Genomic DNA, 57,252 nt, shown 5'->3' with positions numbered 1-57,252 from the left:
GCGAGACGGGCGTCGCTGCCGCACGCTGGTGTGCCCGCCTGGGCGCCCGCTTGCGCGTGGCCGACACGCGCGCGGAACCGGGAGGCCTGGCCGCGCTGCGCGAAGCGTTGGCGCAAAACGAAGTGGAATACCGGCTGGGTTGCGACGAGTCGTTTGCCACCGATCTGCTGGATGGCGTGTCGCAGGTCGTGTTGAGCCCGGGTCTGGCGCCCACGCAGGCGCCCGCCGCCGACGTGCTGCGCGAGGCCGAGGCCCGCGGCATTGAAATCGTCGGCGAGATCGAACTGTTTGCCCGCGCACTGGCGGATATGGCCGCCGATCGCGAGTATCGCCCGCGTCTGCTGGCCGTGACCGGCACCAATGGCAAGACCACCGTCACCGCGCTGACGCGGCAACTGGTCGAAGCCAGCGGGCTGACGGTCATCGCTGCCGGCAACATCAGTCCTGCTGCGCTGTCCGCGCTGATGGACGCGCTGGACACGGACGCGCTGCCGCAGGTGTGGGTGCTTGAACTGTCCAGCTTCCAGCTCGAAACGACGCGCACGCTAATGGCCGATGCGGCCGTCGTGCTGAACGTGACCCAGGATCACCTGGACTGGCACGGCGGCATGCAGGCCTATGCCGATGCGAAGGGCCGCCTGTTGAAGATGGCGCGCATCGCCATCGTCAATCGCGACGATCCGCTGACCGTTGATATGGTGTCGTCGCTGAACGCCATGAACGTGCGCAGCTTTGGCCGCGATGTGCCTGAGCTGGTGGGCGACATGGGCCTTGAACTGGGACAGGGCGTAGCGTGGCTGACGGCCTGCGAGTCCAACGATTTCGATGAGCCGGCGCCGCCCACGCGGCGCAAGAAGGACGCGCCCGAACCGGTGCGCGCCAAGGGCCGCATGAGCCGCCTCATGCCCGTGGACGCACTGCGCATCCGCGGCATCCACAATGCACTGAACGCGCTGGCCGCGTTACAGCTTGCCCGCTGCCTGGATCTGGGCTGGGGCGCCATGCTGCGCGCGCTTCGCGACTACGCGGGCGAGCCGCATCGCGCCGCCTTCGTGCGCACCATTGGCGGCGTGGACTACATCAATGACAGCAAGGGCACCAACGTGGGCGCCACCGTGGCCGCGCTGGAAGGCCTGGGCCAGCCCGTGGTGCTGATCGCTGGCGGCCAGGGCAAGGGCCAGGATTTTTCGCCGTTGATTCCCGTCGTCTCGCGCCATGCGCGCGCGGTGATGCTGATCGGCCTGGATGGCCCAGAGATCGGCCGCGTGCTGGAGCCGACCGGCGTCAAGTGCCTGACTGTCGAGACCTTGCGCGACGCCGTGCGCGGTGCGGCCGAACTGGCGCAGCCGGGCGACGCCGTGCTGTTGTCGCCGGCGTGCGCCAGCCTGGACATGTTCCGCAATTACCCGCATCGCGGGCAGGTGTTCGTGGAAGAGGTCGAAGACCTGGCCCGCGACCGTGGAGAGGTGGCATGAACCGCAACGCCGCCTCCTGGGCGAATTCCGTGGCGCGTGGCGCCGAGGCCGCACAATGAGCCTGATCGCCGACCTGACCGCCAGCGTCAATGCCGTACGGCCCGGCCGTACCCGCATGCGCAACTTCGACATGCCGCTCGTGATCGCGGCGTCGACGTTGCTGCTGCTCGGCCTGCTGATGGTGTATTCGGCATCGATCGCGCTGGCCGACGGCCCGCGCTATGCGTCCTATGGCCGCTATTACTTCGTGATCCGCCACGGCCTGTTCGTCAGCGCGGGCCTGGTCGGCGCCGCCATCGTGCTGTCGATCCCCATCCGGGTCTGGCAGCGTCTGGCCGTGCCGCTTTTCGTGGTGACGATGGTGTTGCTGGTGGCGGTGCTGATTCCGGGCATCGGCCGCGAAGTCAACGGCGCGCACCGCTGGATCCCGCTGGGTCCGCTGAATTTCCAGCCGTCCGAGCTGATGAAGCTTGCCGCCTTGCTTTACGCGGCCGACTACACCGTGCGCAAGCAGGAGCACATGCAGGCCTTTGCCCGCGGCTTCCTGCCGATGGCGTTCGCGCTGGCCGGCGTCGGCATGCTGCTGCTCCTCGAGCCCGACCTGGGCGCGTTCATGGTGATCGTGGCCATTGCCATCGGCATCCTGTTTCTGGGCGGCATCAACGGCAAGTATTTCAGCAGCCTGCTCGCCGTGCTGGTGGGCACGTTCCTGATGCTGATCTGGCTGTCGCCGTGGCGTCGTGCGCGGCTGTTCGCCTACCTGGACCCCTGGAACGAAGACAACGCCTACGGCAGCGCGTACCAGCTGTCGCACTCGCTGATTGCGCTGGGTCGCGGTGAATGGTTCGGCGTGGGCCTGGGCGCCAGCGTGGAAAAACTGCATTACCTGCCCGAGGCGCACACCGACTTCCTGATGGCGGTGGTGGGCGAGGAACTGGGCTTTGCCGGCGTTATGCTGGTGATCACGCTGTTCGCCATCATCGTGTACCGCGGATTCGACATCGGCCGTCAGGCCATCGCCATGGAGCGCACGTTCGCCGGCCTGGTCGCGCACGGCGTGGCCATGTGGTTCGGCGTGCAGTCGTTCATCAACATGGGCGTGTGCCTGGGACTGCTGCCCACCAAGGGCCTGACGCTGCCCCTGATGAGCTACGGCGGTTCGGGCGTGGTGATGAATCTGTGCGCGCTGGCGATGCTGATCCGGGTCGACGTGGAAAACCGCATCATGATGCGCGGGGGACGGGTATGACCGCCGCTCGCACGATCCTGATCATGGCCGGTGGCACCGGCGGTCATATCATGCCGGGTCTCGCCGTGGCCGACGTGCTGCGCGAGCGCGGCTGGCGCGTGCTGTGGCTGGGCAATCCCGAAAAGATGGAAGGCCGCCTCGTGCCGCCGCGCGGCATCGAACTGGTGCCGCTGCGCTTCCAAGGCGTGCGCGGCAAGGGCGCGTCCGCGTTGCTGAAGCTGCCGTTCCTGCTGCTGCGCGCGTTCGCGCAAGCGTGGTCGCGGCTGTCCGATGTGCGTCCCGACGTGGTGCTGGGCATGGGCGGTTACGTGGCATTTCCGGGCGGCGTGATCGCGGCGCTGCGCGGCACGCCGCTGGTCGTGCACGAACAGAATGCCGTCGCCGGCACCGCCAACAAGTGCCTGGCGAAGATGTCGCGCCGTGTGCTGAGCGGATTTCCCGGCGTGCTGCCCAAGGGCGAAGCCATGGGCAACCCGGTGCGCGCCGATTTGTGCGCCTTGCCGGATCCCGCCGAACGCTATGCCGGCCGCACCGGGCCGCTGCGCGTGCTGGTGGTGGGCGGCAGCCTGGGGGCGCAAGCCTTGAACACCACCGTGCCGCAGGCGTTGGCGCGTCTGCCGCTCGAGAACCGGCCGACGGTCGTCCACCAGGCCGGTGAACAACATTTGCCGGCGCTGCAACAGGCCTACGCCCAGGCGGGCGTGCAGGCCGATTGCCGCGCTTTCATCGACGACATGGCGGGCGCCATGGCCGACGCCGATCTGCTGATCTGCCGCGCAGGCGCCATGACGGTGTCCGAAGTGGCGGCCGCCGGCGTCGCGGCGCTGTTCGTGCCGTTCCCCCACGCCATCGATGACCACCAGACTGCCAACGCGCGCTTCCTGAGCGACGCGCAGGCCGCCTGGCTGCAGCCGCAGACCGCCCTGACGCCTGAGTGGCTGGCGGACTGGCTGAGCCAGCGCACCCGACAAGAACTCGAGGCTGTCGCCGTCCGGGCCCGCGCGCATGCGCGTCCCGACGCGGCCGCCCATATCGCCGACGTCTGTGAACAAGCAGCGGGGCGTTCATCATGAAACACAGAATTCAACATATCCATTTTGTAGGCATCGGCGGTTCGGGCATGAGCGGCATTGCCGAAGTGCTGCTGAACCTGGGCTACGACATCAGCGGTTCCGACCTGAACGAGTCGGCGGTGACGCGCCGCCTGGCCGGCCTGGGCGTGAAGATCGCGATCGGCCATGCCGCCAGCAACGTCACGGGCGCCAGCGCCATCGTCACGTCCACCGCGGTGGCGGGCGACAACCCCGAAGTGATCGCCGCGCGCTCTGCGCGTATTCCGGTGGTGCCGCGCGCCATCATGCTGGCCGAGCTGATGCGCTTGAAGCGCGGCATCGCCGTGGCCGGCACGCACGGCAAGACCACCACGACCAGCCTGGTCGCCAGCGTGCTGGCGGCGGGCGACCTGGACCCCACGTTCGTGATCGGCGGCCGCCTGAATTCGGCGGGCGCCAATGCGCGGCTGGGGCAGGGCGACTACATCGTGGTCGAGGCCGACGAGTCGGACGCCTCGTTCCTGAACCTGCTGCCCGTGATGGCCATCGTGACCAATATCGATGCCGATCACATGGACACCTACGGGCACGACGTGGCGCGGCTCAAGAGCGCGTTCATCGAATTCACGCAGCGCCTGCCGTTCTACGGCAGCGCCGTGCTGTGCTCGGACGACGCCAACGTGCGCGAGATCATGCCGTTCGTGTCGCGTCCCATCACGACCTACGGCCTGAACGAAGAAGCGCAGGTGCGTGCCTATGAGGTGCAGCCTGACGGCACGCGCATGCGCTTCAACGTGCAGCGCACTCACCGCGACACGCTGTTGCCGCCCCTGAACGTCGAACTGAATCTGCCCGGCCTGCATAACGTGCGCAACGCGCTGGCCGCGATCGCCGTGGCGACCGAGCTGGGCGTGTCCGACGCCGCCATCTGCGAGGCGCTGCGCGCGTTCAAGGGCGTGGGCCGCCGCTTCACGCAGACGGGCGAATTCCCGGTGCCGGCCAACCACGGCGGCGGCACGTTCACGGTGATCGACGATTACGGCCACCATCCGGTCGAAATGTCGGCAACGCTGGCTGCGGCGCGCGGCGCCTGGCCCGACCGCCGCATCGTGCTGGCCTTCCAGCCGCACCGCTACACGCGGACGCGCGATTGCTTCGAGGATTTCGTGCGGGTGTTGGGCACGGCTGACGCCGTCCTGCTGACCGAGGTCTATGCCGCTGGCGAACCGCCGCTGGTCGCCGCTGACGGACGTGCCCTGTCGCGCGCGTTGCGCGTGGCCGGCAAGGTCGAGCCGGTGTTCGTGGAAGACGTGGCGGAGCTGCCGCAGACGGTTGTGGATTTCGTGCGCGATGGCGACGTCGTCATCGTGATGGGGGCGGGTTCGATCAGCAAGGTCCCCGCCCAGGTGGGAGAGCTGGCATGAGCAAGCAATTCGGCAAGGTGGGTGTGTTGTACGGCGGCCGGTCCGCCGAACGTGAAGTTTCGCTCATGTCCGGCAAGGGCGTGCACGAGGCGCTGACCAGCGCCGGCGTGGACGCGCACCTGTTCGACACCGGCGAGCGCAGTCTTGCCGAACTGGCCGATCAAGGTTTTGACCGCGTGTTCATCGCGCTGCACGGCCGTTACGGCGAAGACGGCACCCTGCAGGGCGCGCTGGAACTGTTGGGCATTCCTTACACGGGCAGCGGCCCGATGGCCTCGGCACTGGCCATGGACAAGACCATGACCAAGCGCATCTGGCTGCAGCATGGCCTGCCCACGCCCGACTTTGAAGTGCTGGACGCCGATACCGAATTGCGCCTGGTCCCCGACCGCCTGCAACTGCCGCTGATCATCAAGCCGCCGCATGAGGGCTCGACCGTGGGCATCACCAAGGTCGTCGGCTACTCCGACATGAAGGAAGCCTACGCCGCAGCCGCGCAGTACGACAGCGAGGTCCTGGCCGAGCAATTCATCACTGGGCGCGAGCTGACCGTGGCCGTACTGGGCTCGGGCAAGGCGGCGCGCGCGCTGCCGGTGATCGAGATCGCGGCGCCGGGCGGCAACTACGACTACGAACACAAGTATTTCTCCGACGACACCCAGTATTTCTGCCCGGCCGCCTTGCCCGCGGACGTCGCTGAGGAAGTCGCGCGGATTGCCGTCAAGGCGTATCAGACGCTGGGCTGCGAAGGCTGGGGGCGCGCGGATTTCATCCTCGATGCCGACAACCGGCCCTGGCTGCTTGAAATGAATACCTCGCCCGGCATGACCGGCCACTCCCTGGTGCCCATGGCCGCGAAGGCCGTGGGGATCAGCTATGCAGAATTGTGCGTGGCCATCCTGTCCGAGGCCTCGTGCAAGGTGCACGGCCACGCCCGCAACGCTTGACCTGGATACTCCGTGTGGAACGACGCTCGTACTACCAACCTGATCGCCAACACGCTCGCCGTGCTGGCGGTTGCCGCCATGCTCATCGCGGGCGTGGTGTGGGTAGCGCAACGTCCGTATTTCACGCTATCGGCGATCGAGCTGGAATCGATGCCGGACACCGAACTGCACTACGTGTCGACGGGCGCCGTGCGTTCGGCGATCGCGGGCCGCGTGAAGGGCAACTTCTTCACGGTGGACCTGGACGACGCGCGCGAGATCTTCGAATCGGTGCCCTGGGTCCGGCATGCCACGGTGCGGCGGATCTGGCCGAACGTGCTGCGTGTGCGCATCGAGGAACAGCAGCCCCTGGCGCTGTGGAACGAGAACCAGATGATCAACACCTGGGGCGAGGCGTTCACGGCCAACACGGGCGAGGTGGACGACGACACGGTGCTGCCGCAGTTCTCCGGACCCGACGGCACGGAAGCGCTGGTCGTGCAGCGCTACGCCGAGCTGGCGCGCTGGTTCGCGCCGCTGGACATGCATGTGGAACAGTTGGAACTGAGCCCGCGCTACGCCTGGCGCGTCGTGCTTTCCAACGGCATGCTGCTGGACCTGGGCCGCGATCCGGGCGCCGATGCGCCGGACCCGCACGGCCTGCCCGGCGCCTTGCCGTTCGCGGCTCGTATTCAACGCTTTGTGCAGGCGTGGCCCACTGTGTCGGGGCGCCTGGTAGGGCGTACCGTCACGCAGGCCGACCTGCGCTATCCGAATGGTTTCGCCCTGGCGCTGGCCCCGTTGCCCGCGTCGGAAACCAAATCCAAATCCACACCGAAACCTCCCAAGAAACGCTAACGCCATGACCCGTGACATCAAGGACCTTATCGTCGCCCTCGATATCGGCACCAGCAAGGTGGTGGCTGTGGTGGCTGAAATCCTGCCTGAAGGCCGCTTCGAGGTGCTTGGCCTGGGCCAGCACGAATCGCGCGGCATGCGCAAGGGCGTGGTCGTCAATATCGAGACCACTGTGAATTCCATTCAGCGCGCGCTTGAAGAAGCCGAGCTGATGGCAGATTGCAAGATTCGAGACGTCTACACCGGCATCGCCGGCAGCCATATCCGCAGCTTCAATTCCAGCGGCATGGTCGCCGTGAAGGACAAGGAAGTCACCGCCACCGACGTCGCCCGCGTCATCGAGACCGCCAAGGCGGTGAACATCCCGACGGACCAGCAGGTGCTGCACGTGCTGACGCAGGAGTTCATCGTCGACGGCCAGGAAGACATCCGCGAGCCCATCGGGATGAGCGGCCTGCGCCTGGAAGTGCGCGTGCACATCGTGACCGGCGCCGTCAGCGCCGCGCAGAACATCGTCAAGTGCGTCCGCCGCTGCGGCCTGGAAGTGCAGGACCTGATCCTGCAGCCGCTCGCCTCCAGCCTGGCCGTGCTGACCGCCGACGAAAAGGAGCTGGGCGTCGTTCTCGTCGACATCGGCGGGGGCACGACCGACGTTGCCATCTTCACCGGCGGCGCGATCCGCCACACCGCCGTGCTGCCCATCGCCGGCGATCAGATCACCAACGACATCGCGGCGATGCTGCGCACGCCCACGCCCGATGCTGAAGAAATCAAGCTGCGCTACGGCGTCGCCAAGCAGGTGCTGGCCAGCCCGGACGAGTCCGTGGAAGTGCCGGGCCTGGGCGACCGCGGCCCGCGCCAGGTCAAGCGCCAGGCGCTGGGCGCGGTGATCGAGCCACGCGTCGAAGAACTGTTCACGCTGGTGCAGCAGGTGGTGCGCGATTCCGGCTACGAGGACCTGCTGGCTTCCGGCGTGGTCCTGACCGGCGGATCCGCGCAGCTGCCCGGCATGATCGAACTGGCCGAGGACGTGTTCCTCAAGCCGGTTCGCGTGGCGGTGCCCGAGTACGAAGGCAGCCTTGCCGACGTGATGCGCAATCCGCGCTTCTCGACGGTGATGGGGCTGCTGCAGGAAGCGCGCATGCAGCGTGTGCGTGGCCGCAAGGTGGCTGCGCAGACGGGCAACTTCAAGAGCCTGCTTGCGCGCATGAAAGAGTGGTTCATGAATTAAAGGGTGCAGGTTGGGGCCTGCTCCTTGGTGCGAACCGCGGCTGTCTAGCGGGGAGCGCCAGAAAGAGGAGGCGTCTCAAACCCGTAGCGGGCCTATGTAGCCGGCGTCGGCTTTGAGGCGATTCACAAAAGATAGGTTGTCGGGGAATTTTTGTGATTTGCAAATTCGGACTTGTGAGGGAGTCATCATGATGAACTTTGAGATGCTTGAGAACAACACCAAAGGGACCGTAATCAAGGTCGTTGGTGTGGGTGGTGCGGGCGGCAATGCCGTCGCGCACATGATTCGCAGCGGTGTGCACGGCGTGGATTTCATCTGCGCCAATACCGATGCGCAAGCGCTGGCGGCAACCAATGCGCCGGTGCAGATCCGCCTGGGCCGTACCGGTCTGGGCGCGGGCGCCAAGCCCGAGCAGGGACGCGCGTCGGCGGAAACCGCGCGTGAGGAAATCCGTGCCGCGCTGAACGGCGCGCACATGGTCTTCATCACCGCGGGCATGGGCGGCGGCACCGGTACCGGTGCAGGTCCGGTCGTGGCCGAAGTGGCGAAGGAACTGGGCATCCTGACCGTTGGTGTGGTCACGAAGCCTTTCTCCTTTGAAGGCAACAAGCGCCTGAAGATGGCCGAGGACGGTATCTCGGAACTGGCCAAGCACGTGCATTCGCTCATCGTGGTGCTCAACGAGAACCTGTATGAACTGATGGACGAGGACGCGACGCAGGAAGACTGCTTCCGTTCGGCCGACGACATCCTGCACAACGCGTGCGCGGGTATCGCCGAAATCATCAACGTCGAAGGCAACGTCAACGTCGACTTCGAAGACGTCAAGACGATCATGGGTGAGCAGGGCCAGGCCATGATGGGCACGGCGTCGGCATCGGGCGCGGATCGCGCACGTGTTGCCGCGGAGCACGCCATTGCTTGCCCGCTGCTGGAAGGCGTGGATCTGAACGGCGCGCGTGGCGTGCTGGTCAACATCACCGCCAGCCGCTCGCTGAAGATGCGCGAAACGCGCGAAATCATGGAAACGATCCGCAGCTACGCTTCGGACGACGCGACCGTGATCTTCGGCACCGCCTACGACGAGTCCATGGGCGAAAACCTGCGCGTCACGGTGGTTGCAACCGGCCTTGGCCGTGCGCAAGCCCGTCCGCAACTGGTGCAGAACACCGCTGAAGTGCTGCGCACCGGCACCGACAACATGCCCATGGGCACGATGCCGGCCGGCCAAGGCGGCGACTACCGCAATCTGGACATGCCGTCTGTCATGCGCAATCCGCGCAGCCAGGCGTCGGCCCAGGTGCGGGCGCTGGAAAGCTCGGGAATGGATCATTTCGACATCCCGGCCTTCCTGCGTAAGCAGGCGGACTGAACCTAGAGCCGGTCACCGGCTCTAACTGCACTCCCTCACTCCGGCTCGCCTGTCCCCACGGGCGAGCCGGAGGCAGAGCGGTCCGTGTTTCCCTTGCACGTTAAATAAGGGACGGAGGTTTCGGCCGGTCTGAACGTCAGTTTGAATGGCGGCATGGATCGGACAGCGTTACAATACTTCGGTTACGCCGGCAATCCGTACTTATCTTGCCGGCTTCCGGGTTCAAAATTCCAAGTCTCATGTTCCGACAGCGCAGCATCCAGAATCTCGTCCGCACGACAGGCGTCGGCGTCCACTCAGGACGGCGGGTGGAGCTCACCCTGCGTCCGGCACAGCCCAATACCGGCATCGTCTTTCACCGGGTGGATCTGCCGCAGGTCGTCGACCTGCCCGCGCAAGCCACCGGCGTGGGTGACACCCGTATGGCGTCCGTGCTGCAACAGGGCAATGTTCGCGTGTCGACCGTGGAACATCTCATGTCGGCGTTGGCCGGCCTGGGTATCGATAACCTGCACGTCGACCTCACTGCCGAAGAAGTCCCCATCATGGACGGCAGCGCGGCGACGTTTGTTTATTTGTTGCGCTCGGCCGGCATCGTCGAGCAGAACGCGCCCAAGCAGTTCATCCGTGTGTTGAAGCCGGTGGAAGTGCGTGAAGGCGAAGGCCGCAACGAGAAATGGGCCCGGCTCGAACCCCATGAAGGGTACGCGCTGGCTTTCTCGATCGACTTCCGTCACCCCGCCATCGACTCCACGGCAAATTTCGCCGAAATCGATTTCGCCACGCATTCGTACGTTCGCGAAATCGCGCGGGCGCGCACCTTTGGTTTCGTGAATGAAGTCGAGGCCCTGCGGTCGATGGGCCTGGCCCGTGGCGGCAGCCTGGACAACGCCATCGTCATGGACGAGTACCGCGTGCTGAACAGCGACGGGCTGCGTTACGACGATGAATTCGTCAAGCACAAGATCCTGGACGCCATCGGCGACCTGTATCTGCTGGGCAAGCCGCTGGTGGCACGTTATGTGGCGTGCAAATCGGGCCACGGCCTGAACAACCAGCTTGCCCGCGCGCTGCTCGAGCAGCGCGACGCCTGGGAAATCGTCACGTACGAATCGCAGGCAGAAGCGCCCCAGGCGTTTCGCCATGAATGGAAACTGGCCTGACGCCAGGTTTCCGCTGAACCCGCGCACGGGGGCCACCCCCGGCTCAGCGCGGGTTTCTGTTTAGATACCCGCTTGGGTTTCTTCTTAGGGACGACGCTGGCCGTCATCCCCTCGCGCGATAGTCGCAATCCGGTAGCCAACCATCCGGCCATCGGTCTGAAAAGTTGGTTTCGCGACGTTTCCGGCCCTTTGAGTTGCCGGACAAAGCCGGGTTGCTCAGCTACTCTTGTGATGCTTCAAGAGCTTGGCGACGGCATCGGCCAACGGACCTGGCCGCAGATTGCCGTGCAGCGTTTCGAACGCACCTAGAGCCTTGTCGTTCAACGGCTGCGCCTCTGTGGGAGGGCGCGGCTGACGGGCGCCGGGCTTGGGTAACCCCGCTTGTACCTTGATGGCAATTTCGTTAAGGTTCCAGCCCTGGTCCGCCAGTGACCGCGCGATGCGCGGCGCCAATTGACGCATCTTGGCCGCATGCGCGGCGGTCGGCACCACCAGGTGCAGACACAGGTTTTCCAGCTTGGCGACCTGGCACACAGCACCCAGCGGGGCGGGCAACACCGCCGCCACCGCGTATTGAATTTGCAGATGCTTGCGGGCAGTCGCCAATACACCGGCGCCCCGCATGTCATGACCCAGCCATCCCAGGGCGGTATTTTCTACGCGCCGGCTGGTACTGGAACGTTGACGGTATGAAGCGGGTCTATTCATGCCGGCTTTAAAAGAATTAGGAAGCAAACCTTGAAGATCGTGATTATGCACGCCCGCGACGGGCAGGACGGGCATTTCACCCTGGGCGGCGCGCGACTGGCGTTGTTCCTGGGGGGCGCCTTGATTACCGCGGCCATTTTTGGCGCAGCGCTTCAACGATACATCACTCCGATCCTTCCCGCCGTCCACACGATGGGATGGCCGCTCTCTGAGCAGCCTGGGCGCGACGCCGATTTCCTGCGTGAAAACATGAACTTGCTGGCTTCGAAGGTCGGCGCGCTGCAGGCCAAGCTGGTCAGCATCGACGGCTTGGGCCAGCGCGTGGCCAAAGTGGCGGGCGTGGCCTACACCGACCCCGAATTGGCCCAGCAGCTGGCGTCGGCGCAGCCCGAGGCGCCGGCGCATCCCGAGGCCACGCAGGTCATGGACGACCTATTTACCGACCATCCGCCGCCCAGCGCGGCGTCGGCCGAGGCGCTGGGCCGGCAGCTCGACGAGATCCAGGCACGGCTGTCGCAGCAGACTGACAACCTGAAGTTGCTGGACGCGGCGCTCACCAAGCGTTCGGCGGATCAGGCGCGCATGCCGACCGCCATGCCGATCACCGATTACCCCTATCTGTCGTCCTCGTATGGCTGGCGCCGCAACCCGGTGACGGGCCGCTCGGCCATGCACGAAGGGCTGGATTTCGCGGCGCCCTCCGGCACGCCGATCCTGGCCGCGTCCGGCGGCGTGGTGCTCGAGGCCAAGTGGGCGCCCGGCTTTGGCAACATGGTCGAGATCGACCACGGCGACGGCCTGATCACCCGCTACGCCCATGCGTCGTCGTTGCTGGTCAAGCAGGGCGATCTGGTCGAGCGCGGCCAGCAGGTCGCGCGCGTCGGCAGCTCTGGCCGATCCACCGGCCCGCACCTGCATTTCGAGGTCCGCCTTGCCGGACAGCCGCTGGATCCGCGCCTCTTCCTGGGGCCGCAGCCTCAGCACGCGCCGCCCGCCGTCGCGCAGGCTGCCGCGCCTTGAACCCTTCGCGGGTTGGCCAGTCAAACCGGCCGACAGTGCTACCCTGGTCATAGGTCCAGGCTATTACGCTCCAGGTGCGTTAAACTGGTTCGTTTCCCGGCGGACCCCCGCTCAACCAATAACATCAAGTCACGGGTGACGCTGCCCCAAGCGCTTCGGGTGTGGTGTGGCTCGTGCGGCCGACATACGCATGGTTTCTCTGCTCAAAAAACTCATAGGTAGCCGCAACGACCGGCTGCTTAAGCAGTATCGCAAGCTGGTAACCCAGATCAATGGGCTCGAACCCAAGATCTCCGCGCTCTCCGACGCGGAACTGGCGGCCAAGACCGACGAATTCCGCTCCCGCCACGCCCAGGGCACGTCCCTGGACGATCTGCTTCCCGAAGCCTTCGCCGTTGTGCGCGAAGCCGGCAAGCGGGTGTTCGGCATGCGGCACTTCGACGTGCAGATGCTGGGCGGCATCGCCCTGCATAACGGCAAGATCGCCGAAATGCGCACGGGTGAAGGCAAGACGCTCATGGCGACGCTGCCCGTCTACCTGAACGCCATCGCCGGCAAGGGCGTGCACGTGGTCACGGTGAACGACTACCTGGCCCGCCGCGACGCCGAATGGATGGGTCGCCTGTACCGGTTCCTGGGCATGTCCACCGGCGTGGTGGTGCCGCAGCAGCCGAACGACGAAAAGAAGGCCGCGTACGCTGCCGACATCACGTACGGCACCAACAACGAATTCGGTTTCGACTACCTGCGCGACAACATGGAATTCCGTGTTGAAGACCGCCGCCAGCGCGTGCTGTTCTACGCCATCGTCGACGAAGTGGACTCGATCCTGATCGACGAGGCCCGCACGCCGCTGATCATCTCCGGCCAGGCCGAAGACCACACCGAACTCTACGTCCGCATGAATGCGGTGCCGCCGCTGCTGACGCGCATGGCGCACGAGCCCAAGCCGCAGGAGCCGGAACCCGAAGGCGATTACTGGGTCGACGAAAAGAGCCAGCAGGTCTACCTGTCGGAAGCCGGCCACGAACACGCCGAAGGCATTCTTGCCCGTCTGGGCATCCTGCCCGAAGGCGAATCGCTCTACGACCCGCGCCACATTGCGTTGATGCACCACCTGATGGTGGCGCTGCGCGCCAACACCCTGTTCTTCCGCGACCAGCAGTACGTCGTGCAGGACGGCGAAGTGGTGATCGTGGACGAATTCACGGGCCGCCTGATGGTGGGCCGCCGATGGTCCGATGGTCTGCACCAGGCCGTCGAAGCCAAGGAAGGCGTGAAGATCCAGCACGAGAACCAGACGCTGGCGTCGATCACGTTCCAGAACTACTTCCGCATGTACGAAAAGCTGTCCGGCATGACCGGCACGGCCGACACGGAAGCGTACGAATTCCAGGAAATCTACGGGCTTGAAACGGTCATCATCCCGACCAACAAGCCCATGGTCCGTAAAGACCAGAACGACCAGGTCTTCAAGACGGACGGCGAAAAGTACAACGCCATCCTCGAAGACATCCGCGATTGCCACCAGCGCGGCCAGCCCGTTCTGGTGGGCACCACCAGCATCGAGAACTCCGAACTGCTGTCGGGCCTGCTGAAAAAGGCCAAGCTGCCGCACGAGGTCCTGAACGCCAAGCAGCACGCCCGCGAAGCCGAGATCGTGGCCGAAGCCGGCAAGCCGGGCCACATCACGATCGCCACCAACATGGCCGGTCGCGGTACCGACATCGTGCTGGGCGGCAGTGTCGACAAGCAGGTCGACCTGATCCGCGCCGACGAATCGCTGTCCGAAGCCGAAAAGACCGCGCGCATCGAAAAGATCCGCGCCGAATGGAAGCCGCTGAACGATCAGGTCAAGGCTGCGGGCGGCCTGCGCATCATCGGCACCGAGCGCCATGAATCGCGCCGTATCGACAACCAGCTGCGCGGCCGTGCCGGCCGTCAGGGCGATCCGGGCTCGTCCCGCTTCTACCTGTCGCTGGAAGACTCGCTGATGCGCATCTTCGCGGGCGACCGCGTGCGCGCCATCATGGAACGCCTGAAGCTGCCCGAGGGCGAGCCCATCGAGGCCGGCATGGTCACGCGCTCGATCGAGACTGCGCAGCGCAAGGTCGAAGGCCGCAACTTCGACATCCGCAAGCAATTGCTGGAATACGACGACGTTTCCAACGACCAGCGCAAGGTGCTGTACTCGCAGCGCAACGACGTGCTGGAAGCCGCCAGCGTCAGCGCAACCGTGCAGAACCTGCGCGACGCCGCGGTGACCGATCTGTTCAACACGTACGTGCCGCCGGAATCGGTGGAAGAACAGTGGGACATCCCCGCGCTGCAGAAGGCGCTGGAAGCCGACTGGCACCTGCATCTGCCGCTGACCGAGATGCTGGAAAAAGAACCCAACCTGAACGACGAAGAACTGCGCGAACGCGTGGTGGCCGCGGCGCGCGATGCGTACCAGGCCAAGGTCGACCAGGTGGGCGAGGAATCGTGGTCGCAGTTCGAGCGCTCGATCATGCTGCAGGCGATCGACACGCACTGGCGCGAGCACCTGTCGGCGCTGGATTACCTGCGTCAGGGCATCCATCTGCGCGGGTATGCACAGAAGAACCCCAAGCAGGAATACAAGCGCGAAGCCTTCGAACTGTTCTCGGGCATGCTGGAACGCGTGCGCGACGACGTGGTGAAGGTGCTGATGACGGTGCGCGTGCAATCGTCGGAACAGGTCGAGCAGGCCGAAGCCGAAGCGGCGCAGTCGCACGTGCAGAACGTGCAGTATCACCACTCGGACTACGACGAGGCGCTGGCTTCCGATGCGCAGGAAACGGGTGCGCAACCCGCGCGCAACGCACTGCCCAAGGTCGGCCGCAACGATCCGTGCCCGTGCGGCAGCGGCAAGAAGTACAAGCAGTGCCACGGTAAGCTGGTCTGATAAAAGGGGTTAGCCTTCATGCTGCATTCTGTCGGCCGTACTGAATTCGACCACGCCGTCGTCATGGTGCGAGACCGGCTGGATGCGCTGGCGCCCCATTACGAACGGCAGGGGTTTCACCTTAGCGACAAGGCTGTGCACAACCTGGGGTCGTGCAATCGCCTGATCGTGCTGGAAGGCACGTACGTCGAATTGCTGGGTTGGCCGCCGGGCGCGCCGCCCGCGCGCAAGGAAATTGCCGATTCGCCGTTTGGTCTGGAAGCGCTGGTGTTCCGGACCTATGACGCCGAGGCCACCTACAAGCGGCTGCAGGACGCCGGCTTTGCCGTCAATCCCGTCCAGGAACTGACCCGTCCGGCCATGCTGGACGGTCAGGAAGTCCAGGCCCGTTTCCATACCGTGCGATTTGCCGAGCAGCCCTTGCCCGGCATTCGCATGTATTTCTGCCGACACCTGACGCCAGAGTGCGTCTGGTCGCCCGAGCTGATGGCGCATCCCAATGGCGCCCGCAGCCTGCATCGTATCGATGCGCGCGCGGCGGACGCCCGCGGCGTGGCTGAGCGTCTGGCGCTGGTGGCCGGGGTGACTGCCGAAGCCGCCAACGGCGGCTGGGACGTGCCGCTGGCGAACCTGCGCATTCACGTTCAGCAGGATGACGCTGCGCAGACGCCTGTCCTGTCCACGCTGACCCTCGAAAATCGCGATGGCGCGCATTACATGCTGGATACCGGGCTGTAAGCCTTCCACGTACCGACTGCTTGCCCATAGCCCGCCGCCTGGCGGGCTTTTTCATACCTGCCCGTCCCCGTCACGAGGCGGCCGTGGGCGACGACCGTGAAAAGGGTGCCCGCCTGGGGCAAACCCGGGTTGTCCGTCAAAGTGTATGCACTTTAGTATGCACTTCATCCCGACTGGAGCATTGCCACAGGCGATCCGGTATGACGCTCTCCCAACCTGCAGCCACCCCCGTTGCCCGCGCGGCCCGCACCTCGGCCGGGCAGGCCGAGTTGTATGGCGCCGTCAAGGCCATGGCGGTGCGCTTTGAGTTCAAGCCGGGTGAACGCATCAACGAGGTTGAGCTTGCGCGCCGGCTGCACGTAAGCCGCACGCCGCTGCGCGAGGTGCTGAACCAGTTGATGGTCGAAGGATTTCTGACGCGCGCGGTCAATCGCGGCTTCATTGCCCGCCTGCTGGACGCCAAGCAGATCCACAGTCTTTATGAATACCGCGCGGTGCTGGAAGCCGGCATCGTGCGTGCAGCCTGCGAGCGCGCCACCGACGAGGAGCTTGCCAGCCTGCGCGCCTTCGTCGAACGCTCGCGCGACGAGCCCGATGACAGCGACGCCGCCCGGCTGCTGGAACTGGACGAAGCCTTTCACTTGGCGCTGGCGCGCTACTCGCGCAATGAAGAATTCGTGCGGGCGCTGGAAAGCGTCAACGCGCGCATTCATTTCGTGCGCTGGATCGACATGCAACAAGGACGCCGCAGCCATACGCAAGGCGAGCACCTGCGCATCGTGGACGCGCTGCAAAAGCGCGCCATCGAGGCCTTGCCCGGCCTCATCAGCGCGCATATCGGCCGCCGGCTGGACCAGATCACCGACGTCATCCGCACGGGCTTTTCAACGATTTACATGCGGGACCAGGCCGAACCCGCCACGGTAGTGCCGGCCAACACCACAACAGCAGGGGAAAACTGATGAATAGAACGATCAAGCGGGCGCTGGCGGCGGTATGCACGCTGGCCGCGGCCGGGGGCGCCTTTGTCGCCGCGCCGGCGATGGCCGAGGAACGGCCGCTGATTCTCGTCGTGCCGTATCCGCCGGGCGGCAGCACCGACATCCTGGCGCGCATCCTGCAGCCGCGCCTGTCGCAGCAGATGGGCGGCCGCGCGGTGGTGGTCGAGAACCGTCCGGGCGCTGCCAGCCAGATCGCCACGGCGTTCGTGGCGCGCGCCGAACCGGACGGCAACACGCTGCTGGTCAGCTTCGACAACCACGGCATCAACCCGGCCGTGAAGCCCAAGCTGCCGTACGACACGTTCAAGGATTTTGTCGCCATCGGGCAGACGGTGCGCTTTCCGCTGGTGATCGGCGCGAATCCGAGCGTGCCTGGGGACAACCTGAAGGAGTTCCTGGCGGCAGCCGCCAAGCAGCCGCCCAACAAGTTCAACTATGCGTCCACGGGCGTGGGCTCGCTGAACCATCTGGCGCCCGAAGAGCTCAAGCGGCTGTCGAAGGTTGAGCTGCTGCACGTGCCGTATGGCGGCGGCGGACCGGCCATTCAGGCCGTCGTCGGCGGGCAGGCCAACATGACGTGGCTGAGCTTTGCCGCGCTGCGTGGCCAGATCCAGGCCGGCAAGATCAAGCCGCTGGCCGTCGCCGGTGAAAAGCGCCTGCCCGAACTGCCCAACGTGCCCACCGTGGCCGAATCGGGCTTTCCCGGCTTTGTCGCTTATTCGTGGAGCGGCATGTTCGCCCCGAAGGGCACGCCGGAAGCCACCGTCAAGAAGCTGACGGCCGATTTCCAGGCGGTGCTGGCCGATCCTGAGATCAAGAAGAAGATCACGGAAGCGGGCTTTGAGATCGTTGCGTCTGATGGTCCTGCGCTGGATGCGTACGTGAAGTCGGAGTATGACCGCTGGAGCGCCTTCATCAAGAGCAGCAACATCAATCTGGACAACTGAACGGCGTCGTGCCGGGGCGGCTGACAGCCGCCCCGGCCCGGCTCCCGAATTACGTGGAGATGACATGGAACACATGAACGGCGCCGAAGCGATGGTGCGGATGCTGCAACACAACGGCGTCAAACATATCTTTGGCCTGTGCGGCGACACCACGCTGCCGCTTTATGACGCGCTGTACCGCTTGGACCACGGCATGCAGCACATCCTGACGCGTGACGAGCGCAGCGCGGCCTACATGGCCGACGCCTATGCACGCGTGACCGGCAAGGTCGGCGTGTGCGAAGGCCCGAGCGGCGGCGGCGCGACCTATCTGCTGCCTGGTCTGGTCGAAGCCAACGAGTCGTCGATTCCCGTGCTGGGCATCACGTCGGACGTGGCCGTCGGCTCGCGCGGCAAGTATCCGCTGACCGAACTGGACCAGGAGGCGCTCTACCGCCCGCTGACCAAGTGGAACCGCACGATCGACTGCGCGGACCAAATTCCGGGCATGGTGCGCGCGGCCTTCCGCGCCATGACGACCGGCAAGCCCGGCTCCGCGCACCTGTGCTTTCCCTATGACGTGATGAAGCAGGAAGTGGATGCGTCCGACGTGTGGGCGCAGCCCGAGCACGGCAGCTTCCCCGCCATGCGCTTCGCGCCGGATCCCGCCGACGTGTCGCGCGCCGCGCAACGCCTGGTGGCGGCGCGCTCGCCCGTGATCATCTGCGGCGGCGGCGTGGTCATCGCCGGCGCCTGCGGCGCGTTGCAAGAAGTTGCCGAGGCCTTGAAGGCGGCAGTGTGCGTGACGGTGAGCGGGCAGGGCAGCCTGGCCGACACCCATCCGCTGAATGCAGGCGTGGTGGGATCGAACGGCGGCGTGATGGCGACGCGCGATGTGGTGGCGGCTGCCGACGTGGTGCTCTTCGTGGGCTGCCGCGCCGGGTCGACCTCGACCGAGCACTGGCGCTTCCCGAACCGCAACGTGCCGATCCTGCACATCGACATCGACCCGATGGTGATCGGCGCCAACTACCTGACCGAAGTCGGTCTGGTGGGCGATGCCAAGCTGGCCCTCGAAGCGCTGTCCGCCGAAGTGCAGGCGCGCATCAAGCACCGGCCATCCGATGCGACCGACGGCGCGGTGCTGGCCGGGCGCGCCAAGGAAGCGCGCCGCGCGCAGCTTGAGCCGCTGGCCGCCAGCCTGGACGCGCCGATCCGCCCCGAGCGCGTGGTGCAGTCGCTGAACCGCCTGCTGCCCGACGACGCGGTAGTCTGCGCGGACCCCGGCACGCCGTGCCCGTATTTTTCGGCCTATTACGACGTCTCGCGTCCCGGCCGCCACTTCATCACCAACCGCGCCCACGGCGCGCTGGGCTTTTCGATGTCGGCGGCGCTGGGCGCCTGGGTCGGCCGTCCGCAATCGAAGTGCGTGTCGGTGATGGGCGACGGCAGCTTCGGCTTCACGGTGGGTGAATTGGAAACCATCGTGCGCCACAAGGCGCCGCTGCTGATGGTGGTGTTCTCGAATTCGGTCTACGGCTGGATCAAGGCCAGCCAGAAGGCCGGCTACGACAAGCGCTACTACAGCGTGGACTTCAATCGCACCGACCATGCGCGTATCGCCGAGGCCTATGGCGTGAAGGCGTGGCGTGTCGAGGACCCGTCCAAGCTGGACGCCGCGATCAAGGCCGCCATGGAGCACGACGGCCCTGCGCTGATCGACGTGATCGCGCAGCCGCTGCAGGACACCGCGGCGCCCGTGAGCCAATGGATGGGTTGATGCGGTAAGCGCAGCGCGCTGCATTGCCGATGGGGCCCCTCGCGGGGCCCCATTTTTCTTGGCCGGTCCGATTAGAAAAAAATTCCCTGCCGGCGGGCGCGCTCCTATACTGGACCGCTTCGGAGCGGCGGGCCGCGGAGGTCCGGCGCCGTCAACGCGACAGCAGAGAGGGCAGGCATGGACCTGGGGATCAGCGGCAAAAAAGCACTGGTGTTTGGCGGCAGCCGCGGCATGGGGCGCGCCTGCGCCCTGCAGTTGGCGCGCGAAGGCGTGGCCGTGACCATCGCGGCGCGCAATCCGCAGACGCTTGAACAGGCCGCCGCCGACATATCGCGCGAAACCGGCATCGGCGTGGGCTGGGTGTCGGCCGACCTGACGCTTGCCGAGGGGCGCGACGCGGCAATCGCCGCCTGTCCGCATCCCGACATCCTTATCAACAACGCCGACGGCCCGCTGCCGGGCGACTTCCGCGATTGGTCGCGTGACGACTGGATCGCCGCGCTCGACGCCATGATGCTGGGACCGATCGACATGATCCGCCGCGTGGTGGACGGCATGGTCGAGCGTCGGTTCGGGCGTATCGTCAATATCGTGTCGCGCAGCGTGAAGGCGCCGCATGCCGAGCTGGGGCTGTCCAACGGTGCGCGTTCGGGCCTGATCGGCTTCGTGGGCGGCCTGGCGCGCCAGACGGTCCGGCACAACGTCACCATCAACAATCTGCTGCCGGGCGCCTTCGCCACCGATGCGCAGACCCGGCACATCCAGGGCATGGTGGAGCAGGGCGGCAAGACGTTCGAGCAGTTGTGGGACGAGCGGGCGCGCAGCAATCCCGCCGGCCGATATGGCCAGCCCGAGGAACTGGGTGCGTTGTGCGCGTATGTCTGCTCGGCGCACTCGGGTTACATGACGGGGCAGAGCCTGCTGATCGACGGGGGCGGCTACCCCGGGACTTATTGATGGCGTCAAGACATCCCATGGACCAGACGGACCTGAAGATACTCGCGCTGCTGCAAAAGGACGCCACCTGCTCGGTTGCGGAAGTGGCCGAACAGGTGAACCTTTCCGTGACGCCGTGCTGGCGCCGGATCCAGAAGCTGAAGGACGACGGCGTCATCGCGCGCAATGCCATCCTGCTGGATCCGCGCGCGTTGGGCCTGAACCTGACGGTGTTCGTGTCCATTCGCACCAGCCAGCACAACGAGAAATGGACGCAAAGCCTGATCAATGCCGTGATGGCCTTGCCCAACGTGGTCGAATTCCATCGCATGGCCGGCGACGTAGACTATCTGCTGAAGGTGGTGGTCGAGGACATGGCGGCGTACGACCGCTTCTACCGACGGCTGATCGGCGCGGTGGATCTGCTGGACGTCAGTGCCAGCTTCTCGATGGAAGTCATCAAAAGCACCACGGAATTGCCGCTGGGCGCGGTCTAGCCGCGGCGCGCGCAAATTTTTTCCTGGGTCCCCCGCCGCCGCGGATGCAAATTTCTTTCTGCGTGTTGCGCGGGCCCAATCTGGCAATGCTTTTGCGCGGGGGGCGGCGTAGGATATCGCTCACTCCAGTCTTGGAGTGAATCGGGATATCAGAGGACCCTATGTCGTTGGCAGTGCCCGCCGGCTGCGCCGGAATGCAAGAATCGCGGCAAGCAGCATCGGTGGATGACCTCCTGACCGGCTGGAACGGCGTCGACGACCTGTGGGTGTTTGCCTACGGTTCCCTGATCTGGCATCCCGGGTTTGCCTGGCGCGAACGGCGCCTGGCCACCGTGCGGGGCTATCACCGTTCGCTGTGCCTGTGGTCGCATGACCACCGCGGGTCGCCGGACAATCCTGGTCTCGTGTTCGGACTGGATCGCGGCGGTTGCTGCCGCGGCGTGGCCTTTCAGATCGCGGCCAGCGACGTGCCGCAGGTCTTTGAAGCCTTATGGCGCCGGGAGATGGTCACGGGCGCCTACCGTCCGCGCTGGCTGACCTGTCACACCGAGGCCGCGCCGGTGCGTGGACTGGTGTTCCTGCTGAATCGCGCCTGCCGCGAGTATGCCGCCGATCTCTGCGACGACCGCCTGCTGACGTCCGTGCGCAATGCGGTCGGACATTCCGGACCGTGCCTGGACTACGTGGTGGAAACGGCGCGCGCGCTGCGTGCGCATGGCATCGACGACTGGCGGCTGGGCGATCTGGTGCGCAAGCTGGGCCACGCGTTCTGACGCGTTTCAGAACTGCCAGCGGCCGAACACGAACAGCACATTGCCCGCGCCGCTTGAGCCCGGGATGTACGTCGCGTAAAGCATGGCGTCCTTGTAGCCCGCGCTGACCAACGGCAGGATGCCGGGAAACGGCACGTAGCTCATGATGTCGTGGCGCGCGGTGAGGAACACGGTGTAGCCCGCGCCGAGCCGGAAGTTGTCGCTGACCTGGCCGATCTTCAGAAAGCCATAGCCGGCGATGGGCTGCACCTTGGAGTGCGAGTCCAGAAACGCCATGGCGTACAGGCCCTGCCAGTCGCCGTCTTCATCGTAGATACTGCGGCCGTAGCCGCCGCCCCAGGCAAGTTCGCGGAAGCTGTCGATCTTGTCGGCGCTGTACTTGGCGCGGTTGTGCCAGGCCCAGCCGCTGACATAGAGGTCGTTGCCGCCTTCGGACCAGATCTGGTCGATGCGATTGCACGCCGACTGGGCCCACGAGGGCATGCCGTCGCAGGCGTGTGCGGAAACGGTGAAAACGGACAACAGTACGCAGAGCAGCGCGGCGCGGAATCTGGCGGTCATCGCAGGACCCAGGTAAAGATGACAGTTCCGTTACTGTAACGGAGCGCGTGTCATCTTCCCTGTCAGCGGGCTGTCACCGGGGGGCGGCAGGGGCTGCGGCCATCCGATGCGGCGCATGGATGTGGTGGCAGCGCTACAAAAGAAAGATCGTGGCCAGGCCCAGGAAGATGAAGAAGCCGAGCGAATCGGTGGCGAACGTGAGCAGCACCGACGAGCCCATTGCCGGGTCCTTGCCGAAGCGCGCCCGCACCATGGGCACCAACACGCCGACCGAGGCGCCGACCAGCATGTTGCAGATCATGGCGGCCATCATCACCAGCGCGATGGACAGCGAGCGCGAGATCACCCACGCGAACAGGGCGGCCACGAGGCTGCCGCACAATCCCACCAGCAAGGTCACGAACAGCTCGCGCTTGACGAGCTGCCACAGGTTGCGACCGGTGATCCGGCCCATGGCCAGCGCCCGGATGATGAGCGTCATGGTCTGGTTGCCCGAGTTGCCGCCGATGCCGGCCACGATCGACATCAGGAACGCCAGGATGACGATTTGGCTGACCGTGCCCTCGAACTGCGACGCCACGAACGAGGCCGTGGCGGCAGTACAGAGGTTGAACAGCAGCCACGGCGCGCGGTTGCGCAGCGCGGTGCTGACGGGGGCAAAGATGTCTTCTTCCTGCAGACCGGCGCGCGACAGCGCTTGTTCCTGCGAGTCTTCGCGCATCACGTCCACGACGTCGGCGATGGTGACGCGGCCGATCAGCCGGCCCTGGTCGTCCATCACGGGGGCAGAAACCAGGTCGTAGCGCTCGAAGGCGCCGGCGGCGTCCGCGTCGGAGTCCAGCGGGTTCAGCGTCAGGAAGTCGGAATTCATGACCGCCCGCACTTCGGTTTCGGGCTCGCTGACCAACAGGCGCGACAAGGGCAAAATGCCCTGCAGCTTGTCCTGGCGGTCCACGACGAAGATCTGGTCGGTGTGATCGGGCAGTTCGTGCAGCCGGCGCAGGTAGCGCAGCACGACCTCGAGCGTGACGTCCTCGCGCACGCGCACCATCTCGAAGTCCATGATGGCGCCGACGCTGTCTTCCGGATAGCCCATGGCTTCCAGCAGCTGCGCGCGTTCTTCCTCGGTCAGACCCTTCTGGACTTCGGCCACCACATCGGGCGGCAGGTCGGGCGCCAGGTCGGCGAGCTCGTCCGCGTCCATGCTTTCGGTCGCGGCGACGAGATCCTGGCGGTCCATCGCTTCGATCAGCGATTCACGGACCCAGTCTTCGACTTCGAGCAGGACGTCCGCGTCGTGCTCGGGGCTGACCAGCTTCCAGATCGCCTGGCGCTCGTCCTTGGGCAGCGATTCGAGGATGAAGGCGATATCGGCCGGGTGCAGGTTGTCGACCAGCGTCTTGAGCTCGGCCTCGTGCTGGCGGTGCACCAGGTCTTCGACGAGGGGAGCCTTGGCGTCGCCTTCTTCCTGGCGGTGAACCAGGTCTTCGACAAGCTGCTGGCGCCGCAGGCGCTCCTGGACTTCAGCCAGGGCGGTCTGGGCGTCTTCCGGGTCGAGGCGGCGTGGCGTCGCGGGCGGTTTCTGCGCGGCGGCGGACTGCGTCATGCGTTACGGCTCAGAGTGTGGGAAGAGGGCGGCTGCGCCGCGCTTCGTCGGTGGCGACATACGTCAGCGTGGCCTCGGTGACCTTGACGACTTCGGCGTCCAGCCGCTGGCGTTCCGCGTAGACCTCGACGGAGACCGTGATGGACGTGGTGCCGGTCTTGACGATGGCGGCGTAGAAGCTGAGCAGGTCGCCCACGAACACGGGCTCTTTGAACTGGAAGGCATTGACCGCCACGGTGGCGACACGGCCAGCGGCGCGGCGGGCGGCGGGGATGGACCCGGCGATGTCGACCTGAGCCATGATCCAGCCGCCAAAAACGTCCCCGTGGATGTTCGCATCGGCCGGCATCGGCATGACGCGCAACACCGCGTCGCGATGGGCAGGCAGAGTCGTAAACGGGGTTTTGGTGCTGGAGGTCATGCGGCCGACTCCAATGCTAGAGAACCAGCCGATTATGCAGGAAAAACGAGACGGCGGCGTGCGCGTCGGCGCCCGCCGCCCGGCCCGGCGCGGCCATCAGGTGGCCAGTTTGACGATCCCGTAGCCGCCAGCCAACAGCCAGACGTAAAGGATGAAGCCCAGGGCCATCACGCGCGGGCCGGCCTTGCGGATCTGGGCGAAGCGCGTTTCGATGCCCAGCGCGGTCATGGCCATGGTCAGGGCGAAGACGTCGAGCCGGCGGATGGCCGCGACGATATCGGCGGGAATGATGTCGAGCGAATTGATGATGGCCAGCACCAGGAACCCGACGGCGAACCAGGGGATCGGAAGCTTGGCGCTCTTGCCCTGGCCGCCCGCATGGGAGGCGGCGCTGCGCAGGTACATGCCCAGCACCAGCAGCACGGGCACCAGCAGCGCCACGCGGGTCATCTTGACGATGGTGGCGACCTCGGTGGTGGCGGGGTCGATGTTGCTGGCGGCGCCCACGACCTGCGCCACTTCGTGAACCGTGCCGCCGATGTAGATGCCAAGCGCCTGCGTATCGAAGTTCAGCCAGCCGGCGTGATAGAAGACCGGATACAGGAACATCGACAGCGTGCCGAACAGCACCACGGTCGCGACAGCCACCGCGCTCTTGTGAGGGGCGGCGCGCAGCGTGGGTTCGAACGCCAGCACCGCGGCGGCGCCGCAGATGGCGCTGCCCGCGGCGGTCAGCATGGCGGTGTCGCGATCCAGTCCGAGCAGGCGCTGGCCGACGACGGTGCCGATCAGCAGCGTGCCCACCACCACCGCCACGGACACGGCCAGCCCCGGCATGCCGACGGCGGCGATCTGCTGGATGCTGATGTTCAGGCCGTAGAAGGCGACCGCGATGCGCAGCAGGCGGCGCGCGGTGAAATTCACGCCGACGCCCCAGTCCGCGGGCATGGTGCCGCGCAGGAAGTTGCCATACAGCATGCCGACGACGATACCCACGACCAGCGGCGAAAAACCGAGCTGCCGGATGAAGGGCAGATCGGCTAGTTGCATCACCGCGCCGGCCATCAGGCCCACGAACAGCACGCCGTTGAGCTTGTCGCGCCATGGCGTGGCCGCGGCGGCGGGGGCTGCGGCAACAGGGGCCGCCGGACTGGCGGGAAGGGGGACGGCAGTCGTGGTGGAGGTGTTCATTACTGGCCCTTTGGGCATAACTACATAACTAGACGAAATATTAGATCCGGCCGTATTATTTGAAAAATCTTCAATCTAAATATTGAATATCAGAAATTCTGATATCGAGCCCATGACGCCGGATCAATTGCTCACGTTTGCCGCAGTCGCCGATACCGGCAACATCAGCCGCACCGCCCAAGCGTTGCATCTGTCGCAACCGGCGGTGTCCGGCCAGCTGCGCGCCTTGCAGGAATGGTTTGGCGAACCGCTGTACCGCCGCAGCGGCCACGGCATCGCGCTGACCGAAGCCGGCGAGCGCCTGGCCGAGCAGGCGCGGCAGTTGCGCCAGGTGTACAGGCAGGCGCAGGCCGTGCGGGAATCCTGGCGTGGCCTGGAAACCGGTGCATTGCGATTGGGCGCCAGCACCACGCCGGCCAGCTACCTGCTGCCCCGCCTGGTGGCGGACTTTCGCCAAGCGTTTCCGGCCGTCAGCCTGCATCTTTCGGACGGCAATACGCGCGAGATCGTGGATCGCCTGCCGGCGCTGGACCTGGCGTTCATCGAAGGCGACGTGCCCGCCGGACTGCCCGCCGACACGGCGGTGCACGCATGGCGGCAGGACGAAGTAGTGGCGATCGTGCGGGCGGATCACGCCCTGGCGGGCAAGGGCGCCGTGACGCTACGGGATCTGGCGGGGTCGCCGCTGGTGATGCGCGAACCCGGTTCCGGCGTGCGCCGGCTGGTGGAACGGGCGTTCAGCGATGGCGGTCTGGCGCCGTCGGTGGGCCTGGAGCTGGCGGGGGTGGAAGGGGTGAAGCAGGCCGTGCGTGCGGGGTTGGGCGTGGGCTTCGTGTCCGTGATGTCGATGCGTCACGAAGACGGGGCGCTGGCGGCCCTGCGCCTGTTGCCCAAGCCGCTGACGCGAACGCTGAGCATCCTGGTGCCGCATGCCGATGCGGCTGCCCGCGCCGCCGAACGCTTTCTGGCGATGTGCCTGGCGGTCGGCGGGCAGGACGTCGGGTAACTAAGTAGTCGGCCCGTTCAGGCCTTGGCCAGGCGCTTGAGCGCGAGCTGCACCCAGTAGGTGCCGCCCAGCGGCAGCAGATCGTCGTTGAAGTCGTAGCTGCCGTTGTGCAGCATGCAGGGGCCCAGTCCGTGGCCGCTGTCGCGGTGCTCGCCAGTGCCGTTGCCGATCCACACGTAACAGCCCGGCAGTTCCTGCAGCATGAAGGCGAAATCTTCCGCGCCCATGGTCGGCTGCACGTTGGCGTTGACGTTGTCCGCGCCGACGATGTCGCGCAGCACGTCGGCGCAGAACGCGGCTTCGTCGGCGTGGTTGATCGTGGGGGGATAGTTGCGCTGGAACGTGAATTCGACTTCGCAGTCCATCGCCGCGCTGGTATGGCGGGCGATCTCTTCCATACGGCGTTCGATCAGGTCCAGCACGTCCAGCGTGAACGTGCGCACCGTGCCGCGCAATTCGGCGTGGTTGGGTACGACGTTGTCGGCGCTGCCCGCGTGGATCTGCGTGATGCTGAGCACCGCCGCATCCAGCGGATTGCGGTTGCGCGTGACGATGGTCTGCAGCGATTGCGCCATCTGCACCGCGGCCATGACGGGATCGATGCCAAGGTGAGGCATGCCGGCATGCGTGCCCTTGCCCTTGATGACGATCGAGAATTCGTTGCTGGAGGCCATGATGGGGCCGGGCGTCAGACCGAACTGGCCGGGCTTCATGCCGGGCCAGTTGTGCATGCCGAATACTGCTTCCATCGGGAATTGCGTGAAGAGGCCGTCGTCGATCATGCGCTTGGCGCCGCCGCCGCCTTCCTCGGCGGGCTGGAAGATCACATAAACCGTGCCCGCGAAATCGCGGTTCGCGGCCAGGTATTGGGACGCGGCCAGCAGCATGGCGGTGTGGCCATCGTGGCCGCAGGCGTGCATCTTGCCTTCGTTCTGGCTGGCATGCGCGAAGGTGTTGACCTCTTGCATCGGCAGCGCGTCCATGTCGGCGCGCAGGCCCACGGCGCGATCGCCGGGCTGGTTGCCGCGGATGATGCCGACGACGCCAGTTCCGCCCAATCCGCGATGGATCTCGATGCCCCATTCCTCGAGCTTGGCCGCCACCACGTCGGCGGTGCGGAACTCTTCGAAGGCCAGTTCGGGATGCGCGTGGATATCGCGTCGGATCTTGGAAATATCCTGGTGCCAGGCAACGATGGGTTCAAGGAGTTTCATGAGCGAACTCGGGCGGAATATGGGGAACGGACAAAGGGTATCATCATTCAAAAATCAATTTAATGGAGACAAATACCATGACGCGTCCGTGGCTTGCTCAGTATCCCCAAGGCGTTCCTGCGGAGATCTCCACCGAGGATTATTCCTCGCTCACCGACTTGCTGGACCGGGCCTGCAAGCGTTACGCATCACGCATCGCCTGCACGGCGATGGGCAGCAACATCACCTATGCGCAGCTGGACGGGCAGGCACGCGCGTTTGCAGCATGGCTGCAAGGCCTGAACCTCGAAAAGGGCGCGCGCGTGGCGCTGATGATGCCCAACGTGCCGGCGTATCTGGTGTGCATGCTGGGATCGCTACGCGCGGGCATGACCGTGGTGAACGTCAATCCGCTCTATACCGCCGACGAACTGCAGCGGCAATTGCTGGACAGCGGCGCGTCCGTCATCGTCATCCTGGAAAACTTCGCACATACCTTGCAGCAGGTCTCCAATCGCGGCGACCTCAACCACATCGTCGTGACCGGCCCGGGTGATCTGCTTGGCGGCCTGAAGGCGTCGCTGGTCAACCTGGCCGCGCGCTACATCAAGAAGATCGTGCCTGCGTGGCACATCGACGGCGCGCACGCGCTGCCCAAGCTGCTGCATGAAGGCGCGCACCTGCCGTTCAATCCGCCGTCCATTTCCATGGACGACGTGGCGGTGCTGCAATACACGGGTGGCACCACGGGTGTGCCCAAGGGCGCGATGCTGTCGCACCGCAATCTGGTGGCCAACGTGCTGCAGACCGAAGCGGTGGCGCAGCCGGTCGTGCATGACCTGGCGGACCAGCAGCTCACCATCATCAGCGCGCTGCCGCTGTATCACGTGTTCGCCATGACGGTCTGCGGCCTGTATGCCCTGCATGCGGGCATGCGCAACGTGCTCATCATCAATCCGCGCGATCAGCCGTCGCTGATCAACGCATGGCGCAAGACGCCGGTGAATCTGTTTCCGGGCGTCAATACGCTGTTCAACGCGCTGGCGCACAACGAAGACTTTGCGAAGCTTGATTTTTCCGGCCTGCGGCTGACGCTGGGCGGCGGGATGGCCGTGCAGCAGCAGGTGGCCGAACGCTGGCTGAAGATTACCGGGCGGCCGCTGATCGAAGGCTACGGCCTGTCCGAGACGTCGCCGGTCGCGACGGTAAATCCCACCAATGCGACGGCGTATTCCGGTTCCATCGGGCTGCCGTTGCCGTCGACGGATGTGGCGATTCTGGACGATGCCGGCAACGAGGTGCCGCTTGGCGAACGCGGCGAAGTCGGCATCCGCGGGCCGCAGGTCATGCTGGGGTACTGGCGCAAGCCTGATGAAACGCGCGATTCGATGACGGCCGACGGCTACTTCCGTACGGGCGACATCGGCATCATGGACGAACAGGGCTACACGCGCATCGTGGACCGCAAGAAGGACATGATTGCGGTGTCCGGATTCAAGGTCTATCCGAACGAAGTGGAGGCGGCGGTCGCGCAGCATCCCGGCGTGCTGGAGTGCGCGGCGATCGGGGTGCCCGATGAGCACTCCGGCGAGGCGGTCAAGGTGTTCGTCGTGAAGAAGGACCCGGCGCTGACCGAAGAACAGGTGCAGCAGTGGTGCAAGGACAAGCTGACGGGCTACAAGCGCCCGCGCTTCGTGGAGTTCCGCGACGAACTGCCCAAGAGCAACGTGGGCAAGATCCTGCGCCGCGAGCTGCGGCCGGACGCGCAGGCCGCTGCGGCATCCGCCAAGACGTCCGCGTAAAGCGCCAGAGGCCGCGCAAGGCGGCCTCCGGTGTTCAGGCCGCCGTTTGGCTGCCTGCGGTTTGCATTTCAGCCCTGCTTGTTCAGATGCGGGGCAATCATTTCATGCAGCGCGCGTTCGATGGCGGGATTGCCCGCCACGACGCGCCCGCCGATCGGCCAGGGATCCTGCTTGTGCATGTCGGTGCAGACACCGCCCGCTTCGCGCAGGATCAGCGTGCCCGCAGCCACGTCCCAGGGCGCCAGGCCCATTTCCCAGTAGCCGTCGTATCGGCCGCAGGCGGTCCAGGCCAGGTCCAGCGCGGCGGCGCCCATGCGGCGCACGCCGCGAGACCGGTTGATGGCGTCATGCAACATTGGCATGTACTGCGCGGCAAATGAGAAGTCGCGGAACGGGAAGCCCGTGGCCAGCACGGCGTCTTCGATCGTCTGCGTGCGCGAGCATGAGATCCGCCGGCCATTCAGCCATGCGCCCACGCCGTACACGCCCGTGAATAGCTCTTCGCGGCAGGGGTCGTAGACCACGCCGATGACCGGCGTGTCCACGGCCAGGGTTTCGTTGGCCGACATCGACGTGCCTGCGTGCGCGATCAGGGCGATGGACACGGCGTAGTGCGGGATGTCGTGCAGGAAGTTGGTCGTGCCATCGAGCGGGTCGATGTACCAGGTGGCCGCGCCTTGCGCCTTGCCGCCCGTTTCTTCGGCGACGATGCCGAACTTGGGCGTGCGGGCCTTCAATTCCTGGATGATCGCGGCCTCCGCCTCGCGGTCCGCCTGCGATACGAGATCGTTGCGGGCCTTGCGATCGATCACGAGATCGGCGCGGTGGTGCGCGTAGGATTGCAGGATGGCTGCGCCGGCATGGGCGGCCGTGACCGCCGCGTCGATCGCGGCGCACAGGTCGATGGGCGAAGCCAGCGATTGGGGCTGATCGTAGGTATCCATAGGCCCAGTGTAAGCCCGTCCATGCGTCAAACCCGTGGCAAACGGACTAATCCATTGGGCCGCGTGGTGCGCATCCAACGCGAATCGGCCGGTGGCCCGATAATTCGCGCTTCATCGTGTTTGTATTTATTGGGCTGGATGTCTGTGACTTACGTTCCGCTGGTTCCCGCAAAGGTTGATGTCGATGCCGACGGCAGGCTGGTCAGTTCCGTCTATGGCGATGTCTATCACTCGCCGTCGGGGGCGCTGGGCCAGGCTGAACACGTCTTCCTGCGCGGCAACGGACTGCCGGAGCGCTGGCGGGGGCGCGCCTCGTTCACCGTCTGCGAGACGGGCTTTGGATTGGGGCTGAACTTCCTGGCGCTGTGGAAAGCGTGGCGGGACGATCCGCAACGGTCTGCGGCTTTGCACGTCGTCTCGATGGAAGCGCACCCATTTTCCCGGGACGACCTGGCCGCACTGCTGGCGCGCCATGCGCCCGAGCCGCTGGCAGGGCTGGCGCGCGCCCTGGCTGCGCAGTGGCCGGCGCTGCTGCCGGGACTGCATCGGCTGGAATTCGAGAACGGCGCCGTCACGCTGACGCTGGGCTTTGGCGATGCGCAGGTGCTGGCGCCGCGCCTGGGCGCACGGGTGGACGCGTTTTTCCTGGACGGCTTCGCGCCCGAGCGCAACCCCGAGATGTGGGCGCCGCCGCTGTTGCGCGCGCTGGCCAGCCTGGCGGCGCCGGACGCCACGGTCGCCACGTGGGCCTGCACCGGCGAACTGCGCCGCAATCTGGCCGATGCCGGCTTCGACGTGCGGCGGGCGCCCGGATATGGGGGCAAATGGCACATGACGGTGGGGCGGGTCCTCCAGGCCGGAAGTGCGGCGCTGCCGGCGGCAGTCTCATCGGAACGGCATGCGGTGGTCGTGGGCGCGGGGCTGGCCGGTGCGGGCATTGCTCACGCGCTGGCGGGCCGAGGCTGGCGCGTCACTGTATTGGACGCCGCCCGGTCGCTGGGCGCGCCGGCGCATGCCGGCCACTTGGCTGCGGCGCTTACACCGGTGGTCGCGCGGGATGACAACGCACGGGCGCGGCTGTCGCGGGCGGGCAGCGAGCGGGCGATGGCGCGCTGGCAGGGTCTGCCGGGCGGCGCGGCGCCACGGGTGTGCGGCACCGTCCAGGTCGAGCGGGACGCGGGCCGGTCGGCGACGCTGGCCGGCACCCTGGAAGCGCTGGCGTTTCCGTCGGATTGGGTGCGCCAGGTGTCGCGCGAAGAAGCCAGCGCACTGGCCGGACTGCCGGTCGCGCGGGGCGGCGTGTTCTTTTCGCAAGGGATGCTGGTGCAGCCGGGGCTGCTGATCGACGCGTTGCTGTCAGCGTCCGGCGCGGTGGTGATCCCCGGTCGCGCCGAGCGGGCGTCGTCTGCGGGCCAGGGGTGGCGCGTGCTGGACGCGTCCGGTGCGGAGCTGGCCCGGGCCGACACCGTGATCCTGGCCAATGCCGCCGGTTCGCGCGAGGTGCTGGCGGCCAGCGGCCTGCTTGACCCGCTGCCCCGCGTCGCCCAGATGCACGCACTGGCCGGTGAAGTCACCTTGATCCCCGCCGCGGCCCTGGACGGAGGCCCGCGGTGCATCGTCGGGGGCGAGGGGTATCTGTTGCCGGACATCGGCGTGGGCTGCGTCGTCGGCAGCACTTATGTCCACGGCGCCGCCGAGGCCGTGGTGGGCGCCGAAGGGCAGGGCGTCACGCTGGGCAAGGCGGCCGGGCTGCTGGATGGCCGTTTTCCGGCATTCGACGCGCTGGTGCCGGGCAGCCTACCCGGGTGGGCTGGGTGGCGCGCCGTCCTGCCGGGCCGTCTGCCCGCGGTCGGAGAATTGCCGCATGCCCCGGGTTTGTGGCTGGCAGCGGGTTATGCATCGCGGGGGCTGTCGTGGTCGGCGCTGATGGGAGACCTGGTCGCGGCCCGTCTGATGGCCGAACCGCTGCCGCTGGAGACCGATCTGGCCCAGCTTGTTTCACCACGATGAAAAAAATTTAATGCGCGACGGGGGCTTTGCCGGGCTGGCGTAGAATTGTAAGAATTGCCGGAATTTGGCGCGAATAGGCCGCAATTGACCTTTCGGGACGGCAATTCGGCGACTCGGCGGCGTCTGCGCGCCTGGCGCAGGCCAAGGGCTTCATGCCCCTTTTTTGGATGAATTAACCGTCCAAAAGAGGGATCGAGTTTATTTCAAAGCTCAAATCCGTCAAAATAGCGTCTTTTGATGGTTTTTGGCTTAAGCCGGGGGATGCTCTGTGCCGCCCAAGTTCGACTTTGCCCATACTACCCAGCTCGATAATGTCGAGTTGCTGACGTCCCGCCCCAGTCGCATCGATTTCGACGCGGGCGATGGGTTGCACCTGGTAGTCGAGGCGCATGCGCCTGGAGTTTTTCGCCTGCGCTGCGGCGAGGCGAACCACTTCAATGATGACAAGCCCGGCGCGCGCGTGCGCGCCGTGGCCGAAATGCTGCTCGCACGCCAGGAGGCGGTGGGCGAAGCTACCATCGCGCCCCGCGAAAGCGGGGACGGCTGGCGAATCACACAGGGCGACGTCGCCCTGGAGATTCAGACCAACCCTGTGCGCGTCGCGCTGTACCGCAACGAAGACCGCGTCTTCGAATCCGAGGTTTCCGCGCATACGCCCGCATTCGGGTACAACGCGCTGGACCAGGCCGATGACGCTGTCTGGACGGCCGGCTTCACGCTGGCTGCCGACGAGCGGGTGTTCGGCCTGGGCGAAACGCCCGGGGACCTGAACCGCCGCGAGGAATCGGTGGTCTCCGACGACCCCGAGCATCGTGCGCTGCCGTTGGCATGGAGCCCGCGCGGTTGGGGCGTCTACGCCAACACGATGCGCCGCGTGGAACATTCGGTGGGCGTCGCGCCCGCGGATTCGGCCTATGTGCTGACCGTCGACGACGCCGTGCTGGACCTGTTCCTCTTTGCCGGCGAACCCGCCGAAATCCTGAATCAATACACCGCGCTGACCGGCCGTGCCGGCCAGCCCGTCCTGTGGGCAATGGGTGCGTGGCTGCAGCAGGCTGCCGGCGAAATGCCGACGCAGACGGTCGCCCTGGTGGCGCGCATGCGCGAAAACCAGATTCCCGTCGACGCCGTGACGCTGGCCCAGCCGATCGCGTGGGGCTTTCAGGCGGACAAAACGGTTTTCGAATGGGACGCCCAGCGCTTTCCCGACGCCAAGCAGATGCTGGCGCTCTTTCACAAGCACAACGTGCATGTGGCGGCCTCCGGCTTTCCGGGCGTCATCAAGACCAGTCCGCTCTTCGAAGAGCTGGAAGACCGCGGCTGGCTGCTGACCAAGGACGACGGCGCCGCCCAGGTGTTCGACGGCAATGCCGCCACGTCCGGCCAGCCCTACGGCTTGCTGGACCTGACCTACCGCGACATCTACAACCTGTGGGTCGAGCGTCATCGCCAACTGGTGGAAGACGGCCTGGACGCGCCCGCCTGCGACGCGCAGATCGCCATCCCCGATGGCGTGACCGCCCGCAACGGCGAGACCGGCCCGGCCTTGCGCTCCATGTACCCCTTGCTGGTGCGCCGCGCGCTGTTCGACGCGGTGGCCGGACTGAAGGTGCCGCCCGAAGGCGTGGTGCCCAGCGCCGACCTCTTTCCGGCGGCCCAGCGCCTGCCGTGGCAGGTGGGGCCCCAGGTCGACAACACCTGGGAAGGCCTGCGCCACACGCTGCGCACGTCCCTGTCGATCGGTTCGAGCGGCGTGCCCGTCCAGGTGCACAACATCGGTTCAGCCGCGCGTGATCGTTCGGGCATGACGTCCGAGCTTTACCTGCGCTGGCTGACCGCCGGCGTGTTCTCGGCCAATTTCTCGTTCCAAGGCGTGGAAGGGCTGATGCCCTGGGATTTCGGCGACGAAACCCTGTCCCACGCCAAGACCTGGATGCAGTGGCGCTACCGGCTGGTGCCCTATGTGCTGGGCGCCATCGAGGACTCGGCCCGTACCGGCCTGCCGGTGCAGCGCTCCATGGCGCTGTCGTTCCCGAACGATCCGCACGCCCACGAATGGGATCTGCAATACCTGCTGGGTCCGGCCCTGCTGGTGGCGCCGGTCACCGAACCGGGCAATCAGGTGCGCGTCTACCTGCCCAAGGGCGAGGCCTGGTGGGATCTGAACACCGGCCACCGTTACGAAGGCGGGACCACCTGGACCATCGATTGCGAGCTGGGTCAGTTCCCAGTGTTTGGCCGCGAAGGTCACATGCTCTGTCTCGGACCGGCAGCGCAGCATACGGGCGAGTTCAACTCGGCCCGTATCCTGGACGAGGTCTGGATGTTCGGCATGCCGGTGCATAACCCGGTCGTCATGCGCAACAAGATCCGCGTGATGCAGATGCAGGGCTCGAGCTACATCAAGGGGCTGGAAGGGCTGCGGATTTCGCCGTCCGAAGGCCTGGAAGTGAAGCGCCGCGGCGCGGAAGTCCGCATTTCGCGCGCTCGCTGAACCCGGATCGGCCGCCCGTCGGCCGCCAATTAAAAGGGCAGTCAGGAAGGCTTTCCTTCCCGGCTGCCCTTTGTGTCTTTGCCGGATCGCCGTTGTCGGGGCACTTGCGCGTCCTTTGAGAAGCGCAGCGGGGCCGCGTCGGCAACTCATATTACTTGTAGTTATTAAAAATGGAAAAAACGGTCGTTCTCTTTAGAAGAGAAAAGATACAAAATCGCTTGCCATGATTCACATCGAGAACCTATCCAAGACCTATGCCACGCCGCACGGAGAATTCCAGGCGTTGCGCGGCATCAACCTGCACATCGAGCAGGGCGAGGTCTTCGGCATCATCGGTCCCAGCGGGGCCGGTAAAAGCACGCTGGTCCAGTGCATCAACCTGCTGGAACGTCCCAACCAAGGCAACATCTCCATCGGCGGCCAGGCCCTGACGGGCCTTAACGAAGCGCAACTGCGAGAACAGCGCCGCCGTATCGGCATGGTGTTCCAGGGGTTCAACCTGCTGTCGCGCCGCACGGTGTACGGCAACGTGGCCCTGCCGCTGGAAATCGCCGGCGTGGCCAAGGCCGAGATCCCGGCACGCGTCGAGCGCCTCCTGGCGCTGGTGGGCCTGGAGCATCTGCGCGACCGTTACCCCAGCCAGATCAGCGGCGGCCAGAAGCAGCGCGTCGGCATCGCCCGGGCGCTGGCCAACAATCCGGACGTCCTGCTGAGCGACGAAGCCACGTCCGCGCTGGACCCGGAAACCACGCACAACATCCTGGCGCTGCTGCGCGACATCAACCGCAAGACCGGCGTGACCGTGGTCATGATCACGCACCAGATGGAAGTCGTGCGCGAGGTCTGCGACCGCGTCGCCGTGCTGTCGCAGGGCGAGGTGGTGGAAGTCGGCAGCACGCGCGAAGTGTTCGCCCAGCCGCGCCACGATGTGACGCGCAACATGGTGTCGGCCGCCACCGCGTCGGAATTGACCGACGCCACGCTGGCCGCCGTCCAGGAACGCATCCGCGCGCTTACCGCCGCCAAGCCCGGCCAGGCCGTGCGTCTGCTGCGTCTGTCGCTGACCGGCACCGACGCCTCGGGCGCCTTCCTGTCCGACCTGACCCGGCAGTTCGCGCTGGACGTGGGCCTGGTGCAGGCGCGCGTCGAAGACATCCAGGGCGTGGCCGTGGGCACGATGTTCGTGCTGGCCCAAGGCGCGCCCGCCGCGCTCAAGGACGGCATCGCCGCCCTGAACGCCCGTGACATTACCGTTGAAGAAATAGCTCATGAGTCCGCAACTGATCGACCTGCTTATTACGTCGCTGCTTGACACCCTGCTGATGGTGGGCGTGGCCAGCGCCATCGCGGTGGTCATCGGCATTCCGCTCGGCGTGACGCTGACGGTGACCGCGCGCGGCAACATGCTTGAAAACCAGCCCGTGAACCACGTGCTGGGCGCCATCATCAACGCGACCCGCTCCGTGCCGTTCGTGATCCTGATGGTCGCGATCATCCCGTTCACGCGGCTGGTGGCACAGACCTCCATCGGCACCACCGCCGCCATCGTGCCCTTGTCCGTGGCCGCGATTCCGTTCATGGCCCGCATCGCCGAAAACGCCATGCGCGAAGTCGATCCGGGTCTGGTCACCGCAGCGCGCGCGATGGGTGCTTCGCCCATGCAGATCATCATGAAGGTGCTGCTGCCCGAAGCCCTGCCGGGCCTCATCGCCGCCACTATCGTGACCGTTGTCAGCCTGATCGGCTATTCGGCCATGGCCGGCGCCATCGGCGGCGGCGGGCTGGGCGACCTGGCGATCCGCTACGGCTACCAGCGCTTCCAGTCCGACGTCATGGCAGCGGTCGTGATCGTGCTGATCGTTCTGGTGCAGGCCATCCAGAGCCTGGGCGACCGCTTCGTGCGCCGCATGTCGCATCGCTGATCCACTTTGTTTTTTCCTACTTCCGTCATATCGGGATATCGCAACATGAGCATCAAGGTTTTGAAGTCGCTGGCCGCGTTCGCGTTGGGCGCCGCCGTTTTCGCCCAGCCCGCGCTGGCTCAGGACAAGCCCCTGAAGGTCGGCGTCACCGCCGGCCCGCACGCCCAGATCTTTGATGTGGTCAAGGCCGAAGCCGCCAAGCAGGGCCTGAACCTGCAGGTCATCGAGTTCTCGGACTACGTGCAGCCCAACGTGGCGCTCGCCGCGGGCGACCTGGACCTGAACAGCTACCAGCACCAGCCCTACCTAGACAACGCCAACGCTGATCGCGGCTACAAGCTGGTCAGCATCGCCAAGACCGTGATCTTCCCGATCGGCATCTACAGCAAGAAGATCAAGTCGCTGTCCGAACTGAAGGAAGGCGCCCGCATCGCGCTGCCGAACGACCCGACCAACGGCGGCCGTGCGCTGCTGCTGCTGCAGGCCAATGGCCTGATCAAGCTGCGTCCGGAAGCGGGCCTGAAGGCCACGCCGATCGACGTGGTCGAAAACCCCAAGAAGCTGCGCTTCATCGAACTGGACGCCGCCCAATTGCCGCGTTCGCTGGACGACACCGACGCCTCGGCCGTGAACACCAACTTCGCGCTGGAAGCCGGCCTGAACCCGACCAAGGACGCCATCGCCCAGGAATCGCCCGATTCGCCGTACGCCAACGTGCTGGTCGTGCGTGAAAAGGACAAGGACCGTCCCGAGTTCGCCAAGCTGGTCTCGATCTATCACAGCCCCGCTGTGAAGGAATTCATCCAGACCAAGTTCAAGGGCGCCGTGGTGGCCGCCTGGTAATCCAGGAGCTGGACGCGTTCTGAAGACGGCCGCCGCGAGCAGCCGTTTTCTTGGCGGGTTGCGGTGGCGGGATGCGGACAGATCGCGCCAGCAACACGACCGGCTGTCATTTTTTGACAAGCCCATCGAAATCCGCCATAATTTCGGGCTTCGGTCGGGTTGTTAGCTCAGTCGGTAGAGCAGCGGACTTTTAATCCGTTGGTCGCGAGTTCGAGTCTCGCACAACCCACCATCAAAACTTTGCAGTATCAAGAACTTACGCCGCTTCTACAAGCGGCGTTTTTTCTTGGCGTTCTGACTTTGACCAAAATTCGACCGTGGCCGAATGGTGCGCGAGGTGAGACGGGGCCAGGTGAGCATATCGCTGCACCATGTCCAGTGTCTCCCAACCGCCGAGGTCCTTCAGCACCATGAGCGGCGTGCCAGCCTGTACATGCCAGCTGGCCCAGGTGTGCCGTAGGTCGTGAAAGTGAAAGTCGTCAATGCCAACTTCTGCGCAAGCGCGGCGAAGACAGCGCGCATCGACCTGACCAATCTTGCGGACGAGGCCGTCGCGCGACGGCCTCTCGAAGACGTACTTCTTCGCCTTGGGAATCCGACGCTGCAGGACTGCAAGAGCATCCGCGTTGAGCGGCACAGAACGTGCGTAACCGGATTTCGCCTCTTCTGCGATGACCCAGGCATTGGAGCGCGGCATGTCGACGTTGCTTGGCTTGAGCGAGAGCAGTTCGTCCTCGCGCATACCGGTGGCTACTGCGACCAAGCTCACGTCCCGCATCCATTCGAGCGTCATGGCGCTAATCAAGCGGCCGATAACGTCCTTTGGTTCCCAGCGCACTCGATTATCGGGCTCGACGAACTCGGCGAACTTGGGACACTTGTCGATCCAATCCCACTCCTCGCATAGCTTGAGCATTCGGCGCATCGTTGCAAGATAACGATTCTTCGTAGCTGCGCTGACTGGAGTGGGTTTCCGATGACGGTGCGTCGTGTGAGTGGGCAGCTTGTCCGCGATCTCGTCGAATTTTAAAGAGCGAATGGCGCGTCCAGAGAACTGCGTGCGCCAGTAGGCAATGTGCCGGACCTTGCTGTCGTAGTCTCGCAGGCCGTCCCAAAGTCGAAGGCACCGTACAGCGGCTTCTTCATACAAGCGGTCGGGTTGCTCACCGAGCTTGGCTTGGCGCCACAAATCAGCCTTCAACTTGTCGTGATATTCCTGCGCGGCTTGCCTGTCCGATGTTCCAGAAGAGCATCTAACTCGCGGGAGGCCTGGGACGCGGATATCAACTTGCCAGATACCTGAGGTTTCATCTTTGCGGATGGGCATGGTGCTTCTCCCAAGACCCGCAGCGATAGCTGGGTGACATTGTTCTTCTTTTCCGAGAATGCAGCAAGGCGCGAAGGCCAGATCCGCCAGGCGCCACGCGCCCTAAGCTGAAATCCAAGTTCCTTGCGATAGCTGAAGATTGTGCTGTAGGAAACATTGAGGCGTTCAGCGGCTTCATGCAGCGTGAGCGCCTTTTCATCCGTGGTCTGCACGGAAAGTGCATTGAGCATCGTGAACACCTCTAAATTGGATGCATACCCGAGGGGTCGACTCATCCGCCCGCGCCTGTCGGAAGCAGTTCATGCAGAACCATGGCGGCAATGGTGGCACCTCACGGGGAGCATCTAGGCGGTTTTGGGGGGCAATTCGGGCACTGGGTCACCGATCGCGGCATTCCACGACCACCAGCCTCCGGCACCGAATGTTTCGTCATAGTGCGCAGCCTTCTCTTTTTTGCGCGACAAGTAATCCGTGCCGGACATGCCCCAAACTTCAAGGGGGATCGGCTCAGGCAGGTCGCGCAGCCAAAAGTCGGGAAAGACCGCGTCTTCGCCTGCGTCGAATCGCAGGGGCTTTTCAAATCGGCGCTTCTCCGCAACGAGCTTCTCAGCGATCAGAACTTCATACCCCGAATCGACCGGGATGCAGTCACGCGTGATCTGCATGAGCGCGATGTCCACGACCTGCGCTCGCATGTTGCCCGCCGAGGATTTCGGCGGATCTGTTTGCGCAACCGCGATGATTGGGTTTCCAGCGCGCCAAGCGTCAATCTCGCGGCCGAAGCGGCGCTCGAGCGCTGCCCAGATGCCTTCGTCCAAGGCCATGAAAGGTATGCCGTGAAACCCGGCGATAGGCAGTACTTCACTGCCGTCCATTCCTTCCTGATGCTGGGCGAGCGGCGCAACAATGACCAGGCGGCGGCGCTGTGTGATCGCTTCGAGACTCTTAGCCTTGTTGTGTCCCGCCTGCTGCCCCGAGCCGGGCTGCGTGGCAATCACGAGGTTTTGCGACAGTCGAGCGCGGCCTGCATAGGTCGATGTCGCGATACGCATCAGGTGGTGGTGAACCACGCCGAGGTTGCGCTTGCCTTCCATGCCGGGAGTCCACGTATTCAGGCCGGCTTGCGTCCAGAGGAAATGAAGCAGGCCGAGCAGTGTCATGCTTGCTTGGCCGGACCGGGGTCGAGGGGTGGCGACCTTCGTCTCGGCCAGTCCGGCATTGTTGCTTTCATCAGGCGCGACAGCCGCGCGCTGTTGCAGCCCAACCTTGAGCTTGATCTTCACTGCGCCGTCATCCAGCTCCTGCACGACACCGCGGCGATAGGAGCCAAGGCCGGACATGCTGGGATCGACGCCGTAGTAGATACAGTCTTCGCTATGCTCGGCGCCCGTCTCTGGAAAGCGGGCGAGATGGAACCTGTCGGAATTGGCCCTGCTGTGAATTGAGAGGCGCTTTTCACCGGCACCGGGGCACGTGCAGCGCACGTCCGCCTTTCCATGAGCCATCAGCAGGACTCGCTTCCAACCCTCCTTGTATTCGTCCAGCGTTTGAAACTCAGGGGAGTAAGGGCGTTTGTTGGGACCGAGCGTTATTTCCACCGGGTAAACCTTGCGGTCCATCATTTGCCTCCCAAGGTGGCACAAAGCGTTGTGCTCACGAATTGCTGTTTTGCGCAGACGTCTTTGACATCGGAATAGATGAGGTAGAGCGCGTAGCCCGCCGCGAAGATCAACGCGGCGATCGTCCAGACGAAAAATTGCTTCATCAAGATTTCATGTGCGAGATGGCGGATGAGGGGGGCACATGCAGACGCGAGCGCGTCGCCAGAATGCAGAGGCCGACGTAAGGTCGGGTCGTCCTCCCTCCTGCAAGTGATGGCAGCGTGTTTAGGCGCTAAACAGCAGAAGGCGTATCGGCCTTGCTGCGACTTTGGAGCGTACACATCCGAATCGGAGCGCTCAGCCGGAGGCGTTTAGCTGCTAAACACCTCTCAGTCGATTACTGAACGCCGATTCGGATGCCGCCAGCGAGATACCACGACGCTGGCGGATTCCTGCCGACTTGCACGGCGCAGGCCAGTTGTTCTCCCGGCCGGGTGTTCGCCCCGCCGTTACTCGCCACGGAGGGCATAGACATTCTGCTTAGGCGCTCGCGCCCTTCACTCGAAGGGCTGGTGGGAAGGCGGGATCGTTGATCCCTTCCTGCCTCATCTCGAGATCTAGGTGGTCTTCCAGGCTCTGCGCCTGAACAGATTTTTTCAACCACATGCTTGCCGCACCTGGCCGGACTTCACGGGCCTCTACGGGACCCCTAGATTTTTGCTGCTTCTTTTCGTCCCCGGGGCTTTCCGTGTTCGCAGCCAACTCCCCTTCTGCGGCGCCCTCTCGGGCGGCGCAGGACGTTACTTCTGTGCGTATTGTTAAAGAGCGGCAACCCATATTTGGGTGTGTGCGAACATGATAACCCGTAAATAAACGTTGTCAACCCAAATATGGGTTTACTAAGGCAGCCGTGTTCTAGCCGAGTTAGGGGCGAACAAAAGGACATTGTTTTCGTATTTGGTAACAAAAGGCCTAAATTTCGGCCGCAAGCTGCCGTTTGTACCTATATCCAACCAGTAGACAGTGGCACCCGTCGTGGTTTCGATCCGCCATTGCGGGAATCTATGCGCGTCGCTTGGGGGATTCCCCCTTTTTTGCAAGCGTTTGACGCTCAGCCTCTGAATAACGTTCTATATCGTTCAAAATCAGCTGCTGGAATGCAGGATTGAGGGTGCGGAAGCACTCCAACAAAGTTTGCTCTTCCTTTGAGAGGGGCAGGGTTCCTGCCACGGGCTCGGTCATTAACGACGGCAGATGTGCCGGATCCAGGTCCTCGACAAACAATTGCCAAAGGTCCAAACCAAAAGCCCGTGCGATTTCCGCAACGCTTTCCACTCCTGCGCTTCCCTGCGCGCGACGAACACGGTCAACCGTCGACCGCGTCAGGCGGCCGTTCGTTTTCTTCTCAAGCGCGGCATTAGATAGACCAGCCGTACGCATGAGCTGATCGACGTTCGTGCCGACGAGTTCTGTAGCTTTTTTTGCCATACGGAACTATGCCGCGCCGGCGTGCATATATGTGGGTTGAAATAACCCAAATACGGGTTAGAATCGCTTGCATGAGCGAACTTCAATTTTTTGACCGGGTGTTATCCCGCCTCCGCGCCGTCCCGTACAACGAACTCGGCGTAGTCGCCGACGCGACGCACGTGTCGCTGAGCAATCTCCGTAAGATCCGCTACGGCGAGGTGAAGAATCCAGGAGTCCAGACGGTTCAGGCCCTGGCTGACTACTTCGCTGCCATAGACGTCCCCCGCGACCGATCCAATCAAACTTCCGCTGTTCCCGCTAAAAAACCGTAGGGACGGCCGATGATCTTCGGTGTTTAGCAGCTAAACACGGAGTCTCGCGTTGGCTGCTGTGCATCCGTACCTCACAAGGACAGAGGAATGGCAAACATGAGAACTGTTGTAATCGCACAGAACAAAGGTGGTGTCGGCAAGACCGCTGATGCCATCCACATTGCGTTTCACGCCGCCGAACGGGGGCTCAAGACACTCGTAGTGGACCTGGACACCGGGAACCTCTCCAAGACCATGCGTCAGCACCGCTTGGAGGTACCGGCGAGCGCACTGTTTCTCGATGAGATGCCGGTCGTTCGCGACGCCCCAGGCCCTATTGCCCTGCTGCACGCAGATCGGCTTCTGGCCAACGTCATCTACATGCCCCTCGAGCGAGCACTTCGAAATTTCCAGGTAAACCTGCGCGAATTTGAAACGCGGGGCTTTGATCTCTGCGTGATCGACACGCCCGCCAGCATCGGCATCGCCACCATTACTGCACTGCGCACCGCGGATGCGGTGATCAGTCCAGTCGAGATGGAGGACTACAGCATCGAGGGCATCAAAGACATGATGCGCGTGATCGTCGGGGCCAAGCAGCACAACCCGAAGCTGCACTTCCTGGGTATTGTGCCGAACCGGGTTGACCGCCGTAACCCGCGTCAGGTCAAACATCTTGCCGAGGTACAAGCTGCGCACGGCAAACTTCTGGCCCCAGTTGTGGTGGGTCTGCGCACTAGCGTCGCAGAGGCACTGGCTGCGGGCGAACCCGTCTGGAAGAGCAGGAAGACAACGGCACGGGCAGCAGGCGCGGAGATGCGCGCCCTCGGCAATCACGTCCTGCAAACGATGGGAGTGGCGAAATGAGTTTAGCCGCTAAACACGGTGATGCCGGCGGCCTGGACTTGGCCGGCCTGGGCGATTTGGCGTCGCTGCTAGACGGCGCGCCGCCCCAGGCGCGCGAACCCGGCTCCTATGACATTAGTCTCATCCACGAAGATGAAAAGAACTCCCGCGGCAAAAACAATCCGGGATACAGCGTGGAGAGCATCGCAGAGCTAGCTGCGTCGTTCAAACGCCAAGAGCGCAAGGGTAAGCGTGCCATCAAGTCTCCTTTGTCGTTGCGACCGCATCCAACAATTCCCGGACATTTCATTATCAATCACGGTCACCGCCGATTCCGTGCAGCGAAGGTCGCTGAGATGACTTCGGTGCCGGGGTTCGAAGATCCGGATTTCGATGACTTCGATCAGGTCGTGGAGAACGTGCAGCGCGAGAACCTAACCGCGCGGGAAATTGCGGACTTTATCGGCGGCAAGCTGTCAGCTGGTTGGTCCCGGGCCGACTTAGCGCGTCAGCTCGGTAAATCGAAAGCCTGGGTAAGCCATCATGCAGGTCTACTCACGCTGCCCGAACCCGTCGCCGAAGCGGTTGCGGCGGGGAAGGTGACTGATGTGACGCTCGCCAATGAACTGGCCGTCGCGCACCGTGAGCAACCGGAGGCCGTCGCAGATCTGTTGAGCGCGAATGAGGCCAAGCCTACGCGGTCGGCGGTGAAGGCGATTCGGAAAGCCGGAGGTGCGAAGCGAGCGTCGTCAGACGCACTGGCGGAGGAGACGCCACAGTCATCACGTGATGAGACGACAGCCCGCGCCGTAGTGGCGGAATGTTCGACCCATGTGTTCCATGCAAAAGAACCAAGCACCCCACCCGAAAATGGCGAACTACCGCCCACGGTTGGCCCGGAAGTCCAACGAAGCATGGATCGCCTCGAGCAGCATCGACGGGAAGGCGCAAACCCGGTGCTTCAAAAGAAAGGGACTGATGCCCTGGCACGCCTCATCAACATCGCACAGCGTGATACTGGCCAAAGCAAACGGGTGGCGGACTTTCTGCTTTCGTGGTGGAACGCGACCAGGTGCGGTGGCTTCGACCTGACCGATATCTGGAGCGTGGACGCTGAGATAGCCGATGACATGCTCGTCGTGATTGGCCTGATCCGCCAAACACGCGCGTATCCCGATACCCTGGGGACCGAGGTACATGCGCAGTTCAAGGCCCTGGTTGCGCTTTGGCGTCCGGCACTGTGCGACGCCTGATGTATCGTTTAGCCGCTAAACACCGAAAGAGGAGCCATCCGATGGAAAAGTCTTTGGCCAAAATTAATTCCCAGATCCGCTGAGGTATGTCGGGCCGATAACGACCGAGGCTGTGTGAAAACTCGTGATGGACTTGTTTTCGAGGGTGTTCAAACCCTTCCCTCAACTCCGATCGTCGATCCTGAGTTGATCTGAGAGGCCAACTTCCGACATGACCCTCAGCACGGTGAGTTTTCACACAACCTCGACCCAGAGCGGTCGGTCTGCCTCCCACCTCTCGGCGCAGATTCTCTGGCATCCAAAGCGAATTCGATTCGCCCAGCTGCAACTGCGCATAGTGACATCGCGTAAACGGCGCGTGCGTCAACTGCCTAAAGTTTTGCCTAGTTCCAAGCGTAATGTCGCGGGTAGTTTTGAGACGAGCTAGGTTTTGATTTGCACGCAGAGTTGAACCACCTTTACGTTTGATTTGCATGTAAGTCCGAACAACCTCGTGAACACCATCCTGCTCGGTACGCGTGTGGGACACAGGAGTGATCGACGTGGGTCTTCTCAGCATTACTCGCCGTTGGCATTTGCGCGATCATGGCTCTTTACGAGAGATTGCCAAGCGACTTGGCATATCGCGCACCTCGGTGAGACGCTATCTGCACTCGTCGTGGCTCAAGGTCGAGGCTAACCGCACACGCAAGCAGCGACGCTCGCTTTTGGAGCCGCACCAGGATTCTTGCTCTCTAGGCTATACGGGCTCTTACGACCGAGTCGCTGCTTTCGCGTTCGTCACTAGCCCAGAACTCAGGGCGGCGTTGCCGAATGTGCCGACGGCCCCAGAGGCAGGGATGCCCAGACTTTCGGCCGTGGCGTGGTTCGGATCGCCGGCGCCCAATGACATGCCGACTGCCATGGTGGATAAGATTAAGCAAGCCATCGCTCGGGAATTCGCCAAACCCCGTCCGGATTGCGGAAAATCCTGAAGTTCTGAACGATCGTTAGACAAAGGGAGAATGAGAATTGCGGGGCTCACATGGCTACCTGCGAGTGCCTTTTGCCCGGGGCCTCATTAACAGGTATTCCATGGTGATCGATGCTTGGGTGCCATTTTGAATCCCCTGTAGCAGTCATGGACAAACTCACTCAGGCTTTCGCATTTGAACGGCGCATCAAGGCTTTGTTCGATCCAATGAGTATTCTTCCGACATTGCCAGAGCCGATTGGAACCGCCGGCAAGCGCCTAATTCCCTAAGGCTTGATATCCGTTCCATCTACTGACTGAAAATCGCTCCGCCATCTTCAGGCTGCACTGTCCCTGGGCCGCTTGTGCAAGGACTTCGCCCACCGCAGGCGCAATCTGAAAGCCTCCCCCCGAAAACCCGAAGGCGTGCAGCAGCCTCGGCACCTTGGCGCTGAAGCCGATGACGGGATTCTTGTCGGGGAAATAGCCTTCTATTCCCGACCAGCAGCGGATGATGTTGGCGCGGGCGAGGGCGGGCAGAATGGCCGGGCCGGTGCGGCCGAGATCGGCCAGGGCCGCGGGACCTGGGCGGCTGCGATCGCCGGGCAAGGCATGGCCATAACCGCCTCCCATGACGACATTGCCGCGCGCCACCTGCCTGGCGTAGAAGCCTCCACCTTCGACGCCCAGCGACACGCCGATCTGCGGTGTGAGCGGTTCGGTGACGAGCAGGGTGGGGTACTTGACCTGCAAGGGCAGGACGTCGCCAAACCAGCCGGCCACGACAGCGCCCCATGCGCCGGCGGCGTTGATCACCGTGGCGGCGCGAATGCGGCGCCCGTCCGTGGCCGTCAGCAGGAAGTCGCTTGCCATGGTGTCGACGTGGGCGATGGCGCAGTGCTCAAGCAGTTGGGCGCCCGCGCGCGCCGCGGCGTGGGCGAAGGCGGGCGCGACCAGGCGAGGATTGGCCTGGCCGTCTTCGGGGCAAAGTGAGCCGCCGACGATGTCGGGCGCCAGCGCGGGAAAGCGCCGGCGCAGGGCGGCGCGGTCCAGAATCTCCAGGCCCAGGTCAAGGTCGCGCACCTTGTCGCGATAGGCGACGAGTTTGTCCAGGTCCGCTTGCGATCGGGCAAGTTTCAGATGACCGGTGCGCACGTATTCGGCGTCGGTACCGATCAGCGCCGGTAGCCGTGCCCAGATGCCGTGGGCGCGCTGGGCGAGGTGTAGCTGTTCAAGGTTGCGGCCCTGGCGGCGCACGCCGCCGAAGTTGACGCCGCTGGCGCGCGCGCCGCACAAGTCGCGTTCGATCAGCAGGGTGGAGACGCCAGCGCGCTGTAGCGCCAAGGCGGCGCTGGCGCCGACCAGGCCCGCGCCGATGATGGCGACGTCGGTATGCAGCAGTGTCATGACGGGTTCTTGTCAAAGCTTGCGAACGGCAGGGGTTTGACGGGCGCCTGTCCTCGCAGGCGGCCGACGGCCGCCAGGGGGATTTTCCGGCAGTCGGCCAGCAATTCGGCGGCGCCGCTCTGGCACAGGCGGCCCTGGCACAAGCCCATTCCGATGCGCGTCAGGGCTTTCAGGCGGTTGAGGTCATCGATGGCATATTGCGCGGCGGCGGCGCGCAGCGCTCCCGCCCGCACTTCCTCGCAGCGGCAGACGATGACGCTGTCGTCGCAGCCGGAGCCTGCGGCCGGCAGCGGGAACGCACGGTCCAGACCATGCCGAAAGCGCGTCAGCGCGGCCTGCCGGCGCGCCAGCCAACGCAGGCGCTTGGGGTCGACGCGGATGCCGCTGTCGGCCAGCATGGCAAGCGCGCTGCGTTCGCCGGCCAGTTCGGCCAGTGCGGCGCCGCCGATGCCCGCGCCGTCGCCCGCCAGGTAGACGCCGGCGATCGAGCTGCGGCCGTCGGCGTCGCGTCGCGGCAGCCAGGCGCGCTGGGCGGCGTGGAAATCGAAATCGCAGTCGAGCAGGTCGGCCAGTTGGGTTTCGGCGCGCAGGCCGTGGCCGACTGCCAGCGCGTCACAGGCAATGTGGCGTTCGGCGTCGACGATGCGCGCGCGCGCGCTTTCGATGCGGGTCTCGCCCCGGGCCGAGATAAGGCTTGCCGAATGGTGCACGGGTACGCCGTGCGCGCGCAGCCATCCCAGGTAATACAAGCCCTTGGCCAGCGTGCCCACCTGATTCAGCAGCGCGGGCAGGGCGCGTGCCTGGCCAGCCAGCGGCGCGCTATCGAGCACGGCCTGCACCTGGCCCCCGGCACGCGCGTATTGATAGGCGACGAGATACAGCAAGGGCCCGGTGCCCGCGAAGACGATGCGCGGCCCCAGCAGGCAATGCTGGCCCTTCAGCGCAATTTGGGCGCCGCCCAGCGAAAAGACGCCAGGCAGGGTCCAGCCGGGAAAGGGCAGAACGCGGTCGGTGGCGCCGGTGGCTATCAGCAGTTGGGAGTAGGGCAGTTCATCCAAGTCGCCGTCTTGCGTAACGAGATCTAGGTGGCCGGGCGCGGTGTTCCACACGGCGGTGTTTGCGCGGTAGTCGGCCTGCTGGCGCAATTGGGCGCCTGCCTCGTGGATGCGGGCCGCGCGCTGATGTTCGAAGCCGTACCGCTGGCGTGCGGTGCCGCGCGGGACGGGGCTTTGGCGATAGATCTGGCCGCCGGGCAGCGCGGCCTCGTCGATGACGACGGGCCGCACTCCGTGGCGCAGCAGCGTTTGTGCGGCGCGCACGCCGGCGGGTCCTGCGCCCACCACCACCACGCTCGGCGGCGCATCGGACATGGGAGGCATGTTCATGGGCACGCTCCGGGCAGGGCGTCGAGCAGTTCCATGCCATCTTCGGCCAAGGTGGAGCAGGCGCGCAGGCGCTGGCCGTCGATGCGCTGTACCCAGCAGTCCTGGCAAGCGCCCATCAGGCAGAAACCCGCGCGCGGCGCGCCCGTGCCCAGTGTGGTTCGCAGCCGGTCGCCGGCCAGCAGCAGCGCCGTCAGCACGGTGTCGCCGTGCTGGGCGGCTATCGGCTGGCCGTTCCAGGTCAGGTGCAGGGCGGAACCGGCCTGCGGCGCGGCACGGCGCAGCAGCGGTGTCATGCGCGCGGCTCCGGGGCGCATGCCCTGTCAGCGTGCATCTGCGACAGCGTGCGGTCGGGCAGGATGATGTCGGCGTCGTACACCAGATCCAGAATCGCGGGCAGTTGGTGCTCACGGGCGTGGGCCAGCGCGGCGTCATAGGCCGGCGCAAATTCCTCGGTGGTTGTGACGCGGTGGCCGAAGGCGCCATAGCTTTGCGCGAGCTGGGCGAAGTCGGGATTGACCAGGGTCGTGGCCAATGCGCGGCCAGGATAGGCCCGCTCCTGATGCAGCCGGATGGTGCCGTAAAGCCCGTTGTTGAACACCAGGATGACGATGCCCAGCCGATGCTGCACGGCGGTGGCGACTTCCTGCATGGTCATCTGGAAGCATCCGTCGCCGGCAAAGCAGATGACCGGGGCGTCGCGGTCATGCAGCTTGGCCGCGATGGCCGCCGGCAGGCCGTAGCCCATGGCGCCCACGGCCGGCGCAAGCTGGCTGGCAAGGCCCTTGAAGGCGATGTGCCGGTGCGCATAGAGCGCGTAGTTGCCCGCGCCCACGGTGACGCAGGCGCGCGCGGGCAGGGAAGCCGCGACATGGCCGGCGGCCGCATTCAGGTCGAGCGGGCCGGGGGTCGGCAGCAGCACGGGCGCCGAACCCGCGGCGTGCGCGCCGCTGCGCGCTGGCCGCCAGCCCGGCGTGGGCGCGAGAGCCGCCGCGGCCTGGGCAAAGCCAGCCACGCTGGCAACGATGCCGAGCGCCGGCGTGCAAAGCCGCCCGATCTCGTTGGCGTCGGCGTGGATGTGCACCAAGGTCTGCCGCGGCGTGGGCGAGGCGAGCCATTCGTAATTGATGGTGGTCGGTTCGCACAGGCGCGTGCCCAGCGCGATGACGAGGTCGCTGTCCGTGACGACGCGCTTCTGGTGCGCGGGCATGCTGGCGCTGACCTGCCCGACGAAGTTCGGATGGTTGTTGTCGAACAGCTCCAGCCGTCTCCAGGCGGTGGCGACCGGCAGGTCAAAGCGCAGGGCAAAGTCGCGTACCGCCCCGCGCGCCGCATCGGACCAGCGCGAACCTCCCAGCAGCAGCAACGGCCGGGCGGCGGACTCGATCATCCGCTGCAGGCGCTGCATATCGTTGGGCGTGGGGCAGGCCTGCGGTGTCGCGGGCGGCGCGGCCAGCGGCGCTCGGGTCAGGCGGGCCAGCATGTCCTCGGGCAGCGCCAGCACCACGGGGCCGGGACGTCCGCTGGTGGCGGTGGTCCAGGCGCGCGCCAGATATTCCGGGATGCGGTCGGCGCGCTCGATCTGCGCCACCCATTTCGCCAGCGGCGCGTACATGGCGCGGTAGTCCACTTCCTGGAAGCACTGGCGGTCGGCGGTGTCGCCGCCGACCTGGCCGATGAAGAGGATCATGGGCGTGGAGTCTTCGCGGGCGGTGTGCACGCCGATGGCCGCGTTGGTGGCGCCGGGGCCGCGCGATACAAAGCAGATGCCGGGCTGGCCGGTCAGCTTGCCGTGTGCCTCGGCCATATAGGCCGCACCGCCTTCCTGGCGGCAGACGATAGATTCGATTGCATCGCGCCGCGCGTACAGGGCGTCGATGCAGGGCAGGAAGCTCTCGCCGGGCACCATGAAGACGCGCCGCACGCCAAAGGCCTGCAACTGTGCGATGAGGGCCTCGCCGCCGCTGCGGGGCTCGGCTGATTCGGGACGGGTCATGCGCCTTCCTGTTCAAGGGCGCGCGCCACACGCTCGGGTCCATAGTCGCGCTCCGCGGCGGCGCGGCTCACCTTGCCGCCAACGACGTCGCGGCGGATATCGGCAAGGTCGCGCTCCGCGGGAATCCCGTAGCCGCCTCCGCCGGGCGTCTCCAGGCGGACCGTGAAGCCCGCCGGCAGAGGGTGGCCCGAAATCTTGTTGGGCAGCCGCTGCTCGTCGGCGCGGCCCGGGTTCTGGATGAGGCGCGAGGTGCCGCCCGTCAGGCCGCCATCGAGGCCGGCTGCGCCGAACAGCGCCGCGTCGCAGCGGATGGTGCAGGCCAGTTGATCGTGCAGCGAGCGGATCTGGCGCGCAATGCCCATGCCGCCCCGGTATTTGCCCGCGCCGCCCGTATCGTTCACCAGGGCGTACTCGTCGACCAGTAGGGGGTATTCGATTTCCAGCGCCTCGGCGGGCAGGTTGGACGTATTGGTGACGTTGACCTGGATACCGTCCATGCCGTCGCCCCGGGCGCGCCCGCCCGCGCCGCCGCCCAGCGTTTCAAGATAAACGAAGGTGCCTTTGCCGTCGCGCATCGGGCCGGAGAACAGCATGGAGGGCATCACGTCGTTGGACGAAGCCATGCCGCGGCCGGGCGGCAGCAGTTGGCCCAGGGCGCCAATCACGGTGCCCGCCACGCGCTGCGCGGTGGTCACGCGCGCGCCCACGGCGGCGGGAAACACCGGATTGGTGATCGTGCCCTCGGGCGCACTGATGGTGATGGGTTGGAAAAGCCCGTTATTCGGCATCAGCTCGGGATCGAGCATGGCCTTGACCGCGAAATACACGCTGGCGTTCAGCGCGCTGGCCGGCAAGTTGAAGGCGCCGCGCGCCTGCTTGCCGGTGCCCGTGAAGTCCACGTGCAGTTGGCCGTCGCGCGCCTGCACGTTGGCCTGGATCACCACCGGGTCGCCGCCCATGCCGTCATCGTCCATGCGTTCGGTGAACGAAACGCTGCCTGTCGGAAGCTGGGCGATGCGGTTGCGCAGCCGCCGTTCGGTGTAGCGCAGGATGCCGTCGATGGCGGATAGCACGGTGTCCAGCCCCGATTGGCCGACCAGCTCCAGCATCAGGCGCGCGCCCTTGTCGTTGGTCGCGATCTGGGCGCGGATGTCGTGCATGCGGTTGTCCGGCTCGCGCGTGTTGTGCGCGATCATCTCCAGCAAGTCCAGGTCCAGCTCGCCCTGCCGCACGATGCGCATCGCGGGCAGGCGGATGCCTTCCTCCCATACCGTCTTGAGGTGGTGCGAGGTCGAGCCCGGCACGGCGCCGCCTACGTCGGTGTGGTGGCCAATATTGGCGGCGAAAAAGCGCAACACGCCGTCGAAGAAGATGGGCGATACGACGGTAATGTCCGGCGCGTGGGTGCCCCCGGCCAGGTAGGCGTCGTTGCACAGAAAAGCGTCGCCGGGACGGATGCCGGCCGCGCCGTAGCGGCGCAGCACGGCGTCGATGCCGCCCGACAGCGAGCCCAGGTGCACCGGCACGTGGGCAGCCTGCGCCACCAGCCGGCCGGCGGCGTCGAACAGCGCCACGGAGCAGTCCTTGCGCTCCTTGATGTTGCTGGAAAACGAGGAGCGGATCAGCGTGTTGCCCATTTCTTCGGTGATGGACAGCAGGCGGTTGCTGAAGACCTCCATTTCGATGGGATCGAACGCGTCGGTGTCGGCGGCGGCAGTCGGTGCAGTGGTCATGTCGGGTTGCCTTAGGGGTTGAGGTTGACGACGAGGTTGCCGTAGTCGTCCACGCGCGCTTGCTGGTCCGGCAGGATCACGGTGGTTGAACTCATCTCCTCGATGACGGCGGGGCCGTCGATGGGGACGCCTGCCGGAAGCAGGGCGCGGCGATAGATGGGCGTGTCGGTCCATCCGGCGCCTTCGAAGTACACGGCCCGGCGCTCCTTGATCGCGCCCGCGAGGCTGGCGCCGCCAGGCACGCGCGCGATCGGCGCGCGCGGCACCAGACCCACTGCCCGCACGCGGCAGTTGACGATCTCGACCGCGCGGCCGGTCGCGTCGTAGCCGTACTCGCGGATATGGGCCGCGCTGAAAGCCGCCACGAAGTCGGTGAGCGGCATCAGGCGCATGCCGTCCAGCGGCACGGGGATCTCGAAATTCTGGCCCTGGTAGCGCGCGTCGATGACCGCCGATAGGCGCTGGGCGGAATCGTCCACGCCTTCGCCCGTCAGCCACGCGCGGGCTTTGCCGCCCAGCGCGTCCAGCGCCTGCTGCACCGCCAGCCAGCCCTGTTCGTTCGCATTGGCCATCAGCGTCTGGACGAAGTCCATGGATATGTCCGACAGCAGGATGCCGCGCGCGCACATGGTGCCGGGCTCCTGCGGAATCAGTAGCGTGCCGATGCCGCAGTCGCGCGCCAGCTCGGCCGCGTGCAGGCCGCCCGCGCCGCCGAAGGCGCACAGCGCGAACTTGCGGATGTCATGGCCGCGTTCGGTCGAAACCGCGCGCACGGCCCGGGCCATGTTCGAGTTGGCGATTCGCAGGATGCCGTAGGCCGCTTCTTCGATGCTGATGCCCAACGGGTCGGCCACTTGTTCCTGAAGCGCGGCGCGTGCGCGCTCCGCATGCACAGCCATGCGGCCTTCAAGCAGCGCCACGGGATTCAGGCGGCCCAGCACGACGTGCGCGTCCGTCAGGGTGACGGTCGTGCCGCCCCGGTTGTAGGCGATCGGGCCGGGCACCGCGCCGGCGCTTTGCGGGCCCACCTTCAACGCGCCGGCGTCGTCGATGCGCGCGATGCTGCCGCCGCCCGCGCCAATGACGTGTACGTCGACCATAAGGGTCTTGACGGGATAATCCGCCACCAGGCGGCTGGAAGTGAACAGCGGCTGCAGCTCGGCCACCAGCGACACGTCCGTGCTGGTGCCGCCGACGTCGAAGGTGATCAGGTTGTGAAAGCCGGCGGCCTGCCCGAGCTCGGCCGCGCCGATGACGCCGGCAGCGGGCCCGGACACGCAGGTTCGCACCGGCGCGGTCAGCACCGACTCCACCGACATCAGGCCCCCGTTGGAATGCACGGTCGTGGGAGGCACGCGCACCCCCATGGCCTGCACCGAGTCGACCAGGTTGCGCATGTATGACGCCATGCGCGGGCCCACGTAGGCGTTCAGGGCCGTGGTCGACATGCGCTCATACTCGCGGAACTCTGGCAGTATTTCGCTGGAAACGCTGAGGTAGGCATCGGGAAGATATTCGGCCAGGATTTCGCGCGTGCGGCGCTCGTGGGCGTCGTTGCGATAGCTGTGCATAAAGCAGATGGCCACCGCTTCGACCCGCGCGTCGGCCAGTTGGCGCGCGACCGCGACGACTTCGTCCTCGTTCAGCGCCTGCAGCACGGAGCCGTCCGCCGCCATGCGTTCGCCGATCTCGAAGCGCCATTCGCGCGGCGCCAGCGGCGCCGGCTTGATGACGTTGTAGTCGTACAGATGCGGGCGGGTTTGGCGGCCGATCTCCAGCACGTCGCGAAAGCCGCGCGTGGTGACCAGGGCGCAGCGCGAACCGCGGCGCTCGATCACCATATTGGTGGCCACCGTTGTGCCGTGGCCCACGTGGACCAGTTCGTCGCCGGCGATCCCGTGCTCGCGCATCAGATGGGCGAGACCGCTCTGGATGGCCTCGGACGGGTCGTGCGGCGTCGAAGGCACCTTGAAGTAGGATAACGCGCCGCTGTGTTCGGCCAGTAGGGTGAAATCAGTGAAGGTGCCGCCCACGTCGAATCCGACGCGGAAACGGCGCTCGCCGGTGGGGGATGCGGAGTGGGTCAACGCGGGTCTCCAGGAAGCCGGCGCGGACATGCGCCGAAGCTAGGGTGACCAGAATCTTATCGACCGCGGATCATTCGATCTAATCAAAGATTTGCATTGATCTTCATCATTTGTGTGAATAACGACAGGCTCAATAGGCGTGCGATTCAGCCCCCTGCGCGGGGTCGAACATCATGCCCTGCGCCTTGCACACCTTGAGGATCTCCTCGCGGAGCCAGCGATGCGACGGCAGGTTGTCCGAGCGCTCGTGCCAGATCAGATTGACCGTGCGGGGGATCAGCGGGAAGGGCGGCTCGATGGCCTCTAGCTGGTGGCTGTGCGGGCTGTTGCGCACGGCGTTGGCCGGCACCACGCAGATAAGGTCGGTCTCGGCCAGCAGGCGCGGGGCCAGCGCGAACTGGTTGATCGTCAGCACGGCGTTGCGCTTGTAGCCGTGGGCGGCCAGCTCGTGATCGATCAGGGCCGCCGTGCCCAGCAGGCTCACCACCAGATGGCGCGCGCACAGGAAATCGTCCAGCGTGAAGCGCGGCAGGGACAGCAGCGGATGGCCTTTGCGCATCGCGCAGACGTAGGTCAGGGTTTCAAGCGGCAGGGTGCGCAGCGACGAACCGAAGTTCGAATACACGCCCGCTGCCATATCGACTTCCCCCTTTTCCAGCAGCGAGGTGGTGTTGTCCAGCGAATAGGGGTGCAGGTGGATGCGGATATTCGGCGCCACCTCCTGTTGTTCGACAAACAGCGGCCGGATGACCTGGTCGGCCACGTAGTCGGACATGGCCAGACGGAAGACGGCTTCCGATCGGGCGGGGTCGAACTCATTGCGCTCCAGGGTCTCGGCGATACGGGCAAGCGCGTCGCGGATGGGCGGCCAGAGCAATTCGGCGCGCTGGGTGGGCAGGACCCCACCCTGGACCTTGATGAACAGTGGATCCTTCAGCGTCAGCCGTAGCCGGTTGATGGCGTTGCTGACCGCCGGCTGCGTCATGTGCAGGGTGTGCGACGCGCGCGTGACGTTACGCTCGGTCATCACGGCGTCGAATATGCGAAGCAGGTTCAAGTCGATGGCGTCAAGCACGCTTACCCTAAGTCGTTATCAAAAACGTTGATGATGTTTTATTTTAATTGTTGATTGGTCATATAACATGCGACCGCTTAACCTTGCCCGGGTTACTGCGCAGTTCCTCCGCAACTTGGGTAATCAATTCATGATAAAGAACCTGAAGTTTCTGGCCGCCGCTTGTGTGGCCGCCTTCGCAGCCTCATCTGCCGCAGCCGCGGACAACTATCCCAGCAAGCCGATCACGATCGTCCTGCCTTATGCCACGGGCGGATCGGCCGACATGCTGGCGCGCTTCGCGGCCCAGGCGGTGCAGAGCGAATTGGGGCAGCCCGTCATCGTCGAGGCCAAGCCGGGCGCCGGCGGCGTCCTGGGAACCGAGCACGTCGCCCGCGCGGAGCCCGACGGCTACACGTTGGCCCTGACCGCGAGCGGCACGATGGCGGTCAACCCGTACGTCTACAAGCTGCGCTACAAGCCCTTGGAGGACTTCAAGCAGATCACGGTGCTGGTGGACCTGCCTTTCGTCGTGGTGACGAATAACGAGTTTCCCGCCAAGACGCTGAAGGAATTCATCGATTACGGGCGCCGCAATCCCAATAAGATCACTTTCGGCAATGCCGGTCTCGGGACCCAGCAACACTTGACGCAGCTTATGTTTGCACGCTCCGCCGGTATTGAGATCAACATCGTGCCGTACAAGGGAAGCAGCCCGGCGATGAACGATCTGCTGGGTGGCCATATTGACGCCGTGCTGGACAATACCGGCGTGCAGACACCCTTCATCAAGGCGGGCAAGGTGCGGCCGCTGTTCGTCACCAACCCCGAACGCGTGGCGGCGTTGCCCGATGTGCCGACGGCTCCAGAGGCCGGCATGCCCGGCTTTTCGGCCGTCGCGTGGTTTGGTTTAGCGGCGCCCAAGGGCACGCCGGACGCCATTGTGGACAAGATTCAGCAAGCTATCGCTCGCGAATTCGCCAAACCCGAGATGAAGCAACGCCTCCTGGAGCTGGCCATGATCCCGCGCGTATCGACGCCCGCCGACACCACGGCCCGCGTCAAGACGGACCTTGAGGCCTTTGGCAAGGTCGCCAAAGAGGTTGATTTAAAGCAGATGTGATTTGGTCCATAGGACTGCACGGTGCGAGGAGCCGTTCATGGCCATGGTCAGCCTCTAGTGGAGGCCCGGTTGCGACCTAAAGCGGAAGTAGCTCGCGGTGGAAAGCGGACGTTCAGAAACGCTGTAGATGACCGCCGACAGTTGGTCGGCAAAGCCGGTCGATTGGACGTCCGTGTCGATCAACCTGTTAGACGCCACTTTCCTCTTGCTCTGTGTCGTTATTTCTCTGGGCCACGACGGGGGGACTAGGGAAAACGACTCTGCCAACAGTCGACAAAAGAGCGGCACGACATGCAGCCGCATATTCGGCGTCCTCGTGCGCAAGCAAGTACTGAACGGGCAGAAAGAGGTCAGCGGTTGAAACAAGCGCCGTCGATGACGTTGAGGCGGCTGAGTGGCATTTCTCCGTGAACGGGTCAGATCGGGAACTGGGTTCTTGAAGTCGGAATCCATTTCCGAATAGGACCGGCTTTGCAGGTTCTGAAACCTCCTCCCGCTGTAGGTCTTCATGAATATTCATTGAGAGCTGACGGAGCTTGTCGATGTTTATCGCTTTGCTGTCCTTTCCCTCTGCCTCGCCAATAAGACGACCTTCGGCGGACTCAAAAACCACATCGAATTCAGAATCGGACTGTTTGAATTGGCACGCATTGAAGCCGAGA

The 57,252-nt window shown here is 65.0% G+C and carries 49 protein-coding genes, 1 tRNA gene and 1 pseudogene (2 of these 51 cut by a window edge); 31 read left to right on the top strand and 20 right to left on the bottom strand.

Annotated elements, in window-relative coordinates; genetic code table 11:
• From murD to lpxC, 9 genes are all read left to right on the top strand, one after another.
• Window positions 1-1,475, top strand: the 3' portion of a protein-coding gene (gene murD, locus B3098_RS11120) for a UDP-N-acetylmuramoyl-L-alanine--D-glutamate ligase (RefSeq protein WP_286896020.1). Its footprint begins 58 nt before the window's first position; 1,475 of the gene's 1,533 nt are visible here — the last part of the coding sequence; the start codon falls outside the window, past its left edge; the stop codon is at window positions 1,473-1,475.
• A gap of 55 nt (window positions 1,476-1,530) precedes the next feature.
• On the top strand, window positions 1,531-2,724 hold the full coding sequence (gene ftsW, locus B3098_RS11115) for a putative lipid II flippase FtsW (protein ID WP_175139416.1): 1,194 nt from the start codon (window positions 1,531-1,533) through the stop codon (window positions 2,722-2,724).
• A complete protein-coding gene (gene murG, locus B3098_RS11110; RefSeq protein WP_218345029.1) occupies window positions 2,721-3,797 on the top strand; it encodes an undecaprenyldiphospho-muramoylpentapeptide beta-N-acetylglucosaminyltransferase in 1,077 nt (358 codons plus the stop codon). The genes ftsW and murG overlap by 4 nt, the downstream gene beginning before the upstream one ends.
• Window positions 3,794-5,200, top strand: coding sequence for a UDP-N-acetylmuramate--L-alanine ligase (gene murC, locus B3098_RS11105; RefSeq protein ID WP_175125638.1), 1,407 nt, complete (start codon window positions 3,794-3,796; stop codon window positions 5,198-5,200). The genes murG and murC overlap by 4 nt, the downstream gene beginning before the upstream one ends.
• Window positions 5,197-6,147 carry a D-alanine--D-alanine ligase gene (locus tag B3098_RS11100; protein ID WP_175139415.1) on the top strand — a complete coding sequence of 317 codons (951 nt, stop codon included), beginning with the start codon at window positions 5,197-5,199 and terminating at the stop codon, window positions 6,145-6,147. The genes murC and B3098_RS11100 overlap by 4 nt, the downstream gene beginning before the upstream one ends.
• 12 nt (window positions 6,148-6,159) lie before the next feature.
• Complete coding sequence (locus B3098_RS11095) at window positions 6,160-6,984, top strand: cell division protein FtsQ/DivIB (protein WP_175125634.1); 825 nt, start codon at window positions 6,160-6,162, stop codon at window positions 6,982-6,984.
• A gap of 4 nt (window positions 6,985-6,988) precedes the next feature.
• On the top strand, window positions 6,989-8,215 hold the full coding sequence (ftsA, locus tag B3098_RS11090) for a cell division protein FtsA (RefSeq protein ID WP_006217473.1): 1,227 nt from the start codon (window positions 6,989-6,991) through the stop codon (window positions 8,213-8,215).
• Window positions 8,216-8,402: 187 nt separating this feature from the next.
• Window positions 8,403-9,587, top strand: a complete 1,185-nt coding sequence (gene ftsZ, locus B3098_RS11085; RefSeq protein ID WP_056320774.1) for a cell division protein FtsZ — start codon at window positions 8,403-8,405, stop codon at window positions 9,585-9,587.
• 239 nt (window positions 9,588-9,826) lie between these two features.
• Window positions 9,827-10,750 carry a UDP-3-O-acyl-N-acetylglucosamine deacetylase gene (lpxC, locus tag B3098_RS11080; protein WP_056320776.1) on the top strand — a complete coding sequence of 308 codons (924 nt, stop codon included), beginning with the start codon at window positions 9,827-9,829 and terminating at the stop codon, window positions 10,748-10,750.
• Between the two features lie 216 nt (window positions 10,751-10,966).
• Here lpxC and B3098_RS11075 read toward each other — a convergent pair whose 3' ends face one another.
• On the bottom strand, window positions 10,967-11,374 hold the full coding sequence (locus tag B3098_RS11075) for a DciA family protein (RefSeq protein WP_175125683.1): 408 nt from the start codon (window positions 11,372-11,374) through the stop codon (window positions 10,967-10,969).
• A 129-nt stretch (window positions 11,375-11,503) separates the two neighbouring features.
• On the opposite strand from B3098_RS11075, the gene B3098_RS11070 reads away from it, so the two are divergent.
• The 9 genes from B3098_RS11070 to B3098_RS11030 all read left to right on the top strand — a co-directional run bounded on the left by B3098_RS11070 (window position 11,504) and on the right by B3098_RS11030 (window position 22,055).
• On the top strand, window positions 11,504-12,478 hold the full coding sequence (locus B3098_RS11070) for a M23 family metallopeptidase (protein ID WP_175125681.1): 975 nt from the start codon (window positions 11,504-11,506) through the stop codon (window positions 12,476-12,478).
• 190 nt (window positions 12,479-12,668) lie between these two features.
• Window positions 12,669-15,404, top strand: a complete 2,736-nt coding sequence (gene secA / locus B3098_RS11065) for a preprotein translocase subunit SecA (RefSeq protein WP_175125631.1) — start codon at window positions 12,669-12,671, stop codon at window positions 15,402-15,404.
• An 18-nt stretch (window positions 15,405-15,422) separates the two neighbouring features.
• Entirely contained in the window at window positions 15,423-16,142 is a 720-nt protein-coding gene (locus tag B3098_RS11060) for a VOC family protein (RefSeq protein ID WP_279974750.1), read from the top strand.
• A gap of 200 nt (window positions 16,143-16,342) precedes the next feature.
• Window positions 16,343-17,104 (top strand): GntR family transcriptional regulator, encoded by a 762-nt coding sequence (locus tag B3098_RS11055; RefSeq protein WP_286895970.1) that lies wholly within the window; start codon window positions 16,343-16,345, stop codon window positions 17,102-17,104.
• Window positions 17,104-18,090 (top strand): tripartite tricarboxylate transporter substrate binding protein, encoded by a 987-nt coding sequence (locus tag B3098_RS11050; protein ID WP_175139411.1) that lies wholly within the window; start codon window positions 17,104-17,106, stop codon window positions 18,088-18,090. Before B3098_RS11055 ends, B3098_RS11050 begins: the two co-directional genes overlap by 1 nt.
• A 64-nt stretch (window positions 18,091-18,154) precedes the next feature.
• Entirely contained in the window at window positions 18,155-19,849 is a 1,695-nt protein-coding gene (locus tag B3098_RS11045) for a thiamine pyrophosphate-binding protein (protein WP_286895967.1), read from the top strand.
• Between the two features lie 177 nt (window positions 19,850-20,026).
• Window positions 20,027-20,806, top strand: a complete 780-nt coding sequence (locus tag B3098_RS11040) for an SDR family oxidoreductase (RefSeq protein WP_175139410.1) — start codon at window positions 20,027-20,029, stop codon at window positions 20,804-20,806.
• Between the two features lie 17 nt (window positions 20,807-20,823).
• Complete coding sequence (locus B3098_RS11035; protein ID WP_056569264.1) at window positions 20,824-21,282, top strand: Lrp/AsnC family transcriptional regulator; 459 nt, start codon at window positions 20,824-20,826, stop codon at window positions 21,280-21,282.
• A 161-nt stretch (window positions 21,283-21,443) separates the two neighbouring features.
• Window positions 21,444-22,055, top strand: a complete 612-nt coding sequence (locus B3098_RS11030; protein WP_376784653.1) for a gamma-glutamylcyclotransferase — start codon at window positions 21,444-21,446, stop codon at window positions 22,053-22,055.
• Window positions 22,056-22,061: 6 nt separating this feature from the next.
• Here the strand turns inward: B3098_RS11030 and pagP are convergent, their stop codons facing one another.
• The 4 genes from pagP to B3098_RS11010 all read right to left on the bottom strand — a co-directional run bounded on the left by pagP (window position 22,062) and on the right by B3098_RS11010 (window position 25,834).
• A complete protein-coding gene (gene pagP / locus B3098_RS11025) occupies window positions 22,062-22,616 on the bottom strand; it encodes a lipid IV(A) palmitoyltransferase PagP (protein ID WP_175139409.1) in 555 nt (184 codons plus the stop codon).
• A 133-nt stretch (window positions 22,617-22,749) separates the two neighbouring features.
• Window positions 22,750-24,222 (bottom strand): magnesium transporter, encoded by a 1,473-nt coding sequence (gene mgtE / locus B3098_RS11020; protein WP_175125612.1) that lies wholly within the window; start codon window positions 24,220-24,222, stop codon window positions 22,750-22,752.
• Between the two features lie 10 nt (window positions 24,223-24,232).
• Complete coding sequence (locus B3098_RS11015; protein ID WP_056569253.1) at window positions 24,233-24,643, bottom strand: acyl-CoA thioesterase; 411 nt, start codon at window positions 24,641-24,643, stop codon at window positions 24,233-24,235.
• A gap of 96 nt (window positions 24,644-24,739) precedes the next feature.
• Window positions 24,740-25,834, bottom strand: coding sequence for a YeiH family protein (locus B3098_RS11010; protein WP_279974753.1), 1,095 nt, complete (start codon window positions 25,832-25,834; stop codon window positions 24,740-24,742).
• 112 nt (window positions 25,835-25,946) lie between these two features.
• On the opposite strand from B3098_RS11010, the gene B3098_RS11005 reads away from it, so the two are divergent.
• The gene (locus tag B3098_RS11005) at window positions 25,947-26,840 is read left to right on the top strand and encodes a LysR family transcriptional regulator (protein ID WP_279974754.1); all 894 of its coding nucleotides are present in this window, start codon (window positions 25,947-25,949) and stop codon (window positions 26,838-26,840) included.
• 17 nt (window positions 26,841-26,857) lie between these two features.
• Here B3098_RS11005 and B3098_RS11000 read toward each other — a convergent pair whose 3' ends face one another.
• The gene (locus B3098_RS11000; protein ID WP_175125608.1) at window positions 26,858-28,054 is read right to left on the bottom strand and encodes a M20 aminoacylase family protein; all 1,197 of its coding nucleotides are present in this window, start codon (window positions 28,052-28,054) and stop codon (window positions 26,858-26,860) included.
• Window positions 28,055-28,131: 77 nt separating this feature from the next.
• On the opposite strand from B3098_RS11000, the gene B3098_RS10995 reads away from it, so the two are divergent.
• Complete coding sequence (locus tag B3098_RS10995) at window positions 28,132-29,835, top strand: AMP-binding protein (protein ID WP_286895958.1); 1,704 nt, start codon at window positions 28,132-28,134, stop codon at window positions 29,833-29,835.
• 68 nt (window positions 29,836-29,903) lie between these two features.
• On the opposite strand, the gene B3098_RS10990 is transcribed toward B3098_RS10995, so the two are convergent.
• Complete coding sequence (locus B3098_RS10990; RefSeq protein WP_279974755.1) at window positions 29,904-30,779, bottom strand: inositol monophosphatase family protein; 876 nt, start codon at window positions 30,777-30,779, stop codon at window positions 29,904-29,906.
• A 138-nt stretch (window positions 30,780-30,917) separates the two neighbouring features.
• Here B3098_RS10990 and mnmD point away from each other — a divergent pair, with 138 nt between their 5' ends.
• The 6 genes from mnmD to B3098_RS10960 all read left to right on the top strand — a co-directional run bounded on the left by mnmD (window position 30,918) and on the right by B3098_RS10960 (window position 38,280).
• The gene (gene mnmD / locus B3098_RS10985; protein ID WP_286895955.1) at window positions 30,918-32,789 is read left to right on the top strand and encodes a tRNA (5-methylaminomethyl-2-thiouridine)(34)-methyltransferase MnmD; all 1,872 of its coding nucleotides are present in this window, start codon (window positions 30,918-30,920) and stop codon (window positions 32,787-32,789) included.
• 268 nt (window positions 32,790-33,057) lie between these two features.
• Entirely contained in the window at window positions 33,058-35,283 is a 2,226-nt protein-coding gene (locus B3098_RS10980; protein WP_175125599.1) for a glycoside hydrolase family 31 protein, read from the top strand.
• A 223-nt stretch (window positions 35,284-35,506) separates the two neighbouring features.
• Entirely contained in the window at window positions 35,507-36,595 is a 1,089-nt protein-coding gene (locus B3098_RS10975; protein ID WP_175125598.1) for a methionine ABC transporter ATP-binding protein, read from the top strand.
• On the top strand, window positions 36,552-37,205 hold the full coding sequence (locus B3098_RS10970; RefSeq protein ID WP_105237380.1) for a methionine ABC transporter permease: 654 nt from the start codon (window positions 36,552-36,554) through the stop codon (window positions 37,203-37,205). The genes B3098_RS10975 and B3098_RS10970 overlap by 44 nt, the downstream gene beginning before the upstream one ends.
• Before the next feature lie 45 nt (window positions 37,206-37,250).
• Complete coding sequence (locus B3098_RS10965; protein WP_175125593.1) at window positions 37,251-38,048, top strand: MetQ/NlpA family ABC transporter substrate-binding protein; 798 nt, start codon at window positions 37,251-37,253, stop codon at window positions 38,046-38,048.
• Window positions 38,049-38,204: 156 nt separating this feature from the next.
• A tRNA-Lys gene (locus B3098_RS10960) sits at window positions 38,205-38,280 on the top strand.
• 24 nt (window positions 38,281-38,304) lie between these two features.
• Here B3098_RS10960 and B3098_RS10955 read toward each other — a convergent pair.
• The 5 genes from B3098_RS10955 to B3098_RS10935 all read right to left on the bottom strand — a co-directional run bounded on the left by B3098_RS10955 (window position 38,305) and on the right by B3098_RS10935 (window position 42,464).
• Complete coding sequence (locus B3098_RS10955; RefSeq protein WP_227741349.1) at window positions 38,305-39,249, bottom strand: tyrosine-type recombinase/integrase; 945 nt, start codon at window positions 39,247-39,249, stop codon at window positions 38,305-38,307.
• Window positions 39,246-39,650, bottom strand: a complete 405-nt coding sequence (locus tag B3098_RS10950) for a hypothetical protein (protein WP_286895952.1) — start codon at window positions 39,648-39,650, stop codon at window positions 39,246-39,248. Before B3098_RS10950 ends, B3098_RS10955 begins: the two co-directional genes overlap by 4 nt.
• 69 nt (window positions 39,651-39,719) lie before the next feature.
• The gene (locus tag B3098_RS10945; RefSeq protein WP_152383403.1) at window positions 39,720-40,997 is read right to left on the bottom strand and encodes a DUF1173 family protein; all 1,278 of its coding nucleotides are present in this window, start codon (window positions 40,995-40,997) and stop codon (window positions 39,720-39,722) included.
• Window positions 40,994-41,140: a hypothetical protein gene (locus B3098_RS10940; RefSeq protein ID WP_175157260.1), complete on the bottom strand. Its 147-nt coding sequence runs from the start codon at window positions 41,138-41,140 to the stop codon at window positions 40,994-40,996. The genes B3098_RS10945 and B3098_RS10940 overlap by 4 nt, the downstream gene beginning before the upstream one ends.
• Before the next feature lie 898 nt (window positions 41,141-42,038).
• The gene (locus B3098_RS10935; protein WP_152383404.1) at window positions 42,039-42,464 is read right to left on the bottom strand and encodes a hypothetical protein; all 426 of its coding nucleotides are present in this window, start codon (window positions 42,462-42,464) and stop codon (window positions 42,039-42,041) included.
• Window positions 42,465-42,535: 71 nt separating this feature from the next.
• On the opposite strand from B3098_RS10935, the gene B3098_RS10930 reads away from it, so the two are divergent.
• The 4 genes and pseudogenes from B3098_RS10930 to B3098_RS10915 form a co-directional block, all read left to right on the top strand.
• The gene (locus tag B3098_RS10930) at window positions 42,536-42,778 is read left to right on the top strand and encodes a hypothetical protein (protein ID WP_152383405.1); all 243 of its coding nucleotides are present in this window, start codon (window positions 42,536-42,538) and stop codon (window positions 42,776-42,778) included.
• A 96-nt stretch (window positions 42,779-42,874) separates the two neighbouring features.
• On the top strand, window positions 42,875-43,624 hold the full coding sequence (locus B3098_RS10925) for a ParA family protein (RefSeq protein WP_152383406.1): 750 nt from the start codon (window positions 42,875-42,877) through the stop codon (window positions 43,622-43,624).
• Complete coding sequence (locus tag B3098_RS10920) at window positions 43,621-44,856, top strand: DUF7673 family protein (RefSeq protein WP_152383407.1); 1,236 nt, start codon at window positions 43,621-43,623, stop codon at window positions 44,854-44,856. Before B3098_RS10925 ends, B3098_RS10920 begins: the two co-directional genes overlap by 4 nt.
• Window positions 44,857-45,389: 533 nt before the next feature.
• Window positions 45,390-45,632 (top strand): annotated as a pseudogene (locus tag B3098_RS10915) (helix-turn-helix domain-containing protein); the annotation flags it as partial.
• A 455-nt stretch (window positions 45,633-46,087) separates the two neighbouring features.
• Here the strand turns inward: B3098_RS10915 and B3098_RS10905 are convergent.
• The 7 genes from B3098_RS10905 to B3098_RS10875 all read right to left on the bottom strand — a co-directional run bounded on the left by B3098_RS10905 (window position 46,088) and on the right by B3098_RS10875 (window position 55,488).
• Window positions 46,088-47,215, bottom strand: a complete 1,128-nt coding sequence (locus B3098_RS10905) for an NAD(P)/FAD-dependent oxidoreductase (RefSeq protein WP_152383408.1) — start codon at window positions 47,213-47,215, stop codon at window positions 46,088-46,090.
• Window positions 47,212-48,594, bottom strand: coding sequence for an FAD-dependent oxidoreductase (locus tag B3098_RS10900; RefSeq protein ID WP_370881525.1), 1,383 nt, complete (start codon window positions 48,592-48,594; stop codon window positions 47,212-47,214). Before B3098_RS10900 ends, B3098_RS10905 begins: the two co-directional genes overlap by 4 nt.
• A 2-nt stretch (window positions 48,595-48,596) precedes the next feature.
• Entirely contained in the window at window positions 48,597-48,893 is a 297-nt protein-coding gene (locus B3098_RS10895) for a (2Fe-2S)-binding protein (RefSeq protein WP_082401429.1), read from the bottom strand.
• On the bottom strand, window positions 48,890-50,593 hold the full coding sequence (locus B3098_RS10890) for a thiamine pyrophosphate-dependent enzyme (protein ID WP_054481931.1): 1,704 nt from the start codon (window positions 50,591-50,593) through the stop codon (window positions 48,890-48,892). The genes B3098_RS10895 and B3098_RS10890 overlap by 4 nt, the downstream gene beginning before the upstream one ends.
• Window positions 50,590-52,326 carry a hydantoinase B/oxoprolinase family protein gene (locus B3098_RS10885; protein WP_054481932.1) on the bottom strand — a complete coding sequence of 579 codons (1,737 nt, stop codon included), beginning with the start codon at window positions 52,324-52,326 and terminating at the stop codon, window positions 50,590-50,592. Before B3098_RS10885 ends, B3098_RS10890 begins: the two co-directional genes overlap by 4 nt.
• An 11-nt stretch (window positions 52,327-52,337) precedes the next feature.
• Window positions 52,338-54,413 carry a hydantoinase/oxoprolinase family protein gene (locus B3098_RS10880; RefSeq protein ID WP_152383409.1) on the bottom strand — a complete coding sequence of 692 codons (2,076 nt, stop codon included), beginning with the start codon at window positions 54,411-54,413 and terminating at the stop codon, window positions 52,338-52,340.
• 130 nt (window positions 54,414-54,543) lie between these two features.
• Complete coding sequence (locus B3098_RS10875) at window positions 54,544-55,488, bottom strand: LysR family transcriptional regulator (protein ID WP_054481934.1); 945 nt, start codon at window positions 55,486-55,488, stop codon at window positions 54,544-54,546.
• Window positions 55,489-55,555: 67 nt separating this feature from the next.
• On the opposite strand from B3098_RS10875, the gene B3098_RS10870 reads away from it, so the two are divergent.
• Window positions 55,556-56,590, top strand: coding sequence for a Bug family tripartite tricarboxylate transporter substrate binding protein (locus tag B3098_RS10870; RefSeq protein ID WP_227741353.1), 1,035 nt, complete (start codon window positions 55,556-55,558; stop codon window positions 56,588-56,590).
• Window positions 56,591-56,777: 187 nt separating this feature from the next.
• Here the strand turns inward: B3098_RS10870 and B3098_RS10865 are convergent, their stop codons facing one another.
• Window positions 56,778-57,252 carry the final stretch of a hypothetical protein gene (locus B3098_RS10865; RefSeq protein WP_152383410.1) on the bottom strand. The gene runs 968 nt beyond the window's last position, so 475 of the gene's 1,443 nt are visible here — the last part of the coding sequence; the start codon falls outside the window, past its right edge; the stop codon is at window positions 56,778-56,780.

It is taken from the genome of Achromobacter sp. UBA2119 (genome assembly GCF_002331005.1).
Classification (GTDB): domain Bacteria; phylum Pseudomonadota; class Gammaproteobacteria; order Burkholderiales; family Burkholderiaceae_B; genus Achromobacter; species Achromobacter animicus.
This window is presented reverse-complemented; position numbering and strand designations above follow the sequence as displayed.

Excerpts from the sequence above, each read along its gene's own strand:
- B3098_RS11050 (WP_175139411.1), top strand. The coding sequence starts at position 17,104 with ATGAATAGAACGATCAAGCGGGCGCTGGCGGCGGTATGCACGCTGGCC.
- B3098_RS10950 (WP_286895952.1), bottom strand. The coding sequence starts at position 39,650 with ATGAGTCGACCCCTCGGGTATGCATCCAATTTAGAGGTGTTCACGATG.
- B3098_RS10900 (WP_370881525.1), bottom strand. The coding sequence starts at position 48,594 with ATGCCTCCCATGTCCGATGCGCCGCCGAGCGTGGTGGTGGTGGGCGCA.
- B3098_RS10935 (WP_152383404.1), bottom strand. The coding sequence starts at position 42,464 with ATGGCAAAAAAAGCTACAGAACTCGTCGGCACGAACGTCGATCAGCTC.
- B3098_RS10895 (WP_082401429.1), bottom strand. The coding sequence starts at position 48,893 with ATGACACCGCTGCTGCGCCGTGCCGCGCCGCAGGCCGGTTCCGCCCTG.
- B3098_RS10970 (WP_105237380.1), top strand. The coding sequence starts at position 36,552 with ATGAGTCCGCAACTGATCGACCTGCTTATTACGTCGCTGCTTGACACC.
- ftsW (WP_175139416.1), top strand. The coding sequence starts at position 1,531 with ATGAGCCTGATCGCCGACCTGACCGCCAGCGTCAATGCCGTACGGCCC.
- B3098_RS11100 (WP_175139415.1), top strand. The coding sequence starts at position 5,197 with ATGAGCAAGCAATTCGGCAAGGTGGGTGTGTTGTACGGCGGCCGGTCC.
- B3098_RS10885 (WP_054481932.1), bottom strand. The coding sequence starts at position 52,326 with ATGACCACTGCACCGACTGCCGCCGCCGACACCGACGCGTTCGATCCC.
- mgtE (WP_175125612.1), bottom strand. The coding sequence starts at position 24,222 with ATGACGCAGTCCGCCGCCGCGCAGAAACCGCCCGCGACGCCACGCCGC.
- ftsA (WP_006217473.1), top strand. The coding sequence starts at position 6,989 with ATGACCCGTGACATCAAGGACCTTATCGTCGCCCTCGATATCGGCACC.
- B3098_RS11040 (WP_175139410.1), top strand. The coding sequence starts at position 20,027 with ATGGACCTGGGGATCAGCGGCAAAAAAGCACTGGTGTTTGGCGGCAGC.
- B3098_RS11075 (WP_175125683.1), bottom strand. The coding sequence starts at position 11,374 with ATGCGGGGCGCCGGTGTATTGGCGACTGCCCGCAAGCATCTGCAAATT.
- B3098_RS10945 (WP_152383403.1), bottom strand. The coding sequence starts at position 40,997 with ATGATGGACCGCAAGGTTTACCCGGTGGAAATAACGCTCGGTCCCAAC.
- B3098_RS10920 (WP_152383407.1), top strand. The coding sequence starts at position 43,621 with ATGAGTTTAGCCGCTAAACACGGTGATGCCGGCGGCCTGGACTTGGCC.
- B3098_RS10940 (WP_175157260.1), bottom strand. The coding sequence starts at position 41,140 with ATGAAGCAATTTTTCGTCTGGACGATCGCCGCGTTGATCTTCGCGGCG.
- B3098_RS11060 (WP_279974750.1), top strand. The coding sequence starts at position 15,423 with ATGCTGCATTCTGTCGGCCGTACTGAATTCGACCACGCCGTCGTCATG.
- murG (WP_218345029.1), top strand. The coding sequence starts at position 2,721 with ATGACCGCCGCTCGCACGATCCTGATCATGGCCGGTGGCACCGGCGGT.
- B3098_RS10905 (WP_152383408.1), bottom strand. The coding sequence starts at position 47,215 with ATGACACTGCTGCATACCGACGTCGCCATCATCGGCGCGGGCCTGGTC.
- murC (WP_175125638.1), top strand. The coding sequence starts at position 3,794 with ATGAAACACAGAATTCAACATATCCATTTTGTAGGCATCGGCGGTTCG.
- B3098_RS11015 (WP_056569253.1), bottom strand. The coding sequence starts at position 24,643 with ATGACCTCCAGCACCAAAACCCCGTTTACGACTCTGCCTGCCCATCGC.
- B3098_RS11055 (WP_286895970.1), top strand. The coding sequence starts at position 16,343 with ATGACGCTCTCCCAACCTGCAGCCACCCCCGTTGCCCGCGCGGCCCGC.
- ftsZ (WP_056320774.1), top strand. The coding sequence starts at position 8,403 with ATGATGAACTTTGAGATGCTTGAGAACAACACCAAAGGGACCGTAATC.
- pagP (WP_175139409.1), bottom strand. The coding sequence starts at position 22,616 with ATGACCGCCAGATTCCGCGCCGCGCTGCTCTGCGTACTGTTGTCCGTT.
- B3098_RS10965 (WP_175125593.1), top strand. The coding sequence starts at position 37,251 with ATGAGCATCAAGGTTTTGAAGTCGCTGGCCGCGTTCGCGTTGGGCGCC.
- secA (WP_175125631.1), top strand. The coding sequence starts at position 12,669 with ATGGTTTCTCTGCTCAAAAAACTCATAGGTAGCCGCAACGACCGGCTG.
- B3098_RS11000 (WP_175125608.1), bottom strand. The coding sequence starts at position 28,054 with ATGAAACTCCTTGAACCCATCGTTGCCTGGCACCAGGATATTTCCAAG.
- B3098_RS11045 (WP_286895967.1), top strand. The coding sequence starts at position 18,155 with ATGGAACACATGAACGGCGCCGAAGCGATGGTGCGGATGCTGCAACAC.
- mnmD (WP_286895955.1), top strand. The coding sequence starts at position 30,918 with ATGTCTGTGACTTACGTTCCGCTGGTTCCCGCAAAGGTTGATGTCGAT.
- lpxC (WP_056320776.1), top strand. The coding sequence starts at position 9,827 with ATGTTCCGACAGCGCAGCATCCAGAATCTCGTCCGCACGACAGGCGTC.
- B3098_RS10995 (WP_286895958.1), top strand. The coding sequence starts at position 28,132 with ATGACGCGTCCGTGGCTTGCTCAGTATCCCCAAGGCGTTCCTGCGGAG.
- B3098_RS11070 (WP_175125681.1), top strand. The coding sequence starts at position 11,504 with ATGCACGCCCGCGACGGGCAGGACGGGCATTTCACCCTGGGCGGCGCG.
- B3098_RS11010 (WP_279974753.1), bottom strand. The coding sequence starts at position 25,834 with ATGAACACCTCCACCACGACTGCCGTCCCCCTTCCCGCCAGTCCGGCG.
- B3098_RS10990 (WP_279974755.1), bottom strand. The coding sequence starts at position 30,779 with ATGGATACCTACGATCAGCCCCAATCGCTGGCTTCGCCCATCGACCTG.
- B3098_RS10890 (WP_054481931.1), bottom strand. The coding sequence starts at position 50,593 with ATGACCCGTCCCGAATCAGCCGAGCCCCGCAGCGGCGGCGAGGCCCTC.
- B3098_RS11005 (WP_279974754.1), top strand. The coding sequence starts at position 25,947 with ATGACGCCGGATCAATTGCTCACGTTTGCCGCAGTCGCCGATACCGGC.
- B3098_RS11030 (WP_376784653.1), top strand. The coding sequence starts at position 21,444 with ATGTCGTTGGCAGTGCCCGCCGGCTGCGCCGGAATGCAAGAATCGCGG.
- B3098_RS10925 (WP_152383406.1), top strand. The coding sequence starts at position 42,875 with ATGAGAACTGTTGTAATCGCACAGAACAAAGGTGGTGTCGGCAAGACC.
- B3098_RS10975 (WP_175125598.1), top strand. The coding sequence starts at position 35,507 with ATGATTCACATCGAGAACCTATCCAAGACCTATGCCACGCCGCACGGA.
- B3098_RS10930 (WP_152383405.1), top strand. The coding sequence starts at position 42,536 with ATGAGCGAACTTCAATTTTTTGACCGGGTGTTATCCCGCCTCCGCGCC.
- B3098_RS11035 (WP_056569264.1), top strand. The coding sequence starts at position 20,824 with ATGGACCAGACGGACCTGAAGATACTCGCGCTGCTGCAAAAGGACGCC.
- B3098_RS10870 (WP_227741353.1), top strand. The coding sequence starts at position 55,556 with ATGCGACCGCTTAACCTTGCCCGGGTTACTGCGCAGTTCCTCCGCAAC.